Origin of the sequence: Pseudomonas sp. CROZ-RG-20F-R04-15 (assembly GCF_022662375.1) — a bacterium.
Taxonomy (GTDB): domain Bacteria; phylum Pseudomonadota; class Gammaproteobacteria; order Pseudomonadales; family Pseudomonadaceae; genus Aquipseudomonas.
In genome coordinates this window covers 57,672-115,342 of sequence record NZ_JAKNQL010000016.1, presented here as the reverse complement: position 1 = coordinate 115,342, position 57,671 = coordinate 57,672, and the positions used below count along the sequence as shown (strand labels likewise).

Genomic DNA, 57,671 nt, shown 5'->3' with positions numbered 1-57,671 from the left:
ACGGGTTTTAGGTTTGCCCAAGGAAATTCAAGAAGTGCGCAATGCATTTACAGCGTATGAAACCATGCCGCAATGGCAGCCTGACAACCGGGCTGACCTGCTTCAAGCGCATGAGTTGTTGATGCATGGGCTAATTGACGAGTGCGGGCACTTTCGTCGAGCGGGTGTGGGGATTTATCGCGGAGAACAACTGGTTCATATGGCGCCGCCTCCGAGCCGCATATCACCGCTGATGGATGACTTACTGGCATGGCTAGTGCGCTCTGAATGGCATCCGCTGATCATCAGTTGCGTATTCCACTATGAGTTCGAGTTCATCCATCCGTTTGCTGATGGAAACGGGCGAATGGGACGGCTTTGGCAAACATTGATATTGAGCCAATGGCGCCCGGTCCTGGCGTATTTGCCGGTCGAAGCAGTTATTCGAGAAGAGCAGGATGCCTATTACTCTGCCTTGTCTGCTGCTGACCGAAAGGGAGAGTCAACGCCTTTCGTCGAGTACATGCTGCATGCGCTGAATGTTTCGTTGCGTGAAGCCATCGCTAATGAGTCAGCGATCGACCTAGTAACCGACTCAGTAACCGACCTAGTAGCAAGATTATTGTCAACTCTGGGACCCCGTTCTTTGAGGATCAGTGATCTGATGGCAGAGATGAGCCTGGTCCACAAGGCTACGTTCAGATCCAACTATCTCAAGCCGGCCTTAACCGCTGGAATGATCGAAATGACCGATCCTCAATCACCCAAGAATCCAACCCAGAAATATCGGCTTACCCAACTTGGCAAAATGATGGTTAAAAAGTCGCAGTGTTAAGTCCGCAGCCGACAGCTCAATAAAAAATGCCCGTATCTCGCGATACGGGCATTTTTTGTTACTCGGCGTCAGCCGCGTGATCACTGATCATCAAAATACCGCTCATGCCAATCCACCAGCGGCTGCGGCGAGTTGAGCTTCTGGCCGTAGATTACCGAGTACGACAACACGTTCTGCACGTATTGACGGGTTTCGTCGAACGGGATGCTTTCCACCCACACGTCGAAGCTCAGGTGATCGGCGCCGCGCAGCCATTGGCGCACGCGACCCGGTCCGGCGTTGTAGGCGGCGGAGGCGAGGACGCGGTTGCCGTTGAACTGGCTGTGCACCTGGCTCAGGTAAGCGGCGCCGAGCTGGATGTTCTTGTCCGGATCCAGCACCTGTTGCGGCGAGGCCAGCGGGATGCTGAACTTGCGCGCGGTTTCCTTGGCGGTGCCGGGCATCAGTTGCATCAGGCCGCTGGCGCCGACGCCGGAGCGCGCGTCGTCCATGAAGGCGCTTTCCTGGCGGGTGATGGCAAACACCCAGCTCGAATGCAGGCCGCGAACCTTGGCTTCACGCACGAGAGTTTCGCGGTGGGCCATCGGGAAGCGGATATCCAGATCGTCCCAGTACTGCGCCTGACTGATGGTGCGGATCGCCGGGAAGTACCATTTCAGGTCATAAGCCAGTTTCGCCTGGGCAACCATCTCATCGCGGCTGAAATGGCGGCTGACGTGATACCACTCGCGGCGCCCGTCGACGATCTGCCCGCGAGCATGGAATTCCAGCGCGCGGCGTACGCCCGGGGTGTTGCGCACCTTGTTGATCAGCGCCTGGCTGAGCACCAGTGGCTTGTTGTTCAGCGAGTACGGCGATTGCGAGCGGTCGGCGGCGAGGAAACCGTAGAAGTCACGTTCGCGCGCAAGGTTTTTGTACAGCGTTTGCGCTTCCGGGTTCTGCGGCTGGGCCAGTTCCAGACTGCGCGCCTGCCAGTAGCGCCAGCGGTTGGTGGTGGCCAGATCCTGCGGCAACCGGCGGGTCAACTGATAGGCATCGTCCCAGCGGGCCAGACGCAGCAACAGGCGCAGACGCCATTCCGAGACAGTGTTGTCGCGCAGTTCCGGGTCGTATTTGGTCATCACATCCAGCGCGCGGCTGTCGAAACGCCGGGCGAGGGTCAGACCGATTTCCCGGGCGATCGCGACTTTTTCATCGCGGGAGAAGTGCATGCTGCTGGCGTAACCGTCGAGCAGGGCCATGGCCTTGTCCGGGTCCTGACGGGCCAAGCGGCGCAGACCGAGGCTGACCACGTCGGACATCGGCTCATCGGCCGGGGTGAAACGCGAAGGCTGATTGAGCAGCTCGGGTTTCTGCGCGACATCGACCAGCAAACGACCGCGCGGGGCGAGGGTGGTCAAGCCGTTGACCAGGCTGTTAGCCAGTGGATAGTTGCGGGCCTGAGCGGCAAGCTTGGTGCGCTCCCAGCGTTTCTGTTCAGTGAGCTGGCCATCGGCTGCCCAGATGCCGAACAGCGCGTCACACGCGGCGGGTTGTGATTTGCCGGTCAGCCAGAGCTTTTCAGCATTGGCGTACCCCTCGGCCTTATGGTTGCTGCTGATCTGGTACTGCGCGTTGAGGCAGTCCAGTTCAGTGAAGTTGAGTTTCGGGTCGTAATATTTGACGAAGGTTGCCCAGTCACCACGGTCGGCGAGCCAGCGCAACCAGCGCAGCTTCATCCAGTTGGCCTGGGGCAGGTCACCGTGTTCGGCGAGGAACTTCTCGATTTCCGCGTTGCTCGCGGTTTTCAGGCGCGCGGTCAGTTCGTCGTAGGCCAGATACGGTTCCAGCGGATAATCGGCCAGCGCCTGGCTGTAACGGAAATACGGGCCGGTATCACCCTTGGCCAGCGCGCGCTTGGCTTCATCGTAATACTGGCGTTGGGTGGACAGGTCCACCGCCTGGGCGGATTGAACGGCAGCGGCGGTAAGTAGCAAACAGGACAAGACACTGAAAAGGCGACTGCGCATGAGACATCCGGGCAGAGAAATCATGACAAGTGCCGACCTCGGTCAGCACTGAATTGTCTGTAGCTTAGCCTTTTGCCAGCAAGCGGCGAAAGCTTTGCCGGCCTCGCAGCACAAGTTCGCAACAAATGTTGTGCAGAGTGCTTCGACAGACAAATTGCCGGCCTGCTGAAGCCCTAACTCAGGTAGAATGCGCGCCCGGTTTTTGGAGAAGCTCATGACCCTGCTCAAATTCAGCGATGTGTCCCTTGCGTTCGGCGCTATGCCGTTGTTGGACAAGGTGTCCTGGCAGATCGCCCGTGGTGAGCGGGTGTGCATCATCGGCCGCAACGGCACTGGCAAGTCCAGCATGATGAAACTGGTCAAGGGCGACCAGAAGCCCGATGAAGGCTCGGTATGGCGTGCCCCCGGTCTGAAAATTGGCGAATTGCCGCAAGAATTGCCAGTGGCCGACGATCGGACGGTGTTCGACGTGGTCGCTGAAGGCCTTGATGGCGTGGGTGCGTTGCTCGCCGAGTACCATCACCTCGCGCAGAACTGCGTCACGGAAGAAGACCTGAACAAGCTGATGCACGTTCAGCAAGACCTCGAAGCCCGTGATGGCTGGCGCTTGCAGACTCTGGTCGAAAGCACCTTGAGCCGTCTGCAACTGCCGGCCGACAAGACTCTCGCCCAGTTGTCCGGCGGCTGGCGTCGTCGCGTGCTGCTGGCACAGGCGCTGGTGTCCGAGCCGGATCTGCTGCTGCTCGACGAACCAACCAACCACCTGGACATCGGTGCGATTGCCTGGCTCGAAGAAGCCCTGAAAGATTTCCAGGGCGCCGTGCTGTTCATCACGCACGACCGTTCCTTTCTGCAAAACCTCGCCACGCGCATCCTCGAACTGGATCGCGGCGGCCTGATCGACTGGAACGGCGACTACGCCAGTTTCCTTGTGCACAAAGAAGCCGCGCTGGCCGCTGAAGAAACCGCCAACGCGCTGTTCGACAAGAAACTGGCCCAGGAAGAAGTCTGGATCCGCCAGGGCATCAAGGCGCGCCGCACCCGCAACGAAGGCCGCGTCCGCGCCCTGAAAGCCCTGCGCGTTGAGCGTAGCGAACGTCGTGAGCGCACCGGCAAGGCCAACATTCAGCTGGACACTGCCGACAAGTCCGGCAAGCAGGTGATGGTCCTTGAGAACGTGAGTTTCGCTCACCCGGGCGGCCCGTTCCTGATCAAGGACTTCTCGATGGTGCTGACGCGCGGCGACCGTATTGGTCTGCTCGGCGCCAACGGTACCGGCAAGACCACGCTGCTGAAACTGATGCTCAGCGGTCTGCAACCGACCAGCGGCAAAGTGGAAGAGGGCACGCGGATCGACGTGGCTTACTTCGACCAGTTGCGCCATCAGCTGGATCTGGAAAAAACCGTGATCGACAACGTCGCCGAAGGTCGCGACTTCATCGATATCGACGGTCAGAGCCGACACGTGCTGAGCTACCTCGGCGACTTCCTGTTCAGCCCGCAGCGTGCCCGCACGCCAGTCAAGGCGCTGTCGGGTGGCGAGCGTGCGCGCTTGTTGCTGGCCAAACTGTTCAGCAAACCGGCGAACCTGCTGGTACTCGACGAACCGACCAACGACCTCGACGTGGAAACCCTCGAGCTGCTTGAAGAAGTGCTGTTGACCTTTAATGGCACCGTGCTGATGGTCAGCCACGACCGGGCATTCCTCGACAACGTGGTCACCAGTACTCTGGTCTTCGAAGGTGAAGGCAAGGTGCGTGAATACGTCGGTGGTTATCAGGACTGGATCCGTCAGGGCGGTTCGCCGCGTCTGCTGGGCGTAACCGAAAGCAAATCCGGCAAGGCTGACCTGAATTCGGCGGTGGTCACTGCCGAACCTGCTGTGGTTGCCGCGCCTGCGGCGGCTGCCCCGGCCGCCAAGAAGAAGCTCAGCTACAAGCTGCAACGCGAGCTGGAAGCGTTGCCGGGCGATATCGACGCCAAGGAACAGCAGATTGCTGCCGTGGAAGCCGAGATGGCTGAAGCCGGTTTCTATCAGCGTCCTGCGGCTGAAACGGCCAAGGTGATTGCTTCGCTGGAGCAGTTGCAGGCTGAGCTGGATGCGTTGCTGGAGCGTTGGGCCGAGCTGGATGCCTGATTGATCCTGGTGTAAAAAAGCCCGGCGTTCAGTGATGAACGCCGGGCTTTTCATATGTAAACGCAGTTCCCTTGCAGGAGTGAGCCTGCTCGCGAATGCGATGTGTCAGGCGGCATTAATGCTGAATGTGCCGACGCCTTCGCGAGCAGGCTCGCTCCCACAATGATCAGTGTTTCAGCGTTTGACCAGGTGTACCGCTAATACATCGCATGGCGCACCGTGCAGTACGTCATTCGCAGTGGAGCCTAGCAACAAGGCCAGACCGTGACGGCCATGACTGCCGACCACGATCAGATCGCATTGCTGTTCCTTGGCGAAATGATGGATTTCCTGACGCGGCTGGCCGTAGGTCAAATGGCAGTTGGCGCCTTCGAGTTCGGAGTACTTGAGTTTCAGGCGCTCGAGGCGTTCCTTGGCCTGATCGAACTGCTGTTGTTGCAGTTGTGACAGATCCATTGGCACGTCGCCGCCGAACGCCATGGCCATCGGCTCGACAATATGCACCAGCGACAGCTTGGCGTTATTGCTCACCGACAGCTCGCGGGCGCGGTGAATCACAGGGTCGCACTCTTCAGTCAGATCTACGGCGACCAGGATATGGGTGTAGGGCATGAGGTGCTCCTCGTGAGGTTTCAATATTGTTAAGTATGGCTGGTTTCAAGCGCATTGGTTCCAAAGTGACACAATGCGCTCACCAAGAATTGGGAATAGAGATATGACGGTCTGGTTAGTGGTGTCAATCCTGCTGGTGGTTTTAAGTCCGCTGGCGTGGTTGCGCCCATCGCGCGCGCAAAGCGGTCGCATCGCCCTGCGCATGGAGGCGCGGCGCATTGGCCTGGCCATGCAACTGGCGCCTCAGGAATGGCCGCACTGGCTGGTGCAAGAGCCGCCGAATCCTTGTGCGCAATATCATCGGCCACGTCGGAGCAAGCAGCCTGTTTGCTGGACTTATTGGCAGAAATCGCCGGGTGTATGGGTCAATCAGTGGCAGGAAGTCTGCGAGGATCAAACGCTGCTCAATCATTTCGAAAAGTTGCCGGGCAATGTTTTCAAAGTCGAGGCGGACAAGCAGATGATCGCTCTGTATTGGGGCGAGAAGGGCGAAGCCAGTGTTTTGCAGGATATCGACGCCACTCTGAAAGCGCTGGCGTGACGCGTGGACTTTTCGCACTGCAACGGTGTGAAACGTCCGGCAGACGCGCAATAAAAAGCCCGACATGATTCATCGGGCGGGGTTGGCCAGGCAGGCCGGAAACTCTTTTGATGTTGACTCGGTCAGCGACATCTCCGTGCAGTCACTCCAGCGTAGCCCTTTAAACAATGGCTGCGGCGAATTAGGGCGACTTTTCTAACTATTGATTCTATGAATGACTTCACATGCAGATGCGTGTTGCGGGTCTTCGTCCTACAGAAATGACCGCAAAGTCGCTTTTCAACCCGTATTTTGGGCGATTGACAATTGTCGGAAATTCCGTGAAGGTGACGTACCCAAATCAAACGGGCGTATGAATTGAGCGTTTGTCTTACAGACTGCTCCTACAGAATCCCGACTATCGCGTTGGCGGGTGTGCCGGGTGGATTGGCGTTAGCATCGACGAAAAAGCGTCCTGCCGAGCCATTCGCCTGCGTCCGACGTGTACTGTTCAGCTTCCATATCGTGGAGATCAGTTGATGATTTACGAAGGTAAAGCCATCACGGTTAAAGCTCTTGAAAGTGGCATCGTCGAATTGAAATTCGACCTCAAGGGTGAGTCCGTCAACAAGTTCAACCGTCTAACCCTGAACGAACTGCGTCAGGCCGTAGACACCATCAAGGCAGATGCTTCGATCAAGGGCGTGATCGTCAGCAGTGGCAAGGACGTGTTCATCGTCGGCGCCGACATCACCGAATTTGTCGAGAACTTCAAGCTGCCGGATGCCGAGCTGGTTGCTGGCAATCTCGAAGCCAACAAGATCTTCAGCGATTTCGAAGACCTCAACGTTCCGACCGTAGCGGCCATCAATGGCATCGCTTTGGGCGGCGGTCTGGAAATGTGCCTCGCAGCTGACTATCGCGTCATGTCCACCAAGGCCAAAATCGGTCTGCCGGAAGTCAAACTGGGCATCTACCCGGGCTTCGGTGGCACCGTGCGTCTGCCGCGCCTGATCGGTGTCGACAACGCCATCGAGTGGATTGCCTCCGGCAAGGAAAACCGCCCTGAAGACGCCCTGAAAGTCAGCGCCGTCGACGCCGTGGTTGCTCCTGAAAAGCTGCAGGAAGCTGCCCTTGAACTGATCAAACGCGCCATCTCCGGCGAGTTCGACTTCAAGGCCAAGCGTCAGCCGAAACTTGAAAAACTCAAGTTGAACGCCATTGAACAAATGATGGCTTTCGAAACCGCCAAAGGTTTCGTAGCCGGTCAGGCTGGCCCGAACTACCCGGCGCCGGTTGAAGCGATCAAGACCATCCAGAAAGCCGCGAACTTCGGTCGTGACAAGGCACTGGAAGTCGAAGCCGCCGGTTTCGTCAAACTGGCCAAGACCTCTGCCGCGCAGAGCTTGATCGGTCTGTTCCTGAACGATCAGGAACTGAAGAAAAAGGCCAAGGCCTACGACGAAATCGCCAAAGACGTGAAGCAGGCTGCTGTACTGGGCGCCGGCATCATGGGTGGCGGTATCGCCTATCAGTCGGCCTCCAAAGGCACGCCGATCCTGATGAAGGACATCAACGAGCACGGTATCGAGCAGGGTCTGGCCGAAGCCGCCAAACTGCTGGTTGGCCGCGTTGATAAAGGCCGTATGACCGCTGCAAAAATGGCTGAAGTGCTCAACGCCATTCGTCCGACCCTGTCCTACGGCGACTTCGGTCACGTCGATCTGGTTGTCGAAGCTGTGGTCGAGAACCCGAAGGTCAAGCAAGCTGTGCTGGCTGAAGTCGAAGGTCAGGTCAAAGAGGACACCATCCTCGCGTCGAACACCTCGACCATTTCCATCAGCCTGCTGGCCAAAGCCCTCAAGCGTCCGGAAAACTTCGTCGGCATGCACTTCTTCAACCCGGTGCACATGATGCCGCTGGTGGAAGTGATCCGTGGCGAGAAGTCGAGTGAGCTGGCGGTTGCCACCACCGTGGCCTACGCCAAGAAAATGGGCAAGAACCCGATCGTCGTCAACGACTGCCCGGGCTTCCTGGTCAACCGCGTCCTGTTCCCGTACTTCGGCGGTTTCGCCAAACTGGTCAGCGCCGGTGTGGACTTCGTCCGTATCGACAAGGTCATGGAAAAATTCGGCTGGCCGATGGGCCCGGCATACCTGATGGACGTGGTCGGTATCGACACCGGTCACCATGGTCGTGACGTAATGGCTGAAGGCTTCCCGGATCGCATGAAGGATGACCGTCGTTCGGCCATCGACGTGCTGTACGAAGCCAAGCGCCTGGGTCAGAAGAACGGCAAGGGCTTCTACGCCTACGAGGCCGACAAGAAAGGCAAGCAGAAGAAAGTTGCCGATCCGTCGGTACTGGAAGTGCTTAAGCCGATCGTTTACGAGCAGCGCGAAGTCACTGACGAAGACATCATCAACTGGATGATGATCCCGCTGTGCCTGGAAACCGTGCGTTGCCTGGAAGACGGCATCGTTGAAACTGCCGCCGAAGCCGACATGGGTCTGGTCTACGGTATCGGTTTCCCTCCATTCCGTGGCGGTGCGCTGCGCTACATCGATTCGATCGGTGTTGCCGAGTTCGTTGCCCTGGCTGACCAGTACGCTGATTTGGGCGCGCTGTACCACCCGACCGCGAAACTGCGTGAAATGGCCAAAACCGGCCAACGGTTCTTCGGTTAAGCGTCCCAACTTTTGAGCGAGAGTGAAATTTTATGAGCTTGAATCCAAGAGACGTCGTGATTGTCGACTTCGGTCGTACTCCGATGGGCCGCTCCAAGGGCGGCATGCACCGCAACACCCGCGCCGAAGACATGTCGGCGCACCTGATCAGCAAACTGCTGGAACGCAACGCCAAGGTCGATCCTGCTGAAGTCGAGGACGTGATTTGGGGCTGCGTCAACCAGACCCTGGAGCAGGGCTGGAACATCGCGCGCATGGCGTCGCTGATGACCCAGATCCCGCACACTTCGGCCGGCCAGACCGTCAGCCGTCTGTGTGGCTCGTCGATGAGCGCGCTGCACACCGCTGCGCAAGCGATCATGACTGGCAACGGTGACGTGTTCGTGGTTGGTGGCGTCGAGCATATGGGCCACGTGAGCATGATGCACGGTGTCGATCCGAACCCGCACATGTCGCTGTATGCGGCAAAAGCCTCGGGCATGATGGGCCTGACCGCTGAAATGCTCGGCAAAATGCACGGCATCACTCGCGAACAGCAGGACGCTTTTGGCGTGCGCTCCCACCAGTTGGCCCACAAGGCAACCGTGGAAGGCAAGTTCAAAGACGAAATCATCCCGATGCAGGGTTACGACGAGAACGGTTTCCTGAAACTGTTCGACTACGACGAAACCATTCGTCCGGAAACCACCCTGGAAAGTCTGGCGGCCCTCAAGCCTGCCTTCAATCCAAAGGGCGGCACCGTGACTGCCGGTACTTCGTCGCAGATCACCGATGGTGCTTCGTGCATGATCGTGATGTCCGCGCAGCGTGCACAGGATCTGGGTATCCAGCCAATGGCGGTTATCCGTTCGATGGCAGTGGCAGGTGTGGATCCGGCGATCATGGGCTATGGTCCAGTTCCGGCGACACAAAAAGCCCTGAAGCGTGCGGGCCTTGGCATCAACGATATCGACTTCTTCGAGCTCAACGAAGCTTTCGCCGCGCAGGCTCTGCCAGTGCTGAAAGATCTGAAAGTGCTCGACAAGATGAACGAGAAGGTTAACCTGCACGGCGGCGCGATCGCCCTGGGTCACCCGTTCGGCTGCTCCGGTGCCCGTATTTCCGGCACCTTGCTGAACGTGATGAAGCAGAATAGCGGCACCTTCGGGGTGGCCACTATGTGCATTGGTCTCGGCCAAGGCATCTCCACCGTCTTCGAACGCGTTTAAGCGTCTCGATGATGGAAGCCGGGGCCAAGTGCCCCGGTTTTTGTTTTTGTGGATTTATTTTGTTTTTATTTTGAAAAAATTTGAGTGAGGGCCAACACATGCCGATACAACCTGGGCTCTACCAACATTACAAAGGTCCGCAGTACCGCGTATTCAGTGTTGCGCGGCATTCCGAAACCGAAGAAGAAGTGGTCTTTTACCAAGCCCTGTATGGCGATTACGGCTTTTGGGTGCGCCCTCTGAGCATGTTTCTCGAGTCAGTCGAGGTTGACGGCGAGCAGGTGCCACGCTTTGCTTTGGTGCAAGCCGAACCAAGCCTTTTTTCCAAGGCATAAGGCGAGTGCGCACAGAACCCTGTGCTTGACCTCACCTTGTATCAACTATATATAGCGGTGCCGCGTCAGGCGCCAACCGCCTTTCACTTCTAGAATTCAGGAATTTTCTGATCCATGGGCAAATCGCTGGTCATTGTGGAATCCCCGGCTAAGGCCAAGACCATCAACAAGTATCTGGGTAACCAATACGTGGTGAAGTCGAGTATCGGCCATATCCGAGACCTGCCCACCAGCGGTTCGGCTAGCGCCAGCAAAGAGCCAGCCGCCAAGCGCGGCAAGGCTGCTGCGGGCGAAGGTCCGGTGCTCTCGCCGAAAGAGAAAGCGCGCAAGCAGCTGGTCTCGCGTATGGGGGTCGATCCCGATCATGGCTGGAAAGCCAAGTACGAGATCCTCCCGGGTAAAGAGAAGGTCATCGAAGAGCTGCGCCGGCTCGCCAAAGATGCTGACACCATCTATCTCGCAACCGACTTGGATCGCGAGGGGGAAGCCATTGCCTGGCACCTGCGCGAAGCCATCGGCGGTGACGACAGCCGTTACAAGCGCGTGGTGTTCAACGAAATTACCAAGAAGGCGATTCAGGAAGCCTTTTCCCAGCCGGGCGAGCTGGACATTGATCGTGTCAACGCTCAACAGGCGCGTCGTTTCCTCGACCGCGTTGTGGGTTACATGGTCTCGCCGCTGCTGTGGGCGAAGATCGCCCGTGGCTTGTCCGCCGGTCGTGTGCAATCGGTAGCCGTGAAGCTGGTGGTTGAGCGTGAGCGCGAAATTCGTGCGTTCAACCCGGAAGAGTACTGGGAAGTGCATGCCGATCTCGGCACCGCCAAAGGCTCGACCGTGCGTTTCGAAGTGGCTCGCGAGAAAGGCGAAGCCTTCAAGCCGCTTAACGAAGCGCAGGCCATGGCCGCGCTGGAGAAGCTCAAGTCTTCCAGCTACAGCATCGTCAAGCGCGAAGACAAGCCGACCAGCAGCAAGCCGTCGGCGCCGTTCATCACGTCCACTTTGCAACAGGCTGCGAGCAACCGCCTGGGCTTCGGCGTGAAGAAAACCATGATGATGGCCCAGCGTCTGTACGAAGCCGGCTATATCACTTATATGCGTACCGACTCGACCAACCTCTCGGCTGACGCCGTGGCGATGGCGCGCACTTACATTGAAGACGAGTTCGGCAAGAAGTACCTGCCGGAAACGCCAAATGTCTACAGCAGCAAGGAAGGCGCACAAGAGGCTCACGAAGCGATTCGTCCGTCCGACGCCAACACCATTCCGAGCAAGCTGACGGGCATGGAGCGTGACGCTGAGCGTCTCTACGAGCTGATCTGGCGCCAGTTCCTCGCTTGCCAGATGCTCCCGGCACAATATCTGTCGACCACCGTCAGCGTAGGCGCTGGCGACTTCGAGCTGCGCGCCAAGGGCCGTATCCTCAAGTTCGACGGTTATACCCGAGTCATGCCACAAATTGCCAAGCCGGGCGATGACGACGTTCTGCCTGATATGGCGCAGGGCGACGTGATGAAGCTGATCAAGCTCGATCCGTCCCAGCACTTCACCAAGCCGCCGGCGCGTTACTCGGAAGCCAGCCTGGTTAAAGAAATGGAAAAACGTGGCATCGGTCGTCCTTCGACTTACGCTGCGATCATTTCGACCATTCAGGATCGTGGCTACGTGACCCTGCACAACCGTCGTTTCTACTCGGAAAAGATGGGCGACATCGTCACCGAGCGTCTGTCGGAAAGCTTCTCCAATCTCATGGACTACGGCTTCACCGCCGGCATGGAAGAGAATCTCGATGACGTGGCTCAAGGCGAGCGCGACTGGAAAAACGTGCTGGATGAGTTCTACGGTGACTTCAAGAAGAAGCTTGAAGTGGCGGAGAATCCGGACAGCGGCATGCGTGCCAACCAGCCGGTGATGACCGATATTCCGTGCACGACCTGTGGTCGTCCGATGCAGATTCGTACGGCGTCGACCGGCGTGTTCCTCGGTTGCTCGGGCTACAGCCTGCCGCCGAAAGAGCGCTGCAAGGCCACCGTCAACCTGGTGCCGGGCGACGAAATCGCTGCGGACGACGAGGGCGAGTCGGAATCGCTGGTATTGCGTGGCAAGCATCGCTGCCCGATCTGCAGCACGGCGATGGACGCTTACCTGCTCGATGAGAAGCGCAAGCTGCACATCTGCGGTAACAACCCGGATTGCGCGGGCTACGAAATCGAAGAAGGCAGCTATCGCATCAAGGGCTATGAAGGTCCGAGCCTTGAATGCGACAAGTGTGGCAGCGAGATGCAGCTCAAGACCGGCCGTTTTGGCAAGTTCTTCGGTTGCACCAATCCGACCTGCAAGAACACCCGCAAACTGCTGAAGAGCGGTGACGCGGCGCCGCCGAAGATGGATCCGGTGAAGATGCCTGAGCTGAAATGCGAAAAGGTCAACGACACCTATATCCTGCGTGACGGTGCGTCTGGTCTGTTCCTGGCGGCCAGTCAGTTCCCGAAAAACCGTGAGACCCGTGCTCCGCTGGTGATCGAGATTCTGCCGCACAAGGATGAGATCGATCCGAAGTACCACTTCCTGTGCGAAGCGCCACAGAAGGACCCTGACGGTCTGCCAGCGGTGATTCGCTACAGCCGCAAGACCAAGGAGCAATACGTGCAGACCGAAGTCGACGGCAAGCCTACCGGATGGAAGGCCTACTACGACGGCGGCAAGTGGACGGTTGAAGACAAGCGCACGAAGGCCAAGGCTGAGTAAACGTTAGTCCGTCACTGCAAAAGGCCGCATGAACACCCTCGGGTTTTCATGCGGCCTTTTTGTTTTCTGCTTGCGGTGGGATCGGCTGATCCATGACACTGTCCGGCCTGTGTGAAGCAATTATTTCGTTGTGGAGAGCGCCGTCATGGCTCACGAACTCTATACCCGTACCAATCAGAAGATCTATTTCGCCGGCCTGTCGCTGGAAGCTCTGGCTCGCGCTGAAGAAGGCCGGGCGATGAACTCTCTGGCGCTGATTCAGGCTGGTCGTGAATCGGCTTTGTTCCATCTCTACGGTGCCTTGCTGGGCCTTTGTCATGAGATCGCTGGCTTCTATCGTCTGCCGCAGGCGAATGCGCCACGGGCAGAGATGCTGTTAACGCGTGAAGTCCTGGAGTCGATTGCTATCCCTGAGCTGGCTGAGATGGTTGAGCTAGCGGGTAACTCCGAGACATGGCTGGCTAAATTGCTGGCTGCGCATTCGGCACTGTTTCAACCGCCACGGGTGCCGCACAAACCCAAGGGAGATGTAACACAGCCGTTGATTCAAGCGATCAATCTGGATGAGGAAGAAGCGCCAGAAGAGTTGAGTCGAGAGGAGCTGGAGAGCTGGCGGCAGAATCTGAAAGGCTTGGCCATTCGTTTCCGCGAAGGCTTGAACGAGTGCTGAGGACAATTGACACGGTGGCAATCTGAAACATGCTGCTGGTCAAGATCCCGAGCGAAGCCTGAATGATGTCTATATAATCCCTGCCTTTCGTGGAGAACAGACCTATATGCCAACGTCCTTTCTAGAAATTGTCGAGTTACCAGACGGCCGAATCGAGCTGCGCAGGGCCGAGGACGAAGGTTCTCTGGTGACGCTGGATTTCTCCGAGGATGCCAAGGCGTTCCTGCAAGGTCAGCATGTGGAAATCGCCAAGGCGATGTTAAGCGTCGGCGTGCAGATGGCCGGACGTATGGTCGAAGGCGAGTTCGATAAGGAAGAGGGGCCGCGGGTTCTTCATTGATCCCCGTCTTTTTTCTTTTAGACGTTACCGCTTCAGATCGGCTTCTCTGTCCTTGGAGAAGCCCTGCGCTTCACACAGCGCGTATTGCCAACAATCAACCTAAACGAATGTTCAGACTCTGAGCATCGCCTGTGCGTGCGGCGCTGATCAGTTGTTGCCGCGCGTTCGCGTTCAGCGGGTTGAGCCAGGTGACGACGGTGTGACTGCGACCCAATCTTAGAGCTTCGCATGCCAGTTGCTGAGCGCTTTGCGTGCCCCGTGGTTGCAGCAGAAGAATGCGTTCGCGGTTCAGGCCGGCATCCCGCAGCCAGGTTTGGGTAAGGCTGGCAGGCGGTGCAATCAGTGTCAGCCAGCGCGCGTCCTGATCTTCACTGAGTTCGCGAAGGATCGGGGCGAGCAGGCTCAGGCAGTTCCCGGCCGCACCACGCAGTGACAGCTCACTGAATACTTCGGGTTCGGCATTCCATGGGCGCTCGACGACCTCTTTGAGGGTCGGCGCCATCGGTTGCGCCAGAAACGCTTCGAATAAAGGCAGTTGTGTTTGCTGAGGTGTGTGTGGGAACTGCATAAAGCCTCCTTTTAGCGGCGGATTACGCCGACACTCAAACCTTCGATCACCAGTTCCTGATCTTTCAGGTCGACTTCGATAGGGGCGAACTCGGGGTTTTCGGCAATCAGCCAGACCTTGCTGCCTTCACGCTTGAAGCGTTTGACCGTCACTTCGTCGCCGATGCGAGCGACGACAACCTGACCATTACGTGCTTCGCGAGTGGTGTGCACGGCGAGAAGGTCGCCGTCGAAAATACCGATGTCCTTCATGCTCATGCCGTGTACACGCAACAGATAGTCGGCACGAGGGTGAAAGAAGGTTGGATTGATGTTGCAGGATTCTTCGATGTGCTGTTGGGCGAGGATTGGCGCGCCGGCAGCGACCCGGCCAATGATCGGCAGGGTAGAGTCGTCGGCTTTGGCTTCGAAACCCGGAATGCGAATACCGCGAGAAGCGCCAGGGGTCATCTCGATGGCGCCTTTTCGGGCCAGCGCCTTGAGATGTTCTTCAGCCGCGTTCGGTGACTTGAAACCCAGTTCCTGAGCGATTTCCGCACGGGTTGGCGGATAACCGTTGTCTTCGAGGCAACGTTTGATAAAGGCCAGAATCTCGGCTTGGCGTGGCGTCAGCTTTAGCATATTGATCGCTCTGTCTTTCTATACAGTGACTGGGATTATATACAGTGAAACGGTCTTGGCAATGCCCGTTTTTTTGCCTGCCGCCGGACGGTCGGCAGTGCTGCTTATAAAAGCGCCGGGCTTGTGTGGTTAAATAGCTGACCGACCATTCCCAAAACGAACTGGCAGGCTTGACAAGGCACAGGCTGAAACGTATGTTTCAAACAAGTGTTTGTCAGGCGGAGTAGCCATGGCCCAGTCGGAAACCGTTGAACGCATTCTTGATGCTGCCGAGCAGTTGTTCGCGGAGAAAGGTTTCGCTGAAACCTCATTGCGTTTGATCACCAGCAAGGCTGGCGTCAACCTGGCAGCGGTGAACTATCATTTCGGCTCGAAAAAAGCCCTGATCCAGGCGGTTTTTTCGCGCTTCCTCGGGCCGTTCTGCATCAGTCTCGATAAAGAGCTGGAGCGCCGTCAGGCCAAGCCTGAAAACAAGCCGACTCTTGAAGAGCTTTTGGAAATCCTCGTCGAGCAAGCCCTCGTGGTTCAGCCACGCAGCGGCAACGACCTGTCGATCTTCATGCGTTTGCTCGGCCTCGCGTTCAGCCAGAGCCAGGGCCACTTGCGTCGTTATCTGGAAGACATGTACGGCAAGGTGTTCCGTCGCTACATGTTGCTGGTCAACGAAGCTGCGCCACGCATTCCGCCGATCGAGCTGTTCTGGCGCGTGCACTTCATGCTCGGTGCTGCCGCGTTCAGCATGTCCGGCATCAAGGCTTTGCGCGCGATCGCCGAGACCGATTTCGGCGTCAATACCTCCATCGAGCAAGTCATGCGCCTGATGGTGCCGTTCCTCGCAGCAGGCATGCGTGCCGAAACCGGTGTCACCGACGCGGCAATGGCCACTGCACAACTGCGTCCACGCAGCAAATCAACGCCGGTCGCCGCCAAGGTTTAACCGCGCACGGGTGGGCGCGGCAGCTTGTATCCGCTAAGCTAGCCGCCCATGCCGACTCTCGTTTTGAACCCGATCCTCATAGAAATTGCCGACCTGCCGAGCATTGCTCACGGTAGCGATTTGCTGCGGATCGGGTTTTTCGTTTTCAAGGAATCTCTATGACTGCTGGCCTGCAAGGCTCGTTGATGGTGGACGTCGCCGGTACCTGGCTGACGGCCGAAGATCGCCAATTGTTGCGTCAGCCCGAAGTGGGCGGCCTGATCATTTTCGCGCGCAACATCGAGCATCCGCGCCAAGTGCGTGAGCTCAGCGCGGCGATTCGGGCGATTCGTCCGGATCTGCTGCTGGCGGTGGATCAAGAGGGCGGTCGCGTGCAGCGCCTGCGTCAGGGCTTTGTGCGTCTGCCGGCCATGCGTGCCATCGCCGATAACCCGAATGCCGAATACCTCGCCGAGCAATGCGGCTGGATCATGGCCACCGAAGTACTCGCGGTCGGGCTCGACCTGAGCTTCGCCCCGGTGCTCGATCTGGATTACCAGCGCAGCGCCGTGGTTGGCACCCGTTCGTTCGAAGGTGATCCCGAGCGCGCGGCACTGCTCGCCGGAGCGTTCATTCGCGGCATGAACAGCGCCGGCATGGCGGCCACCGGCAAACACTTCCCTGGCCACGGCTGGGCAGAAGCGGATTCCCATGTCGCGATCCCCAACGACGAGCGCAGCCTCGACGAGATCCGCGCCAACGACCTCGTACCGTTCGCCAGACTCAGTAAACAACTGGCCGCGATCATGCCAGCGCACGTCATCTATCCGCAGGTGGATTCGCAGCCAGCCGGTTTCTCCCGTCGCTGGTTGCAGGACATCCTGCGTGGCGAGTTGCAGTTTGACGGCGTGATCTTCAGCGACGACCTGTCGATGGCCGGCGCCCACGTGGTCGGCGACGCCGCCAGCCGCATCGAAGCTGCGCTCACTGCCGGCTGCGACATGGGCCTGGTGTGCAACGACCGCGCCGCTGCCGAACTTGCCCTGAGCGCCGCGCAACGGATGAAGGTCAAGCCCTCCGCGCGAATTGCGCGCATGCGCGGTCAGGCCATTGCCAGCACCGAATATCGCCAGGATCCGCGCTGGCTCACCGCCATCGGCGCGCTCAAAGACGCTCAACTGATCGATTAAGGATTTTTCGCTATGACCGTTTACGCAATCATCGGTGGCACCGGCCTGACCCAGCTCGAAGGCTTGACCATTCGCCAGTCGCTGGCAGTCGACACGCCTTACGGCGCGCCATCGGCCGACGTGCAAATTGGCGAATACGCCGGCAAGGAAGTGCTGTTCCTCGCTCGTCACGGCCACCCGCATCGCTTTCCGCCGCACAAGGTCAACTACCGCGCCAACCTGTGGGCGCTGAAGCAGGCCGGCGCCGAAGCGATCATCGCGGTAAATGCTGTCGGCGGGATTCACCCGGCAATGGGCACTGGTCATTTCTGCGTGCCACATCAGATCGTCGACTACACCAGCGGTCGCGAGCACACCTATTTCGCCGATGATCTGGAGCACGTCACCCACATCGACTTCAGCTTTCCCTACAGCGAGCCGCTGCGTCAGCAATTGATCGCCGCTGTGGCTGCCGAGGGTTGCGAATACAGCGAGCAAGGCGTGTACGCCTGCACCCAGGGCCCGCGCCTTGAAACGGTTGCCGAGATCGTGCGGCTGGAGCGCGATGGCTGCGACATCGTCGGCATGACCGGCATGCCGGAAGCGGCGCTGGCCCGGGAACTGGATCTGGATTACGCCTGTCTGGCGCTGGTAGTGAACCCGGCAGCGGGCAAGACCACCGAAGTGATCACCATGGCCGAGATCGAGCAGGCGCTGCATGACGGCATGGGTAAGGTGAAGTCGACGTTGGCGCGGGTGTTGGCCAGCTAAGGACTGCCCATGAGCATTTTCATCGAACGGCTTAAGTCGTTGGCCTGGACCCGGGCATTCACTGGCAGCGCGCTGTCCAAGGCCCGTGCTTATGCCGCCGAAGATCGGGTAGAGATCATCGAGATCGATGACAGAAAGATCGAGGCGTTCTGCGTCGGTTCAGAAGATCGAGCGTATGAACAAACCATTTACCTGTCCGAAGATCGGCTGGGTTCCGTCAACTTGCGTTGCCTGTGCACCTGTCCTGTCTCCATCGACTGCAAACACTGCGCTGCGGTGCTCTATCACCTGCAGGGCAGTGATCATGAAGCGTCCGAAAGTGAGGCACAGACCCCGTTGGGTCGGGCGCTTGAACATTGGCTTTCGACAATTCCGGTGCCGGCCAAGCCCGCCGAAGAAGGCGCGCAAACCGCAGGCACGCGCCTGTTTTACAAGCTCAAGCCAACGTCAGTGAGCGGCAAGTGGCTGCTTGATATTTTCAAGGTTTCCCAGCTCAAGAGCGGCGAGTTACGCGAAGTCAAACCGATGTACTCGCTGGCAGAAATGCTCATGCGTCAGCCCGGCTACCTGTCCGAGCTGGATCTGCGCGTCGCCAGGCTGCTGGTTGCCATGCACTCCCATCACGCCTATTACAGCGGCTATCCGCTGGAAGGCAGCAGCGGCGCCGAACTGCTGGACATGCTCCTGCGCACCTCGCGGCTGTTCCTCGATTTCGAGGATCTGCGCCCGTTGGTGTCGGGCGCGAAACGCATCGGCCAGTTCGCCTGGGCCGAGCAGGCCGACGGCGGGTTCCGCGCGCAGTGGAGCAGTGCCGAGGCGGCGCAAGAAACCGTGCTGGCGCTGGAGCCGCTTTATTACCTGGATCGTGAACAGCGGCAGATTGGCCCTCTGTTCAATGAACTGGAAGAAAAACTGGCCAGCCATTTGACGCTGGCGCCGGACATTCCGGCGCGTCAGGCCATGCAGTTCAGCCATCGCATGAGCGCCGCGACGAGAATCCCGCCGCCCCACCAACTGACCGAACGAATCATCGACGACGTACTTCCGCAGCCGCAACTCACCCTCGTCAGCGGTCGGGAGCGCTCGCGCTGGGAATACATTCTTGAGCATCGCGCCGCCCTGGTGTTTACCTACAACGGCCAGCCGACGGTGGATCGCAATCCGGAAGTGATGATCCTCGACGGCACCGAAACCCAGCGCATTCAACGCCAGCCTGCGGTGGAAAAGAAACTGCGCCAGATCCTGCAAAAGCTCGGCTTCAAGAAAGCCACGCGCAAGAGCTCGCTGGATCGTCCCGGCGAGATGTTCACGTTGCCGGATGATTCCGCCTGGCTCGGGTTTATGCACGAAGGGCTTGCCACGTTGCGCGCCTCGAACTGGGAAGTGGAGATGAGTCCCGGCTTTCATTTCAATGTGCAACCGGTTGAGCATTGGTACGCCGAGGTCGAAGAAGAGGCTGGGCATCAGTGGTTTGATTTGCAGTTGGGTATCGTCGTCAATGGCCAGCGCTACAGCTTGCTGCCGATCCTTCTGCACTTGTTGCGCACGCAGCCGCGCTTGCTTGACCCGGTCGATCTGGCTCAACGCGGCGATGACGAAAAACTCCTGATCGAACTCAAGCCCAGCGGTTTTGGCGACCCTTCAGGCGCCAAGGTCGCGCTGCCGCTGAGTCGTGTCAAACCGCTGATGGCCACGCTGGGCGAGTTGTACCTGGGCGGTCATCAGGGCGATGCACTGCGCTTGAGTGTCCCGGATGCCGCGCGCTTGAGTATGCTCGATGGCGTGCCGCTGGATTGGCAGGGGGGAGAGCGGCTACGCACCTTCGCCAAGCGCTTGCAGAATTCCATTCACACCCAGGTCGTTGCGCCGGCCGGCCTTAACGCGCAACTGCGCCCCTATCAGCTCGAAGGCCTGAACTGGATGCAGACCCTGCGCGAGCTTGAGGTCGGCGGCATTCTGGGCGATGACATGGGGCTGGGCAAAACACTGCAGACCTTGGCGCATCTGCTCACGGAAAAACACGCCGGTCGCCTTGATTGTCCGGCTCTGGCGGTGATGCCGACCAGCCTGATTCCCAACTGGCTCGACGAGGCCGAGCGTTTTACCCCCCAGTTGAAAGTATTGGCGCTGCACGGCACGGGGCGGCAAAAGGATTTCGCTAATCTGGCCGAGTACGATCTGGTGCTGACCACTTACGCGTTGCTGCCGAGGGATCTGGAGACCTTGCAGCCACAGACGTGGAGCGTGCTGATTCTCGACGAAGCGCAGAACATCAAGAACCCGCTCAGCAAAGCCGCGCAGGCCGCACGCGACTTGCAGGCCCGCCAGCGCTTGTGCCTGAGCGGCACGCCATTGGAAAACCACTTGGGCGAGCTGTGGTCGCAGTTTCATTTCCTCATGCCCGGTTGGCTCGGCGACAGCAAGTCCTTCAATCGCGATTACCGCACGCCAATCGAGAAGCACGGCAATGTTCAGCGCATGCAGCACCTGACAGCGCGCATCAAGCCGTTTTTGCTGCGCCGCAAAAAGGACCAGGTCGCCACCGAGTTGCCACCGAAAACCGAAATTGTCCATTGGGTGGATCTCAGCGACGGCCAGCGCGATGTCTATGAAACGGTTCGCGTGGCGATGGACAAGAAAGTCCGCGACGAAATTGCCCGCAGTGGTGTGGCGCGCAGTCAGATCATCATTCTCGATGCCTTGCTCAAGCTGCGGCAGGTCTGTTGCGACTTGCGCCTGATCAAGATGCCGATGACAGCAAAGGCGCTGCGCTCCGGCAGTGGCAAGCTGGTCAGCCTGATGGAGATGCTTGAAGAGCTGCTCGGCGAAGGTCGTCGGATCCTGTTGTTTTCGCAGTTCACCTCGATGCTCGCGTTGATCGAGCAAGAGTTGCAGCAACGTGACATTGCCTATTCGCTGCTGACCGGTGAAACCACGGATCGACGCACGCCGGTAAAGGATTTTCAGGGTGGCAAGGTGCCGTTGTTTCTGATCAGTCTCAAGGCGGGTGGTACCGGTTTGAACCTGACCGCTGCGGACACGGTGATCCACTTTGACCCTTGGTGGAACCCGGCGGTGGAGAATCAGGCAACCGATCGTGCGTATCGAATCGGGCAAAACAACCCGGTGTTCGTTTACAAGCTGATCGCTCGCGGCACAGTAGAGGAAAAAATACAGGCGTTGCAGCAGGAGAAAGCAGCGTTGGCCGGGGCGGTGCTTGAAGGCGGGACGACAGGTGGCTGGAAGCTGGAGCAGACTGACATTGAGGCGCTGTTTGCACCATTGCCGGTTTCCAAGGATTGAGCCTGGGTTTTAACCGTTAGACCGAGGTGAGCCATTCGCGAGCAGGCTCGCTCCCACATTAGATTTGTGGGATTCACAAGATCCTTGTGAACACTGGATTGGTGAATGCCACAGATCCAGTGTGGGAGCGAGCCTGCTCGCGAAAGCTATTTAACAGGCGAAAAAGGTCTCAACGCTTATCGAGCTTGTCCGGCAACGGCGCAAACAACGCTTCAATATCATCACTCTGCAACTTCCAGTCCCCGGCCTTGCGCCCATCCAGCACGCCGGCCGCCAAGTCGGATTTTTCCTTCTGCAGGTGCTGAATCTTCTCTTCCACCGTGCCCCGGGCAATCATCTTGTAGACGAACACCGGTTTCTCCTGGCCGATTCGATACGCGCGGTCGGTCGCCTGATTCTCGGTTGCCGGGTTCCACCACGGATCGTAGTGAATCACCGTATCCGCCTCAGTCAGGTTCAAGCCGACGCCACCAGCCTTCAGGCTGATGAGAAAAATCTGACGCTTGCCGCTCTGGAATTCCTTCACCGGCGTGCGCCGATCACGGGTCTGGCCGGTCAGTAGCGCGTAGGACACGTTGCGTTTTTTCAGATCTTCCTCGATCAACGACAGCATCGAGGTGAACTGCGAGAACAGCAGAATCCGCCGTCCTTCTTCGAACAATTCCTCAAGCATTTCCATCAGGCTGTCGAGCTTGCCCGAGGTGCTGCCGCGAGCGGGTGGGGTGACGTCGTTGACCAGGCGCAGATCGCAGCAAACCTGACGCAGTTTGAGCAGCGCCTCAAGAATGATGATCTGACTTCGCGCCACGCCTTTGCGGGTGATCTCGTCGCGGACTTTCTTGTCCATCGCCAGGCGCATGGTTTCGTACACGTCGCGCTGCGCTTCGTTGAGATCGACCCAGTGGATGATCTCGGTTTTTGGTGGCAGTTCCGTGGCGACCTGTTCCTTGGTGCGCCGCAGCAAGAATGGTTTTATCCGACCGTTCAGGTGCTGAAGTCTGACTTCACTGCCGCGCTTTTCAATCGGTACACGGTAATCGGCGTTGAAGCTTTTGACGTCGCCGAGCCAGCCGGGCAGCAGGAAGTGAAACAGCGACCACAGCTCGCCCAAGTGGTTTTCCAGCGGCGTTCCGCTCAGGCACAGGCGCTGGCGTGCATTAAGCTCGCGCGCGGCTTGAGCGGCTTTGCTGTTCGGATTTTTGATGTATTGCGCCTCATCCAGCACCAACACATGCAACGGCTGCTTGGCCAGGCGTTCGACATCCTTGGGCAGCAGCGCGTAGGTGGTGAGGATCAGGTCAAAATCGCCCAGATTGTCGAAGTGCTTCTTGCGCGTGGCACCGTACAGCGCGACCACCTTCAGTTGCGGCGTGAAGTGCGCCGCCTCATCCAGCCAGTTCGGAATCAGACTGGTCGGCATCACCACCATGCACGGTCGATCGAGGCGCCCAGCGTTTTTCTCGCTGAGAATATGCGCCAGGGTCTGTAGGGTTTTACCCAGCCCCATGTCATCCGCGAGAATCCCGCCAACCTCCAGTTGCCGCAGTGATTGCATCCAGCTCAAGCCCTCAAGCTGATAAGGACGCAGTGTCGCGTTCAGACCTTGCGGCGCTTCAGCGCTGAAATCACGAATGTCGCGCAGGCGTTGCGCGAACGTGCGGATCTGCTCGCCGCCCTCCCACAGCAGCGGCAGGCCTTCCAGCGAATTGAGGCGTGTGGCATCCGCCTTGCTCAAGCGCAGGGTGGTTTCGCCCGGTTCCTGCAGATAGAACTCGCCGAGCGTCATCAACACCGGCTTCAATCGGCCCAGCGGCAGCGCTACCTGCAACGGTCCGTGCTCGCTGTTGCGCTGCGGAATATTCACCAGAATCAGCTCGTCATCGCGACGGCGCGCAAGACGTTCCGGATTGAGGATTTCTGCGTGCGAGCGCATCAGGTTGAGCAGGATCGGCAGCAGGCTCAGGCGCTCACCGTTGACGATGATGCCCAGTTCCAGATCAAACCAGTCGCGCTCCGGCGCCTGTTCGACCGTGGCGTACCAGTCATCCACGGCGGTCAGATCAAAGCCGAACTCCTCGTCGATCTGCAGTTCCCAGCCTTGGCTGCGCAGCTTCGGCAGGTCGTTGAGGGTGAAGGTCAGCCAAGCGCTGTCATTGACCATCTCATACAGTTCGCCAGCGCTTTCCGGCAGCGCTTTGCTCTGCCGCGTGGCGATGCGAAAGCCGAGGATTCTTAACTGTTCGCGGTAGGACTGTTCGACTTCTGGGTGACGTTTTATCCGCAGCGTCTGGGTTTCCTGACGGATCAGGATGTCGCTGTGCTTCTGCCCGCTGACGTACTCATCCAGATAACTGAACGACAACGCCGCGCGGTGCTGAATATAGCGCTGCATTTTGCCGTTACGCGGTTCGAAAGCGCTGAACTCGACGCTGGCCAGCCACAGGCGCGGCATCGGCTGAACATTATCGACCAGCACTTGCGGCGGCGCTTTCGGGCCACGGTTTTCCAGCACGGCTTGAAGTTTCTCCAACAGCTCGGCGTCTTTGGCAGCAGCGGGGTAGTCGAGGGTTTCCTGCACTTTCAGCAAAACAGCGGCGCAGTGTTTGCAGTTGCTGCGCACCGGGCAGGTGCAGCCAGCGTCCACCAGCAACAAAGTGCCTTTGGCTGACTCGCGCAGATGAATCGTCTGACGGTAAACGTTACCGCCAGAGCCTTCGCAACTGGCGGTAATCGTTGCATCGCCGACCTGGGCGATACGTACCCGGTTTTCCACGGCGTAGCGGCGGCCACGCTCCAGGCTCTGTTCCTTGAATCGGCTGACCCAGGAGGGCGCCAACGGTTTGCTCAGCGGCGGGTTCATAAGGACTTCGATCAGTCCGGAATCGCTTCAGGCGCTTCCCGTGGCGCAGGCGCGGTCAGGGAAGTGATCTTGATCAGCAGGGCCAGATGGCCGTTGTCGAGGTAGTTGAGCTGGCCGTTCTTGGTGTGGCTGTCCTGTTTCAGGCGCTCGCTGGCAGTGACCAGGCCATTGGCGTCGATCTGATTGACCCAGAAATCGGCGTTCACATCGGTGAAACGCCCCAGTTTCATTTCCAGCGTGCCCTCAATCGGGAATTGGCCGAACTGCTCCTGGCCGTCGCTGACCGCGACTTTCGCCGGTGCTTCGCCGAGGGTTTGCTGCCAGGCTTTGTGCATCAGGACTGTGTAGTCGCCACTGGCGGTGAGTTTGGTCACCACGTCATTCAGCGCAGGTGTGCGTTTGCTGTCATCGCCCAGGCGCTGAGCGCCAGCGGCCCAGTCTTCCGGCGCGGCACGGCTGACGATGGCCGGCACAGCGTTCTGGCGCACCAGAATCATTTCGACCTGATACAGGTCATCGGCAAACGCCATAGGTGCTACGAAGGTCAGTAGCAAAGTCAGCGAACGAAACAGGCGCATTGGGCGTCCTTCAAACAGATTTCGGGAGGAGGCGCTCAAACAGCGCCTCTACAGTATTAAAGCGCTCTTCCGGGCGTTCCATCGGCACCTGGAACTTGAACATCGTCGCGCCTTCGAATTTGTAGCGTTTTGGCTGGCTCTGGATCAGTTTGATCAGCGTCATCGGGTCGACCGGTGTTTGCGCTTCGAACTCGATGCGCCCACCTTGCGGCCCGCCATCGACCTTCTTGATACCCAGTTGCTCAGCCTGCAATTTCAACGCCGTGATGCGCACCAGATTCTTCGTCGGTTCCGGCAACAAGCCGAAACGGTCGATCATTTCGACTTGCAGATCCTTGAGGCCTTCCTCGTCGGTGGCCGACGCGATGCGTTTGTACAGGATCAGGCGTGCGTGAACATCCGGCAGATAGTCTTCCGGTATCAGCGCCGGCACGCGCAGATTGACCTCCGGGCCACCGCCCAGCGGTTGATCGAGGTTCGGTTGCTCGCCCTTGCGGATCGACTTCACCGCGCGTTCCAGCATCTCCATATACAACGTGAAGCCCACGGCCTGAATCTGTCCGCTTTGGCCATCGCCAAGCAGTTCGCCGGCGCCACGGATTTCCAGGTCGTTGGTCGCCAGCACGAAACCGGCACCGAGATCCTGAGTGTTGGCGATCGCCTCCAAACGCTTTTCCGCGTCCGAAGTGATTTGCTGGCGCGGCGGCGTCAGCAGGTAAGCGTAAGCCTGGTGGTGACTACGGCCAACGCGACCGCGCAACTGGTGCAGTTGCGCCAGGCCGAACTTGTCGGCGCGCTCGATGATGATGGTGTTGGCGCTCGGCACATCGATGCCGGTCTCGATGATGGTCGAGGCGATCAGCACGTTGAAGCGCTTGTGATAAAAGTCGCTCATCACCTGTTCGAGTTCGCGCTCGCGCATTTGCCCGTGACCGATACCGATACGCGCTTCCGGCACCAGTTCGGCGAGATCGGCGGCGCACTTCTCGATGGTTTTCACATCGTTGTGCAGGTAGTACACCTGACCGCCGCGCAGCAGTTCGCGGAGCAAGGCCTCTTTGACCGTGCTCTTGTTCTGCTCCATGACGAAGGTGCGCACCGACAGGCGTCGCGCCGGCGGCGTGGCGATGATCGACAGATCGCGCATGCCCGACACCGCCATGTTCAGCGTGCGCGGAATTGGCGTGGCGGTCAGCGTGAGAATGTCGACTTCACTGCGCAGGGCCTTGAGCTGTTCTTTTTGACGGACACCAAAACGGTGCTCTTCGTCGATGATCACTAGCCCGAGGTTTTTGATTTTGACGTCGTCGGACAGCAGCTTGTGCGTGCCGATGACGATGTCGATCTTGCCTTCGGCCAGATCGGCGATCGCCGCGTTGACTTCCTTGGCCGATTTGAAGCGGCTCATCACTTCCACGGTTACCGGCCAGTCGGCGAAGCGGTCGCGGAAGCTGTTGTAATGCTGCTGGGCGAGCAGGGTGGTTGGCACCAGAATCGCCACCTGACGACCACCGTGCACGGCGATGAACGCCGCACGCATGGCCACTTCAGTCTTGCCGAAACCGACGTCGCCACAGACCAGTCGATCCATTGGTTTCGGTGCGAGCATGTCTTCGCGCACGGCTTCGATGGTCGATTGCTGATCCGGGGTTTCTTCGAACGGGAAACCGGCGCTGAACGTCGCGTAATCGGCTTTCGGGTCGGCGAATGCATAGCCTTCGCGAGCGGCGCGGCGGGCATAGATGTCGAGCAATTCAGCGGCAACATCGCGCACCTGCTCGGCGGCTTTGCGTTTGGCTTTCTGCCAAACCTCGGAGCCGAGGCGGTGCAGCGGGGCCAGCGCATCGTCGCTGCCGGTGTAGCGGGCGATCAAATGCAGGTTGGCCACCGGCACATAGAGTTTGGCGTTCTCGGCGTATTCGAGGGTGAGGAATTCGGCCGCCTGATTGTCGATTTCCAGAATCGTCAGGCCCAGATAGCGGCCGACACCATGATCGATGTGCACCACCGGGGCGCCCTCGCGCAGCTCGGTGAGGTTTTTGATCACTGCATCGTTGTTGCCGTCGGCACGTTTCTCGCGACGACGACGCTGCATCACGCGCTGGCCGAACAGCGGGCTTTCCGCGACCAGCGCCAGTGCCGGGTCATCCAGCATCAGACCTTCGTCGAGCGGGGCAATGGTGATCGCCAGGCGATCCTTGCTCGCGACGAAGTCCGGCCAGCTGTCGACGGTTTTCGGTCGCAGCTTCAGGCGCTCAAGCAACTCCAGCAGGACTTCGCGACGGCCGGCGGATTCAGCGGTGAACAGCACGCGGCCGGGGAATTCATCGAGAAATGCCGACAGTGCCGCCAGCGGTTGCGTGGCTTTGGCTTCGATCGCCAGATTCGGCAGAGCCTGCGCAGGGAAGCGCTCGCGGCCGACGCCGGTTTCCACGTCCTGTTGACTGGCAACCACACGTGGCCAGCTCTTCAGGCGAGCGAAACAATCTTCCACCGGCAGGAACAGTTCCGCGGGTGGCAATAAAGGACGCGATGGGTCGACGCGGCGCTCTTCATAGCGATTGCGCACATCGTTCCAGAAGTTTTCCGCCGCTTGCTCGATGCCAGGCAGCGAGAACACTTGCGTGTCTTGCGGCAGGTAATCGAACAGGGTCGAGGTTTCGTCGAAGAACAGCGGCAGGTAGTACTCGATACCGGCCGGGGTAATCCCGCTGCTCAGATCCTGAAAGATCGGGCAGCGCCGGAAGTCGACATCGAAACGCTCGCGGAAGCGCGCCTTGAAACGGGTGACTGCGTCTTTTTGCAGCGGAAACTCGCGGGCCGGCAGCAGCTTGACCGAATCGACCTTGTCGATGGAACGCTGGTTTTCCGGATCGAAGGTGCGCAGGGTTTCGATTTCGTCGTCGAACAGGTCGATCCGATAGGGCAGTTTGCTGCCCATCGGGAACAGGTCGATCAGTGCGCCGCGTACGGTGAACTCGCCGTGTTCATAAACTGTGTCGACGTAGCGATAGCCGCTGGCTTCGAGCCGTGAGCGCATCTGTTCGACATCGAGCTTCTGGCCGACATCCAGCACCAGGCTGCTGCCGAGTAGGAATTTGGTCGGCGCCAGGCGGTGCAGCGCCGTGGTGATCGGCACCACCAGTACACCGTGCGCCAGTTCCGGCAGCCTGTATAAGCTGGCAATGCGCTGGGAAATGATGTCCTGGTGCGGCGAGAACAGGTCGTAGGGCAGGGTTTCCCAGTCGGGGAAATGCAGAACGGGCAAATCCGGGGCGAAGAAACTCAGCTCCTGTTCCAGTCGTTCAGCACTCTGGCTGTCGGCGGTCAGTAGCAGCGTGAAGCGCTTGGCAGCGCTGGCAGCCTCGGCAATCGCCAGACTGAGGGCAGCACCGGGCAAATTGCCCCAGTGCTGTTTACCTGCCTCGGCAGGGAGTAGCGGTAGACGCAGAACGGGCACGGAAGGTTGAGCTCCAGGCTTTGCGACAAAGTCGGTAATTGTAGCGGCGTCCGGTGCCGCCTGTCAGTTGCAGACTACGTCTATCTTCGCAGTTTCGGCGAAATGTAGTGGTAACCATAAAAACGAGCTGTTTTTTTGCAGTTATGTAGTGCCGAAACCGGGTGGTGTTACGGAGGGTTACAGACATCGTCTAACAGTCGACGAAAAATTGACAGCGCTGGAGGCCGCGTATTTACTGGGCTGGCGCGAGGCGTGATTTTTTTGAAAGGGATTTTGTTACCGATTTCGCGACAAGCGCGCATTGCTGAATGAGGTTGTCGGCGGCATAATGTAGCCCCTTTTTTCTGCCCCTACATGTGGAAGGTTACCGTGACTCAGAAGCCCGACCAGTGTCTTGGTGAATGGATCGACCGTGAAGCACTCGCAGAAGCGATGATTCCGCTTATCGGTCAGCTCTACCGCAATAACAACGTGGTGAGCTCGATCTATGGCCGCAGCCTGATCAACCAGTCTGTCATCGCGATTCTCAAAGCTCACCGCTTTGCGCGCCACCGTTCTTCCGACGACAGCGAACTCTCCGTCCACGAAACATTCCCGCTGCTCAAAGCCATGAGCGAGCTCAAGCTCGGCGCGGCTTCGGTAGATCTGGGCAAGTTGGCGTTCAAATTCCGCAACGAAGGCAATGGCCGCAGCGCCGAGCAGTTCGTGCGTGAAGAAATGGCTGACGTGGTTGGCCAGCAAAACGCTTCCGCACGTAAAGGCACCGACGTTGTGCTGTACGGCTTCGGTCGTATCGGCCGTCTGCTGGCGCGCATCCTGATCGAAAAAACCGGTGGTGGCGACGGCCTGCGTCTGCGTGCCATCGTCGTGCGCAAAGGCGCCGAAAACGACCTGACCAAACGCGCCAGCCTGCTGCGTCGCGATTCGGTACACGGTTCGTTCAACGGCACCATTACCATCGACGAAGAAAACAACACCATCACCGCCAACGGTAACCTGATCCAGGTGATCTACGCGAAGAACCCGACTGAAGTGGATTACACCCAGTACGGCATCAAAGACGCGCTGCTGGTGGACAACACCGGTGTATGGCGTGACGCTGATGGCCTGGGCCAGCACTTGCAGTGCCCGGGTATCGACCGCGTTGTTCTGACCGCGCCTGGCAAAGGCAAGCTGAAGAACATCGTTCACGGCATCAACCACGGTGAAATCACCGCTGATGACAAGATTGTCTCTGCCGCTTCCTGCACCACCAACGCCATCGTGCCGGTGCTGAAAGCTGTGAATGACAAGTTCGGCATCATCAACGGTCACGTCGAAACCGTTCACTCGTACACCAACGACCAGAACCTGATCGACAACTTCCACAAAGGCGATCGCCGTGGTCGTAGCGCCGCGCTGAACATGGTAATCACCGAGACCGGTGCTGCCACCGCTGCTGCCAAGGCCCTGCCTGAGCTGGCCGGCAAGCTGACCGGTAACGCGATCCGTGTTCCGACGCCGAACGTGTCGATGGCCATTCTCAACCTCAACCTTGAGAAAGCCGCCACCCGTGAAGAGATGAACGAGTACCTGCGCTACATGGCGTTGCACTCCGATCTGCACAAGCAAATCGACTTCGTCAACTCGCAGGAAGTGGTTTCGACTGACTTCGTTGGCTCGCGCCACGCCGGTGTGGTCGACGCTGAAGCGACCATCGTTCAGGACAACCGCGTTGTTCTGTACGTCTGGTACGACAACGAGTTCGGTTACAGCTGCCAGGTTATCCGCGTGATGGAAGACATGGCCGGTGTAAACCCGCCAGCGTTCCCGCGCTAAGCGATAGCTGCACATGAAAACGCCCCGACCTAGGTCGGGGCGTTTTTGTTTGTGGGCCTTTCAGAGCTGCGTTGTCCGTTCTGGCCCCTTCGCGAGCAGGGGATTTTCTGAGCGACACAGATCCAGTGTGGGAGCGAGCCTGCTCGCGAAAGCGTCCTATCGAGCGCCGCCGGGTATGGCCGCTTGCGCCGTGCGCAGTTCATGCTTGTTGCCCCGGAACAGCACCAGCGTAGCAATCAACCCCAACACCGCTGCGCCACTGAGCCAGATCCCCGGCGCAGCCTTGTTATCCAGCACATGAATCAGATACGTACACGCCGCCGGGGTAAACCCGCCGAAGGTTGCCGTTGCCAAGCTGTAAGCCAGCGAGAACCCGGTCGTGCGCACTTCCACCGGCATGATCTCTGTCAGCGCCACCACCATCGCACCGTTGTACGAGCCGTACAGGAACGACAGCCACAACTCGACGATCAGCAAATGGCTGAAACTCGGATTCGCCACCAGCCACGACAGCGCCGGATAAGCTGTAAGAATCGCCAGAATCGTCGCCGCCAGCAGTAGGGGTTTGCGTCCGATCTTGTCAGACACCGAACCCATCACCGGCAACCAGAAGAAGTTCGACAGACCAATGCACACCGTCACCAGCAACGCATCGAAGTCTGACAAGTGCAGCTCAGCCTTGCCGAAGGTCGGGGTGTAGGCGGTGATCAGGTAAAAAGACACCGTGGTCATCACCACCAGCGCCATGCCTGCGATGACGATGCCAAAGTTCTGACCGATCGAGCGGACAATTTCCCGCAGGGTAGGGCGATGTTTCCGCGCCTGGAATTCCGGGGTTTCCTCTAGCGAGCGGCGAATGACGAAGATCACCGGCACAATCATGCAGCCGATCAGGAACGGCACGCGCCAGCCCCAGTCGCCCATCTGTTCCGGGCTCAGCCAATGGTTGAGGCCCACACCGAGCAATCCGGCGAAGATCACCGCCGCTTGCTGGCTCGCGGATTGCCAACTGACAAAGAAGCCCTTGCGGCCCGGTGTAGCGATTTCTGCCAGATAGACAGAGACACCGCCCAACTCCACGCCAGCCGAAAAGCCTTGCAGCAAACGACCGAACAGTACGATCAGCGGTGCAGCGACACCAAGGGTGGCATAGCCCGGCACGCAGGCGATCAGTACCGTACCAGCCGCCATCAGCGCCAGCGTGATAATCAGGCCCTGACGACGGCCATGCCGGTCGATGTAGGCGCCGAGGAAGATTGCCCCGAGCGGTCGCATCAGGAAACCGGCACCAAAAGTCGCCAGCGACAACATCAACGACGCGAAAGCGCTGTCAGTGGGGAAGAAGGTCTTGGCGATGGCTGTGGCGTAGAAGCCATAGACCATGAAGTCGAACATTTCGAGAAAGTTGCCGCTGACAACGCGAAAGATCGCTTTGCCTTTGCCCGTGGTGGAGGACATGTTCAGGTACTCACTATTGGATTTTGTATAAAGATGTTGCAGATCCTTTAATTCATAATGGCCGCCGTGGTTTTACGGAGAGATGAATAATTGTTCACTGGACGGTTGCTTGGGTTTGTGATTCTGAATGGCCTATTGGCTGGCTGCGGTAATGGCGACTCTATGGAAGGCTTCGGTGGGCCGACCATGGGCAGCACGTATTCGATCAAGTACGTGCGCCACGCCGGCATGCCTGAATCAGCGCATGTTCGCAGTGAAGTGGAGGGTATCCTCGGCGAAGTCGATCGGCAGTTATCCACCTATCGCAATGACTCGGACATCGAGCGCTTCAACGCTTTGCCCGCGAACAGCTGTCAGAAAATGCCTGCATCGGTCCTTGAATTGGTCCGCGTTGGCGAACAGCTGTCAGTGCAAAGCGAAGGCTCCTACGACCTCACTGTCGAACCGCTGATGAATCTCTGGGGATTCGGCCCGCAGGGGCGCGAAGAGAAAGTCCCTGGCGCCGCCGCACTCGTCGAGGTGATGTCGCGCGTCGGTCATCAGCACTTGCGCATCCATGGCGATCAGTTGTGCAAAGACGCCGCCGTCGAAGTCGATTTCAACAGCATTGCTGCCGGTTATGCCGTCGACACTATCGCGGCGAGGCTCGACGCCCTGGGCATTCAAGACTACTTGGCCGAAGCCACAGGTGAATTAAAGGCCAAAGGCAGAAAACTCGACGGCTCACCCTGGCGCATCGCTTTGGAAGAACCCCGTGATGATCAACAGGTCGCCGAGCGCATCATCAATGTCGACGGCTACGGCGTTTCCACCTCCGGCGACTACCGCAACTATTTCCTGCAGGACGGTCGGCGCTATTCCCACACCTTTGATGCCCGCACGGGGGCACCGGTCCTACACAGCCTGGCGTCAGTCACGGTGATTCATCCTTCAGCGCTGATGGCCGATGGACTATCGACGCTGTTGCTGATTCTTGGCCCGGAAAGGGCGTGGGACTATGCCGAAAAACATGAGATTGGTGCATTCTTCGTGATTCGTGCCGATACAGGTTTTGTCATCCGCACCAGTCACGCTTTCGAGCACCTCAGCGGCAAAAAAACTGACTGAGAACAATACGAAAGCTGGCGTTGTAGTGCAGGCAAAAGTAGCCTACGACGCGACCAAGGGTTAATGTGCGCGGCGTTGACGCTTCTATAGACTGTGTCCGGGTTCTTGATTGACCCCCAATTGTTCCTTCGCGCCGCCGTTCGGCGTGATTTAGCCGCCGGTGCTGCTGGCACCGCGGCCTGTTCTGAGGAGTACGCATGGCTGTCTACAACTACGACGTGGTGGTACTGGGTTCCGGCCCGGCGGGAGAAGGCGCGGCAATGAACGCCGCCAAAGCAGGGCGCAAGGTCGCGATGGTCGACAGCCGTCGTCAGGTCGGCGGCAACTGCACCCACCTCGGCACCATCCCGTCCAAGGCACTGCGTCACTCGGTGCGGCAGATCATGCAGTTCAACACTAATCCCATGTTCCGGGCGATCGGCGAGCCACGCTGGTTCTCCTTCCCGGACGTGTTGAAAAGCGCCGAGAAAGTCATTTCCAAACAAGTCGCCTCGCGCACTGGCTACTACGCCCGTAACCGCGTCGACGTGTTCTTCGGCACCGGCAGCTTCGCCGACGAGCAAACCATCGAAGTGGTCTGCGCCAACGGCGTGGTCGAAAAACTGGTGGCCAAGCACATCATTATCGCCACCGGTTCGCGTCCTTATCGCCCGGCGGACATCGATTTCCACCACCCGCGTATCTACGATAGCGACACCATCCTCAGCCTCGGCCACACCCCGCGTAAACTGATCGTTTACGGCGCTGGCGTGATCGGTTGCGAATACGCCTCGATCTTCAGCGGTCTGGGTGTGTTGGTTGAACTGGTCGATAACCGTGGTCAGTTGCTGAGCTTCCTCGACTCGGAAATCTCCCAGGCGTTGAGCTATCACTTCAGCAACAACAACATCACCGTGCGCCACAACGAAGATTACGATCGCGTTGAAGGCGTCGACAACGGCGTGATCCTGCACCTCAAGTCCGGCAAGAAGATCAAGGCCGACGCCTTGCTCTGGTGCAACGGCCGTACCGGTAACACCGACCAGCTCGGTCTGGAAAACATCGGCGTCAAGGTCAACAGCCGTGGCCAGATCGAAGTCGACGAGGCTTACCGCACCTGCGTGCCGAACATCTACGGTGCTGGTGACGTGATTGGCTGGCCGAGCCTGGCCAGTGCCGCCCACGACCAGGGTCGTTCGGCTGCCGGCAGCATCGTTGATAACGGTAGCTGGCGCTTTGTGAATGATGTGCCGACCGGCATCTACACCATTCCGGAGATCAGCTCGATCGGCAAGAACGAGCAGGAACTGACTCAGGCCAAAGTGCCGTACGAAGTCGGCAAGGCGTTCTTCAAGAGCATGGCGCGTGCGCAGATCGCCGGCGAGCCGCAAGGCATGCTGAAGATCCTGTTCCACCGTGAAACCCTGGAAGTGCTGGGCGTTCACTGCTTCGGTTATCAGGCGTCGGAGATCGTCCACATCGGTCAGGCGATCATGAGCCAGCCGGGCGAACTGAACACGCTGAAGTACTTCGTCAACACCACGTTCAACTACCCGACCATGGCCGAAGCCTATCGGGTAGCCGCGTACGACGGCCTCAACCGGCTTTTTTGACGGGCTCCGGCCGGTGGCCTGAGCCGGCCGGGGAGACCGATTTCAGCAATTCTCGAGGGTGGCAGTGGCCAAACCGGGAAAGTCTGTAATCAGGCTGTCAACGCCGAAGTCGGCGAGCCTGCGCATCAGCGCAGGTTCGTTGACGGTCCACACCGACACATGCAGCCCCTGACGCTGCGCCTTCTGCAGGCGTTCCGGCGTACACAGCGTCCAGTTCAGCGCAAGAATCTCACAGCCATAGCTGGCCGCGACCTTCAACGGGTCGAGCCAGGCGTATTCGGCGACCAGTCCGCGCGACACGTCCGGCACCAGATCCAGCGCCGCTTTCAATACTTCCCGCGAACTCGAGGTGATCGTCACCTTGTCGAGCAAGCCATGCCGTTGGGCCATTTCACGAATCGCCAGCACCGTGGTTGCCGCGCGCGTACGTGAAGCGCTTTTGACTTCCAGCTGCCAGTGCTCGAAATCACACTTCTCGAACAACTCTTCCAGCGTCGGAATCGGGCACGGCTTGATCCAGCCCGGGCCGCCCTTGCGCGCGTCGTAGGTCACCAGTTCGGCGGCGGTGTGCTCGACGACCTTGCCGCGGCGTTCCGTGGTGCGCTTGAGGGTCGGGTCGTGGATGACCATCAACTCGCCGTCCTTGGACAGGTGCAGATCGAGTTCGCAGCGGCGCACGCCGTGCTTGAGACATTCCTGAAAGCTGCTCAGGGTGTTTTCCGGTGCTTCGCCCTTGGCGCCGCGGTGGCCGTAGATGAGGGTCACGGTTCTTCCTTAAATTAAATGCCTGATTCGTTCTGTTCGCGGGCCAGACGTCGTTCCTGGGCCTGCTTCTGCAAGATATAGCGGGCGAGCAACTGGCGCTGGGCATCGGTCAAGTGTTCGAACTCGGTGCCGACGTCATAACCCTCGCCCTTGCGGTCGCAATGGGTGACGCGGGCGCGCAGCAGCAGGCCGAGCGCTTGCGGCATCAGCACCAGCTTCACCGACAGGTGTGCACCAGTGGCGATCGGCGTCGGGTACTGAAAGTCGATTCCGCCCTCGGAGATGATCACTGGTTGCGGCTCGCCGATATGGCCGAGCACGGTCAGGGCGACCACCTGACTGAGCAGGTCGATGCGCTTGTTCTGGGATTTCAGGAACGCAGCGATGGCCCGGTCGCGCTCGCTGATCTGGCGCAACAGGTGCTGCGACTCGAATTCGCTCAGGTGCAGTTCGCTGAGCAGGTTGAAGAGTGGGGAAGCATCCTGCAACACTTCCTGGCCTGCGGCTTCGGGAGCGGACAGGGGCCGAATTTCCAGTGCGATCGTGTCCTCGATACGGTAGTATTCGCGGCGATCTTCTTCATCTAATGTCGACATGGCGAACCCATGGTAGCGGCGGTGGTCTGAGTGTAAAGCTGGTTATCGACCCCCGCCACAAGGACGTTCCTTTTCCCTCCGAACAAGCCCCGACATGTTCAGACCTCTCTTCGTATTTATCGGCACGCGTTATACCCGTGCAAAGCGTCGCAATCATTTTGTGTCATTCATTTCCCTGACTTCGATGATCGGGCTCGCCCTTGGCGTGGTCGTGATGATCGTCGTGCTGTCGGTGATGAATGGCTTCGATCATGAGATGCGCACCCGCGTGCTGGGCATGGTGCCCCACGCGACCATTGAATCCACTGAACCGATCAACGATTGGCAAAGCCTGGCCACCAAGGTCAAGCAGAACCCGCAGGTGACGGCGGTTGCACCGTTCACCCAGATGCAGGGCCTGCTGACCAATAACGGTCAGGTGTCCAAGGTGTTGCTCAACGCCATCGACCCGGCGCTTGAGCGCAACGTGTCGATCATCGACAACTTCATGAAGCAGGGCAAACTCGACGATCTGACGCCGGGCAGCTTCGGCATCGTCATCGGCGACAAGGCTGCGACCAAGCTCGGCGTGGGCATCGGTGACAAAGTCACTTTTGTTGCGCCGGAGGTCAGCGTGACCCCGGCCGGGATGTTCCCGCGCATGAAGCGCTTCACCGTGGTCGGCATTTTCCATGTCGGCGCCGGTGAACTCGACGGCTATCTGGGCGTCACCAACTTGCAGGATCTGGCGAAGATGCACCGCTGGAAGCCTGATCAGGTGCAGGGCATTCGCCTGAAGTTCGACGACCTGTTTCAGGCGCCGCGCGTAGCATGGAACATCGCCCAGCAACTCGGCGAGGATCATTACTACGCCCGTGACTGGACGCGCACCCACGGCAATCTGTATCAAGCTATCCGCATGGAAAAAGCCATGATCGGCCTGCTGTTGCTGCTGATCGTCGCCGTTGCCGCGTTCAACATCATTTCCACGCTGGTGATGGTGGTCAACGACAAGAAGGGCGACATCGCCATTCTGCGCACGTTGGGCGCGACGCCGGGCACGATCATGCGCACGTTCATGGTGCAAGGCACGGTGATCGGCGTGGTCGGTACGGCGATTGGCGCGGTGCTCGGAATTCTCGCCGCGCTTAATGTCAGCGCCGCGATCTCGGCACTGGAAGGCCTGATCGGCCATAAATTCCTTAATGCTGACGTGTATTTCATTGATTATCTTCCGTCGCAGGTGCAGAGCCAGGACGTGGTCATGGTCTGTGCGGCGGCGTTGGTCCTGAGTTTTCTCGCCACCCTGTATCCCGCCTGGCGTGCCGCGCGCACCCAGCCGGCGGAGGCGCTACGTTATGAGTGAGTCGGGCATGAGTGAACAAGCAATCCTGAGCTGCCGCAATCTGGGCAAATCCTACGAGGAAGGTCCGGAATCGGTAGAAGTACTGGCCGGCCTGCAACTGGAGTTGCACCCGGGCGAGCGTGTGGCGATCGTCGGCACTTCGGGTTCGGGCAAAAGTACCTTGCTCAACCTGTTGGGCGGTCTCGACACGCCGACCAAGGGCAGCGTCTGGCTCGACGGTGAAGAGTTGTCGGCACTGAGCGAGAAGAAGCGTGGCCTGCTGCGTAACCGTTCGCTCGGTTTCGTTTACCAGTTCCACCACTTGCTGCCGGAATTCACCGCGCTGGAAAACGTCTGCATGCCGCTGCTGATCGGCAAGACGCCGATTCCGGAAGCCCGTCAGCGTGCCACGGCACTGCTGGAGCGCGTCGGCCTCGGCCATCGTCTGGAGCACAAACCGGCCGAACTGTCCGGTGGTGAGCGTCAACGTGTGGCCATCGCCCGCGCTCTGGTTAACAAGCCAGGCCTGGTGATGCTCGATGAGCCGACCGGCAACCTCGACTCGCACACCGCGCAGGGCATTCAGGATTTGATGCTGGAACTCAGCACCTCGATGCGCACCGCGTTCCTGGTGGTGACTCACGACATGAACCTGGCCCGCCAGATGGACCGCGTCCTGCACTTGCAGGATGGCTGCCTGACACCCATCTGATTGGCTGAAACCCGGCGTCTGTAAAGGCGTCGGGTCTTTTATTTTTATACGGTGCCCCAGCGAATGTTCAGACCGTTATCGATCTTTATCGGCACGCGCTATACCCGCGCCAAGCGCCGCAATCGCTTTGTTTCGTTCATTTCGATGACCTCGATGATCGGCCTCGCCCTCGGCGTGCTGGCGATGATCGTGGTGCTGTCGGTGATGAACGGCTTCCAGCGCGAAATGAGCTCGCGCATCCTCGGCATGGTGCCGCACGCGACCATCGTTGGCGTGAAGCCGATCGATGACTGGCAGCCGGTTGCCGCCGCCGCGATGAAAAATCCTGAAGTGACTGCGGCCGTGCCGTTCACCGAAATGGAAGGCATGCTCTCCTACAAGGGCCTGATGCAGCCGATCCAGATCAGCGGCGTTGATCCTGCGCAGGAAGGCAAGGTGTCGATCGTTGCCCAGCACATTGTGCAGGGCCGCCTCGACGCGTTGAAACCGGGTGAGTTCGGTGTGGTGATCGGTGAGATTACTGCGCGTCGTTTCCGCCTTAACGTCGGTGACAAGATCACCCTGATCGTCCCGGAAGTCAGCACCGCGCCGGGTGGCATTACCCCGCGTATGCAACGGCTGAACGTGGTCGGTGTGTTCAAGGTCGGTGCTGAACTGGACGGCTCGATGGGTCTGATCCACGTCGCCGATGCTGCGACCATGCAGCACTGGGAGCCGAATCAGGTACAGAGCGTGCGTCTGGCAGTCAAAGATCTGTACGCCGCTCCGAAAGTCTCCTCGGACATCGCCGCCGGTCTGGGCGCCGATTTCAAGGCTGACGACTGGACCCACACCCAGGGCAGCCTGTTCAGCGCGATGAAAATGGAAAAAACCATGATCGGCCTGCTGTTGCTGATGATCGTCGCGGTGGCGGCGTTCAACATCATCGCAACGCTGATCATGGTGGTGAACGACAAGGGCGCGGACATCGCGATCCTGCGTACCATCGGCGCCACGCCCCGCCAGATCATGGCGATCTTCATGGTGCAGGGCACGGTGATCGGGATTGTCGGCACCATTATTGGCGGTGTGCTGGGCGTGATTGCCGCACTGAATGTCAGCGAGATGGTTGGCTGGGTCGAGCGCGTCACGGGCCAGCATATTTTCAGTTCGGATGTGTATTTCGTCAGCAATCTGCCGTCGGAACTGCAGGGCGGGGATGTGCTGTTGATCTGCTCGGCAGGCTTTATTCTGAGCTTTTTGGCGACGGTGTACCCGGCTTGGCGAGCGGCAAAGATCGAGCCGGCTCACGCGTTGAGATATTCGTAAACCTTTAGACCGCTTTCGCGAGCAGGCTCGCTCCCACAGGGGATTTGTGAACGACGCAGATCCAATGTGGGAGCGAGCCTGCTCGCGAAGGGGCCTGAATGGCTGGCCTCAATCTCCCTTGGGCAGCTCAATCACAAACCGCGTCCATTTCGCCTCCGATTCGCAACGAATCTGCCCGCCATGGGCACGGACGATCGACTGCGTAATCGCCAACCCCAACCCCGCATGCTCACTGCTGCCTTCCTGCCGCGCCGGATCAGCCCGGTAAAACCGGTCAAACAGCCGTGGCAACAACTCTGCAGAAATCCCCTCGCCACTGTTCTCGACTGAAATGCCCACGGCGTTCGGTTGATCAACGATCCGCAAGCTCACATAGCCCTCGGCCGGGGTAAACCGCAGCGCGTTATCCAGCAAATTCGACAAGGCCCGGCGCAACATACTGCGATCACCCTCGATTCGCGCATAGCCCTCACGACTCAGCCTGACCCCGGCGTCCTCCGCCAGCGGCGCAAAAAACTCCAGCAACACATCGGTCTCATCCGCCAGTTCCAGCGGCTCACGCTTAGGCATCAGCAAACCGTGATCAGCCTTGGCCAGGTACAACATGTCGTTGACCAGTTGCGCCATCCATTGCAGTTCTTCGAGATTGCTGTGCAGGGCTTCGCGATAATCTTCGATCGGCCGTGGGCGGGTGAGGGTGACCTGAGTGTGGGTCAGCAGGTTCGACAGCGGCGTGCGCAGTTCATGGGCGATGTCGGCGGAAAACGCCGAGAGCCGCTGAAACGAGTCGTCTAGGCGTGCGAGCATGGCGTTGAAGCTGTGGGCCATTTCCGCTAGCTCGGGTGGCATTTGCGCTTCCGGCAGTCGGGCGTTGAGCGATTGTGCAGAAATCCCACGGGCTACCGCGCTCATGCGCCGTAACGGACGCAAGCCGCTGCGTGCGGCCCAGGCGCCAAGTAGCGCGGTGGCCACTGCCGAGAGGCCGACGGTCAGCCAGATCAGATGCTGCATGCGTTGCAGGAAGTGCTGGTGATGAGTGATGTCCAGCAGCAGGGTCAGTTGCGGGGAATCGGCTTTGTCCGGGTAGAGCGGGGCGTTGAGCACGCGGTAATCGGTGCCGTCATTGCTGATCGTTGACAGGCCGGGTGGCTGCGGCAAGTCCTTGGGAATTTGCGTCGAACTGTCGTACCAGCGTTGGCCGTCACTGCCGGTGATGCGCAGCGACAGATCGGCCTGACGGCTCAGCTCATCCGCCAGCCGTGTCTCGCGTTGAGCGGGTTGAACATCCTGCAAGGCGCGGCGCAGGCCGATCAGTTTGCCGTCCAGTTGTTGCTGGTCGAGTTCAATGAAGTGCGCCTCGCTGGCGCGGTTGAACAGCACCCCGGCGAACAGCGACACCACCGCGGTGCAAGCGGCGAACAACAACGCCAGGCGCGAACTCAGAGACAAACGGCGCATCAAACGCTGCGCTCTTCAAGCACGTAACCCATGCCGCGCACGGTGTGGATCAGCTTGTTGGGGAATTCGTCGTCGATTTTCAGGCGCAAACGGCGGATTGCCACTTCGATGACATTGGTGTCGCTGTCGAAATTCATGTCCCAGACCTGCGAGGCGATCAGCGATTTTGGCAGCACCTCACCCTGACGGCGAAGGAGCATTTCCAGAAGGGCAAACTCCTTGGCGGTCAGGTCGATGCGCTGGCCACTGCGCTCCACGCGGCGGCGGATCAGATCCAGGCGCAGATCGGCCAGTTGCAGGCTGGTTTCCTGTGGCGTGGCGCTGCCGCGACGCAACAGGCTGCGCACCCGCGCCAGTAACTCGGAGAAGGCGAAGGGTTTGACCAGATAATCATCAGCGCCCAGTTCGAGGCCGTGCACCCTGTCCTCCACGGCGTCTTTGGCCGTCAGAAAAAGTACCGGCGTATCCAGCCCGGCGCTGCGCACTGCGTGCAGAATCTGCCAGCCGTTGCGGCCCGGTAGCATTACGTCGAGGATCAGCAGCGCGTAATCACCACTCAATGCCATTTGCTGACCGCTGTTGCCGTCGGCCACCAGTTCCGTATTGAACCCGGCCTCGGTCAGGCCCTGGCGCAGGTATTGGCCGGTTTTCGCTTGGTCTTCGACGATCAACAGTTTCATGGGCGACTCGGGTTATTCGGGGGGATTCGGTTGAAAGCTTTATACCGTGAGAGCACGCGACAAGCGCCAACCTGACAAAGTTGTAATCTGCCTGTCAGGTAGATGCCAGCGCAGGCCGGCTAAAGTTTCCCACAGGCTGAACCTTATCTTGTTGGAGAACGACCATGTTTTTACGCCAATCCCTGACGTTGGCTGCCTGTCTGTTGACGCTGAGTTCACCGGTATGGGCGGCACCCGCGCACAGCTACGACTTCGGCCAGCCCGCACCTGCCGCCAAAGCCACGCGTAGCGTTGAAGTGGTGTTGAACGACATGTCGTTCGACCCGAAGGCGATTCAGGTCAAGGCCGGTGAGACGGTTCGTTTTGTGCTGGTGAATAAAGGCCAGCTGCTGCACGAATTCAACCTCGGCGATGCAGCGATGCATGCCAGACACCAGCAGGAAATGTTGCAGATGCAGCAAAGCGGCATGCTTACGCCTACCGGCGTGAAGGAAATGTCCCACGACATGGCCGGCATGGATCATGCGGCGATGGGGCACGGCATGAAGCATGACGACCCGAACAGTGTGCTGGTCGAACCGGGCAAGACTGCCGAACTGACCTGGACCTTCAGCAAGGCCACGAGCCTGGAGTTTGCCTGCAATATTCCCGGGCATTATCAGGCGGGCATGGTCGGCAAACTGACTGTCAGTCAGTAAGCACTCAAAGGCGCGGGCAAAGGCTGGTAGAATCCGCTGATTATTCAGTCAGGTTTCCGCCATGCATCCCGCAGCCGAACACTCGCCGCTGGGCAAATCCAGCGAATACATCGCCACCTACACGCCGTCCCTGCTGTTCCCGATTCCGCGCACCGCGAAATGGGCCGAGCTGGGCCTGACCGCCGACACCCTGCCATATAAAGGTGTGGATTTCTGGAACTGCTTCGAGCTGTCGTGGCTGCTGCCGTCGGGCAAGCCGGTGGTGGCGATCGGCGAATTCAGCATTCCGGCGGATTCGCCGAATATCATCGAGTCGAAGTCGTTCAAGTTGTATCTGAACTCGCTGAACCAGACGGCGTTTGCCGATGTTGCTGCATTGGAAGCGACGCTGGTCAAGGATTTGTCGGCCGCCGCCGGCAAACCGGTCGGCGTGCGGGTTCGCAGTCTGAAGGACGTTGAAGCAGAAGGCGTTGTGGCGTTGCCCGGCGTGTGCATCGACGATCTGGATATCAGCGTCAGCAACTATGAGCATCCGCGCCCGGAACTGCTGCGTTGCGATGATTCGCGGATTGTTGAAGAGAGCGTGCACAGCCATCTGCTCAAATCCAATTGCCCGGTGACCAGTCAGCCGGACTGGGGCAGTGTGGTGGTGGAATATCGCGGCTCGGCGCTGGATCATGCGAGTCTGCTGGAATACATCGTCAGCTTCCGTCAGCACTCGGACTTCCATGAGCAGTGTGTAGAGCGGATTTTCCTTGACCTGCAGCGCTTGTTGAAACCCGAGAAGCTCACGGTGTTTGCACGTTACGTGCGTCGTGGTGGTCTGGATATCAATCCGTATCGCAGCACCGAAAGCGTACAGCTGCCGAATCACCGCCTCGTGCGTCAATAAAGATCCGGAATGTGCGATATCCAATGTGGGAGCGAGCCTGCTCGCGAATGCGGTGTGTCATTCAACGATGATGTCGACTGACACGACGCCTTCGCGAGCAGGCTCGCTCCCACAGGGGACTGCGTTGCAAATCGTAGACATGAAAAAGCCCTGCCAGTGATGGCAGGGCTTTTTGCGTTTCGGGGGGGATCAGATCCCCATGCTGCCCAGCGCATTGGCGATGCTGCGCAAGGTGCCCGCAATCGCCGGGTGTTCGAGTTCGAAGCGATCCACCGCCAGATTCACGCCATCGGCGAGGCTGGCATCCTGGGTCTTGGTTTCGAGTTCAAGCTTCAGTTCAATCTGTTGCATTAGTTCATGCAAGTTTTCGCGTTCTGCTTCGGAAAGCGGCGGATTCTGCTCCAGTTGCTCGCGCAGGGCATTCAGTTGTTCTTGCAGTTCTTGGGCGGGCATGGTGTTTTCCTTTTATCAGTAGGCACTGGCATTGACCGCAGCCACGCGCCAAAGGTCTATGGCTGACCTTTAGATTAATCCACTCCCGGCAAACCTGCATGATCCCGGTCAGGGCTTTTCGCCTTTGAGCCGACGCAGACTGATGTCGGCGAGGCAGGTGTCGAGCTCGCCCAAGTGATCGATCACCGAATGCACGCCGAGGCCGAATAGCTGCATCGTCGCCTTGCCACGCAGTTGTTCGCGTTCTTTCTGGCTCAGCGCTTGCCATTCTGTCGGCGCCAGGCCGCACAGTGAGCCGCAGGAGGCGAGACCGATGGTCCACAGTCCGGCATTCAGGCCGGCTTGCAGCAGACGCGGTTCACCGCTGACCAGAACGCAGCCGTCCAGACTGCCGACGTTCAAGTCCATCAAGGCTTGCCAGCAGGCGTTCGGCGCGGGCCACGGGTTATTTGTTGCGGAATATTGCGCGGGTTTGATCCACGCCGGTAGCGAGGCCGACAACGATTGGGCGAGGGCAGGGGGCAGTTCATCCAGCCACGCGCAGGGGATCTGCTGGCGCTGCAAACTGTGCAGGCTGTCGAGTGCGCCCGGCGTGGCTTCAGCGTATTCGCTCAGGGCAATGGTCTGTTGCCGGGCACGGGCGCCGAAATCCACCAGACAACCGCTGAGTCCAAACAGCACGGCCGTCAGGCTGGACGCGGCGACGGGCAAGGTTTCGGCGTGTGTCATGGCAACGTCCCTGAAATAACGATCAGACTAGGGACGGTCAGTGACAGTTGGATGACAGCCGTGTGAAGGGCAACTCAGGAAGCGTCCTACAGACAGCTTCATTGCGCGGACTGTCCAAACGGCCTTTTGCGCTTATACTAGCGGCCTGAACACCCGGACCCAGATGTCCGCGACAGTACAAATCCAAGGAGTTTTTCTATGCGCTGGAGCAATCCGCTCGCTCAGCTTTGTGTATGTGCCGGCCTGTTGCTGGCTCCGTTCGCCACTCAGGCGGCAACGGAAGAAGACCCTTGGGAAAGCGTCAACCGTCCAATTTTCCAGTTCAACGACTTCGTTGACACCTACGCGCTGAAGCCACTGGCTCAGGGTTATGAGTTTGTTACGCCGCAGTTCCTTGAAGACGGCATTCACAACATGTTCCGCAACGTGGGTGATGTCACTAACCTGGCGAACAACGTTTTGCAGGGTAAACCGGCTGCCGCAGGCGTCGACACTGCACGTCTGATCTTCAACACCACGTTCGGTCTGCTCGGCTTCTTTGATGTCGGCACCAAAATGGGCCTGAACCGCAGCGATGAAGATTTTGGCCAGACCCTCGGTTACTGGGGCGTCGGCAGCGGTCCGTACGTCATGTTGCCGTTGCTCGGCCCAAGCACCTTGCGTGATGCGCCTTCGAAGTACGTCGACAGCTACACCGGCATGTACCGCTACATCAACGATGTGCCAGTGCGTAACTCGATCTTCGGCCTGAACATCGTCGACACTCGCGCCAGCCTGTTGTCGAGCGAGAAGCTGATCAGCGGCGACAAGTACACCTTCATCCGCAACGCTTACTTGCAGAACCGCGAGTTCAAAGTGAAGGATGGCCAGGTCGAAGACGATTTTTAATCGCGACCGGTAAAAAGAAAGGCGACCTCAGGGTCGCCTTTTTTGTGTGTAGCTATTTCATCTTCAGAATGGTCAGACCGAGCTTCTGGCCGCCGCCGTCCTGTGCCCTGACCCAGACCACTTCGGTCTCGGCCTCAAGGCCGCTGAGCGCGGCGTGATCGGAGTCGATGCGTACGCTCAAACGGTCGCCGACCGCGAACTGGCGCGGCGCTTCGACCTGCATGCCACTGCTGGAGAGGTCGATACAGGTCGCTGAAACTTGATCGCCTGCATGAATCAACACGACATCGGCATCGACCCGCATGCGGATGAAATCGCGCTTTTCGCTGTAGTCCCGACCGGTTTGACTCATGGCTTCGTCCTTCCATTGGGTTACGGTTTGAGCTGTTCTTATAACTCTCGGTGATTTGACAAGTAAAGTCGTCAAGCGACCATCGGCGCATGCTTGAAACGCTCTGCGGATGGGAGTACCGTCTGCGCCTTAGAAGGGCACCTCTGGTGCAACCGCGTTTGCAGACAATGCTCGAAAGCGGTGCAGCAGAGAGGCTAGAAAGCGAATCCAGTAGTCTGCGCAGGGCCAAATGCCTCGCCAACTACGCCAACCTAATTCTGGCGCCGTTTGCCCACATGCCAAAAACCAGTGCCACGCTGCTGATAATCGATGATGACGAAGTAGTGCGCGCGAGCCTCGCGGCCTATTTGGAAGACAGTGGTTTCAGCGTCCTGCAGGCCAGCAACGGCCAACAGGGTCTTCAGGTATTCGAGCAAGACACGCCCGACCTGGTCATCTGCGATCTGCGCATGCCGCAGATGGGCGGTCTCGAACTGATCCGTCAGGTCACCGAGCGGTCACCGCAAACACCGGTGATCGTGGTGTCGGGTGCCGGCGTGATGAACGATGCGGTCGAAGCCCTGCGTCTGGGCGCGGCGGATTACCTGATCAAGCCTCTCGAAGATCTGGCTGTGCTCGAGCACTCTGTGCGCCGGGCCCTGGATCGTGCGCGCCTGCTGCTGGAAAACCAGCGCTACCGCGAGAAGCTGGAGAAGGCCAACCGCGAGCTCGAGGCCAGCCTGAACCTGCTCCAGGAAGACCAGAACGCCGGTCGCCAGGTGCAGATGAACATGCTGCCGGAAAGCCCGTGGAGCATCGACGAGTTCAAGTTCGCTCACCAGATCATCCCGTCGTTGTACCTGTCGGGTGATTTTGTCGACTATTTCCGTGTCGACGAGCGCCGGGTCGCGTTTTATCTGGCGGATGTATCCGGTCATGGCGCCTCTTCAGCCTTCGTCACCGTGCTGCTGAAGTTCATGACCACGCGCTTGCTGTTCGAATCCAAGCGCAACGGCACCTTGCCGGAATTCAAGCCTTCGGAAGTCCTTGGTCATATCAACCGGGGGCTGATCAGTTGTAAGCTGGGTAAACACGTCACAATGGTCGGTGGAGTCATCGACGAGGAGACCGGTTTGTTGACCTATAGCATCGGCGGCCATCTGCCGTTGCCTGTGTTGTACACGCCTGACAGTGTTCGTTATCTCGAGGGGCGCGGTCTGCCGGTGGGTCTCTTCAATGAGGCCACCTACGAAGACCACGTGCTTGAGCTGCCGCCGACGTTCAGCCTGACGCTGATGTCTGATGGCATTCTGGATCTTTTGCCAGAACCTACGCTCAAAGAAAAAGAAGCCGCTTTGCCTCAACGGGTGAAGTCGGCGGGCGGCAGCCTGGATGGTCTGCGGCAAGTGTTTGGATTGGCCACGCTAGGGGAGATGCCGGATGATATCGCCCTGTTGGTGTTGAGCAGGAATCTTTAATGAGTACCGGTAGAATCCAGTTCGCCGAGCAGGACGGCACCTTCGTCCTGAAGTTCGTCGGTGAAGTTCGCCTGACCCTGTGTTCGGCGTTGGATGCGACTATTGAGAAAATCTTCACCGCGCTGAATTTCAACGCGATCGTGATCGATTTGACCGAAACCCGCAGCATCGACAGCACGACGTTGGGCCTGTTGGCCAAGCTGTCGATCCTGTCGCGGCAGAAGGTCGGCCTGCTGCCGACCGTCGTCACCACCCACGAAGACATTACCCGTCTGCTGCAGTCGATGGGTTTCGAGCAGGTGTTCAACATCGTCAACCACCCGGTGCCATGCCCGGAGTGCCTGGACGACCTGCCGGATCAGGACCAGTCGGAAGAAGTGGTGCGGATCAAGGTGCTCGAAGCGCACAAGATCCTCATGGGCCTGAACGATTCCAATCGTGAAGCGTTCCATGACCTGGTGAATGCCCTCGAGCGGCATTGATCTCATGAAGTGATGTTGTCTGGGCTGGCCCCTTCGCGAGCAAGCTCGCTCCCACACTGGATCAGCGTCGTTCACAAATCCCCTTGTGGGAGCGAGCTTGCTCGCGAAGGCGTCAGATCAGACTGATACATTTTCCATGGCTGACTGAATAAAAAAGGGCGAACCTTAACGGGTTCGCCCTTTTTGCATCTCACCCACTCAAATCACAGCTTGGCCTGCAACAGCGCCTCAAGCTTCTCCTGATCGCGAGCAAACTGACGGATGCCCTCAGCCAGTTTCTCGGTGGCCATCGCGTCTTCGTTGGACAACCAGCGGAATTGCGCTTCGTTGAGGCTCAGACGGGCTTCACCGGCGTTGCCCGGTGCCAGTTTGCGCTCCAGCTTGCCGGTGTCGGCCGCCAGCTTGTCGATCAGGTCCGGGCTGATGGTCAGGCGGTCGCAGCCGGCCAGTTGCTCGATCTGGTTGAGGTTGCGGAAGCTCGCGCCCATGACCACGGTCTTGTAGTCATTGGCCTTGTAGTAGTTGTAGATACGGGTGACCGACTGCACGCCCGGATCATCGGCGCCGGTGTAGTCGTTGCCGTTGGCTTTCTTGTACCAGTCGTAGATGCGGCCCACGAACGGCGAAATCAGGAACACGCCAGCGTCGGCGCAAGCGGCCGCCTGAGCGAAGGAAAACAGCAGGGTCAGGTTGGTCTGGATGCCTTCCTTCTCCAGCACTTCGGCGGCGCGGATGCCTTCCCAGGTCGAGGCGATCTTGATCAGTACGCGATCACGGCCAATGCCGGCCTTGTCGTACAGCTCGATCAGGCGATGCGCGCGTTTCAGCACGGCATCCTTGTCGAACGACAGGCGCGCATCCACTTCAGTGGAGATGCGGCCCGGGATCACTTTGAGAATTTCCTGACCCACCGCAACGCCGAAACGGTCGCTGGCCAGGCCGACATCGCCCTTGCAGTCGCTGACGCAGGCGTTCAGCAGCTCGGCGTAGGCCGGAATGGCCGCCGCTTTGAGCAGCAGGGAAGGGTTGGTGGTGGCGTCGACCGGTTTGACCCGGGAGATCGCTTCGAAGTCGCCGGTGTCGGCAACCACGGTGGTGAATTGTTTGAGTTGTTCCAGCTTGGAAGTCATGGGCGTGCTCTATCCTATGGGTCTGATGACATTACCCGAGCGCTGACGGTCACTCAAGGGCGTGTACGTGTATCGATGGCCCCTGCGGCAACAACCTGAAAACGATTGTTTGAAAGGTGGGGCGGGCTATCGATGGATACGATGCCAAAACAGCCAACAGGTTCAAAGCAACCGACCTGTGAACAGGCCGGTTGTATATTTGCTACTGGGCGTTCAACAGGGTTTCGACCGACAGGCGCGCCGGCTTCGGTTGCCCGTCGGACGTCAGCAGGCCGAAATTCTTCTCGCGTTCATTGCTACCCGTATCGCTGTTCTTCCATTCGTAGATGGAGGTCAGCGGGATGTTGAGTTTTTTAACATCGCCGATAAACGCGTTGATCTTGCTCGCCTGACCTTCGGCACCGCCGTTGGACGCGAGCGCCGAGATGCCCCATTCACTGATGACGCCCGGCAGATGGAAGTTCTGCTGAATAAATGCCTGCGCGTTGCTGATCTGCGCGGCCGTCATGCCATACGGGTGATAGGACACCGCGCTCAAGCATTTCGGGTATTCGCTGACAATGCGGTTCAGCGCCACCGTGGAAGCCGAGCCTGCGCTGGGTGGTCGGGCGAAACCGTAGCCGACCACCGGCGTCGATGGCGGCTGTCCTTGCAGTGTCTTGCACACCGCGCTCATGAACGGCACAAACGTGCTGTCGAACTTGCCCGTTGGCCAATAGGTTTCCAGATCCGGTTCATTCCATAGCTCGATCGCGACCAGTTGCGAGCCGTACGACTGTTCCAGCCCGGTAACGGCTTTGGCGAAGCCTTCTCCGGCGCTGGCGAGTTCGGCGTTTGAGGTGGCGGGCAACGGTTTGATGGCGCGGACCGTCAGCAGAACTTCCAGTCCCGCGGATTTGGCCGCTGCAAAAGCATCGCTGACTTGCTGCTGATAAGCCTTGGCCGTCAGGCTTTCGCTCCACACGCCGAAGCGCACGAAACCGAAGCCTGCCGATTTGATCTGCGCGGCATCGGCAGTGGTGAAATTCTGGATTTTCACCTGAACGCCGATGTTCTTGGCTGGAAGGTTAGGGAACAGTTCGCTGCCTTGAACCTGCGTTGCAGCCAGTGTCATCAGCGCCAGTGCGCCGAGTCGATTGAGATGTGTTGATTTCATGTCTGCTCTCCCGAAGAGAAGTGACAACTACGAATATTGATCTCGTTACTCGGTTTTCGATCGGGATGATGGCACTTAGTGCGCGAATGTTATTTTTTGTCGGGAATCAAACAGCCGAAAATCACAGTTATTTTTAGTCCGCTAATTGTGGTTGGGGGACTTTTAGACGCTGTGGTACTTAATGCTCCAGTACTAACAGGGCGAATCTATTTCTGAGTGCAGGAAGATCTTGAGGGTTCATTCAATTGCTCTCGGGATGTTGGCCGTTTGACATTACACAGGAAAGTAAAACCTTGTTCAGAAAGATCCTTGTTGTTTGCGTTGGCAATATATGCCGAAGTCCGACGGCAGAACTGTTATTGCGCAATGCGCTGGGCTCCTCGGCGATCACCGTGGCGTCCGCAGGCCTTGCTGCACGGGTCGGCGAAGGTGTCGAGGCTTCGGCCCGGCAGGTCCTTGAGGATCACGGGCACAGCGCCGCAACGTTCCAGGCACGGCAACTCACGGCCGACATCGTCAATGAATCGGATTTGATTCTGGTGATGGAAAAGCAGCATGTAAATCAAGTGCTGAAAATAGCCTCTCACGCCAGAGGCAAAGTATTTCTGCTCGGCAAGTGGCAGAGCGAGCGCGAAATACAAGATCCGTATCGTCAAGGCAAGGCCGCTTTTATTCATGCCCATGCATTGATTGAAGATGCTGTCAGCTCATGGGCACAACGCCTCGCGCGTTGATGAATATTCTTCAGATCAATGAATGGTAAGAACAGACTTATGCAGTTACCGTCCGTAATCGGCACCCGCGACAATGATCAAGACAGTATTGATCTGCTCGGTATATTCGGCAGTTTGATCGACCAGAAATGGTTGATCGGTGCGCTTACCGGCGCCTTCATGGTCACCGGTGTGGCCTACGCGGTGTTGGCCACGCCTGTATACCTGGCGAATGCGCTGGTGCAGGTCGAGCCGAAAAAGAACGACATGCTCGGTTTTTCCGACCTCAACAGCATGCTCGGTGGGCAATCGCCGTCAGTGACCGAAATCGGCATCATCAAGTCCCGCGCGGTGATCGGCAAAACCGTCGACGACCTGCGCCTGGACATCGATGTCACCCCGAACACCTTCCCGATGATTGGCGGTTTTCTCGCCCGGCGTTATCGCGGCGAGACCGAGACCAGCGTCGCCGCGCCGCGTTTCGGTTTGAACAGCTACGCCTGGGGCGGTGAGCGCCTGGAGTTTGTCCGGCTCAATCTGCCCAAAGAGTTGTTGGGCAAGAAGCTCACCCTGATTGCGGGTGAACAGAAGCATTTCCAGTTGCTCGATGACAACGACAACCTGCTGGTCGAAGGCATCGCCGGCGAAGCCTTTGCGCAGGACGGCGTAGAAGGGCAGATCAGCCAGTTGCTGGCCAACCCCGGCACGCGTTTCGAAGTGGTGCGCAACCCACGGATCGTGACCATTCAGGGTTATCAGGACGCGCTGGATATCTCCGAGCAGGGCAAGGAATCGGGGATTATCAAACTGGCGCTGGCCAGCAGCGACGCCGCCGAAGCGGTGAAGATCCTCAACAAGATCGCTGCGCTGTACGTCGATCAGAACGTTCGCCGCACCTCGGCGGAAGCGGCGCAGAGCCTGGCCTTCCTGCAAAGTCAGTTGCCGCAGGTCAAACGTGATCTGGCCAAGGCCAGTGATGCGCTGAACGCCTATCAGACCCACGGCAAGACCGTGAACATTTCGCTGGAAACCCAATCGGTGCTCGGTCAGTCGGTGGCGCTGGAAACACGGATCTCCGAGCTGAAAATGCAGCAGGCGGAGATGGACCGCAAGTTCACCAAACAGCACCCGGCCTATCGCGCGTTGATGAGCCAGATTGGCGAGTTGACCCAGCAACAGAAGTCGCTGGAAGGCAAGGTTGGCGATCTGCCCGCGACCCAACAAGAGTTGCTCAACCTGACCCGCGATGTCGAGGTCGCTTCGCAGATCTACACGCAGTTGCTGAACAAATCCCAAGAGCTGGACATAGTCCGCGCCGGCGCCGTGGGTAATGTGCGTCTGGTCGATGCGGCGGATGTCGACCTGACCAGCCCGGTCAAACCGAAAAAAGCCCTGATTGTGCTGATTGCTACCTTCCTCGGTGCCTTCGTTGGTGTAGCGCTGGTGCTGCTGCGCAAATCCTTGAGCCGTGGCCTCGAAGGCCCGGAAGCCATCGAGCAACTCGGCTTGCCGGTGTACGCGTCGATTCCGTACAGCGCCTTGCAGGATGAAGAGGACAACAAAAAAGGCCGCGCCCGCGATGGTGTCGACAAGCCGGCGTATCTGTTGGCCCTGCGCAATCCGACGGATCTGTCGATCGAATCGATTCGCAGCCTGCGCACCTGCCTGCATTTCGCCGGGCTCGATTCGACCAACAACCGCATCATGATTTCCGGGCCGAGCCCGCAAGTCGGCAAGACCTTCGTTTCGTCCAACCTCGCGGCGGTCATGGCCCTCAGCGGCCAGCGCGTGGTGCTGATCGATGCCGACATGCGCAAAGGTCATCTGCACAAAACCCTCAACACGCCGATCACCAACGGTTTGTCCGACCTGCTGGTCAAGCGCTGCAGCATCGATCAGGCGATCAACAAAGTCGAAATCGACAACCTGCACTTCATCAGCCGTGGCCAGGTGCCGCCCAATCCGTCCGAGCTGTTGATGCACGCCAACTTCCGCGAATTGCTCGCCGAACTGAGCGAGCGCTACGACCTGGTGATCATCGATACACCGCCGCTGCTGGCGGTGACCGATGCGGCGATTGTTGGCCGTGAAGCGGGGATCAGCCTGATCGTTACGCGCTTCGGGGTGAACCCGGCCAAAGAGATTGAACTGACCATTCGCCGCTTCGCGCAGAACGGTATCGAGTTGAAAGGCGCGGTGTTCAATGGCGTCGAGAAGCGCGCCGCCAGCTACTACGGCAATGGCGGCTATGGCTATTACAACTACGAATACGCGTCCGACAAATCCTGACTGTCAGCGACTGTTTTTTCCTCTTTGAAGTGGGTGATTTGTGAAAAAAATACTGCACGTGGCAGAGACGATCAAAGGTGGCGTCGCGACGGTGATCCGGACGATTTCGGCCTCGCCGGAAGGTGATGCGGCGAACTACGAGCTGGTGTATCTGGTCCCGGAGGATCAGGCCAAAGAGTTGCACGGCATCGGCGAGCAACAGATCCGCACTTTCCCGCGTACCGGGCGCAATGTGCCGTCGCTACTGCGTTTCGCCTGGCGCCTGACCCAGGTGATGCTCAAGGAAAAGCCCGACGTGGTGCATTTGCACAGTACCTTTTCCGGCGTCATCGGCCGGTGCGTGTGTGTGCTGTTGCGACCGTGGCGCAAGCCGAAGATCGTCTACTGCCCGCACGCGTTTTCGTTCCTGATGGAAAGCTCGCCGACCAAGCAGAAAGTCTATGCGTGGATCGAGCGGGTGTTGCAGAAAGTCACCGACGTGATCATTTGCGTCAGCCAGTACGAACTCGACAAAGCCGCGCGTTTTGGCATTGAGCGCAAGCGCATGACGCTGATCTACAACGGCATTCATCGCAAGGAAGACGCGCAGAAAGCGGTTGGCAACGAGCCGATTCATCTGCTGTTCGTTGGCCGCCTCGACTATCAAAAGGGCTTCGATGTGCTGCTCAAGGCTTACGCCAAAGTGCAGCGCAGCGACATGAAGCTGACCGTGGTCGGCAGTGCCGTCAACGAGGACGCGGTCGAGTGCCCACCGATGGACGGCGTCGAGTACCTGCCGTGGGTCACCCCGAGCGAAGTGCAGGCGCTGTATCAACAATCCGATGCGCTGATCGTGCCGAGCCGCTGGGAAGGTTTCGCCATGGTGCCGCTGGAAGGCATGGCCATGGGCTTGCCGGTAATCGCCAGCAATTGCACGTCGCTGCCTGAACTGGTCACCAATGAAGTCTCCGGTTATGTCTTTCCGTCCGGTGATCACCAGGCGCTGGCCGATGTGCTGACGATTATCCAGAAGCCTCGCCTGCTCGACCTCGGCAACCAAGGACGGAGCATCGTCCGCGAGCGTTTCAGCGCCGCGCTGATGATTCGCCAGACCTACGACCTGTATCGCGCTCCCACTTTTTAAGTAGAACTCAAGCATATGAACGTAACGATTTTGCATGGCTACAGTGCGTCCAACTCCGGTGACGGCCTGCTCGTCGATCTGGCCATCGCTCTGGTGCAGCGCAACTTTGGTGAAGACACCGCGATCAGTGTGGTGGCGTCCGATCCGGACTCTTTCAGCTATCTGCCGCACCCGCGTTTCGACGCGCCGGTGATGGCGGCCAAGGGGCTGGGTCGGGTCAAGCAAGCGGTGTTCCTCAATCAGTCCTACGCCGGTCTGGCGGATCTGTTGAAGAAAACCGATCTGATCGTCGGCGTCGGTGGCGGCTACATGCGCTCGAAAAGCGCCTTCGAACACATCAAGCTGAAACTCGGCCACGCCAAGCAACTGGAAACCGCGATCCTCAGCAAAGTGCCGTCGGTGTACCTGCCGCAAAGCATCGGCCCGTTCCACGGCGAGAGCAGCAAAATCGTCGAGCACTACGCCAGCGCCGACGCGGTGTTCGTGCGTGACAATCGTTCTTCGGCGATTTTCGATGCCTGCGCCAACGTCTACCGTGCGCCGGATCTGGCCGTGCAATCGCTGGCGAGCAAAATCCTCCAGCAAGCGAAGTTCACCCGCTGCGCGTCGTCGCCAGCCACGGTCTGCGTGGTGCTGCGCAAGCCGCCGGAGTGGAGCAAGGAAAAGAAAGTCGCTTACGTGGCGAATCTGAAAGTGCTGCTGCAGCGCCTGAAGAACAAAAGCAAAGTCGTCTGTGCGGTACAGAGCGCGGTGCGCGGCAACGATGACGGCGCGTTCTATCGCGAGTTGGGCATCACCGAAGACCTGTTGTCGCTGAAGGCGACGATTGCCAAATACCAACCGGACCTGGTGATTTCCGTGCGTCTGCACGGCGCCATCGAATCGCTGCTTTCCGGCGTGCCGGCGTACCACATCAGCTACGAGCGCAAAGGCTTCGGCGCCTATCAGGACATGGGCGTGGACGACTGGGTGATCAACGGCGGCGACATCAATGTCGACACGATCATCGACACGGTTTACGCGCCGAATGCGTTGTCGAATTTCGGTAAACGCCTGACCGACACTTGCCGTGAAATCGAAGCGAAAACCGTGGCCATGGACGAAATCATCAAAGGTGTCGTTCGATGATATTTCGGCTGTTGCTTCGCGGCGGAGCGTTAGGCGCGAAGTTTTTGCTGGTGTTGGCGATCACCCATTACCTCGGTTATGAGGCGCTGGGTTTTTACGGCGTGGTGGTCGCGGCTTCGTTGATCGCCTCGAAGTTTTACAGTGTTGGATTCAGTTCCGAGATCAATCGCTTGATCAGTGTCGGCGGCAGTTCGCGCCGCGTGGTCGATAAAGTCCTGCTGCTGTATCTGGCGGTGGGGCTGCTGTTGTCGGTGGTGACGGTGCTGATTTATTCACTGTTCCAGACAGTTGAAGCGAGCGCCGCGCTGATTCTTTGCGTGACCCTGGTATTGCTCACTGAGCACCTGTCGTTCGAGATCAACTCGTTCGTGTTTTCCGCGCAGAAAGCCACGGCGGGCGCGTTGCTGTTCTTCATCAAGACCGGCCTGTGGGCGCTGCTGGCAGTGGGCGGAATGATGCTCGACTGGGTGTCGGGAATCGCCAGCGTGCTGTGGTTGTGGGTTGCTGCCAACGTGCTGGTGATCATCGCCGGCTACCTGATCGTGGTGAACGTGCACAAGGGCCGGGTCGCCGGGACGTTGGCCACGGGCACCGTGTGGAAGGCCGGTTTGCCGTTCTACCTCGGCACCGGGCTGATCGCGTTGAGTCAGTACGCCGAGCGCTTTCTGATCATCGATCTGGAACCTTATGCCAGCCTCGGTAAATACGTGTACGCGTGGTCGGCGGCGAACACCTTGCAGGCGTTGTCGTACGCGGTGGTGGCGGTGGTCGGGATTCCGCTGATGGCCAAGCGTTTTCAGGCCGAGCAGCAGGCGTTCACGGTCAAGCAGTTGTTCATCAACAAGTGGGTGATGCGTTCGCTGCTGGTGTCGGCGGCGGTGGCGGTGGCGATCTATGTGTTTTTCAACGTGGTGCTCGATTACGTCGCCATCAGTGTTCCGCGTCCGGACAATGCAATCCTCGGCGTGCTGATCTTTTCCTTCGCCTTGCGCGCAATTGGCGACATCGTCTGGGGCGGTCTGATTGCCTCGAAAAACAGTCGCGTATCGCTCGCCAGTGCGGCGATCTGCCTGTTGGTTTCGGTGCCGGTCAGCTATGTGCTGATCAAGCACTATTCGATCTACGGCGCGGCGTGGGGCAACGTCTTCGCGATCATCGTGCAACTGCTGGTGATTGCCGTGCTGACCCGCGCGACGGCCGGGAAAAAGGCTGCGTTGTCATGGGCCTGAAACTGCCGTGCATCGAGTTTCGCGGCAAGCGACTCGATTCGTATGTCTCATTCCTGATCCTGTTCACCGGGCTGTTTCTCTCGGTGGCCATGCCGCTGTTGATCCCGCGTGATCCGGGGCCGGATGCGATGACCTTGTGGTCGTCCTACGCCCGCGCCGACAACTGCAACTTCTGGAACCCGTTCTCGCCGGATCGCTCGTCCTACGAGTGTTCGGCGTTCCTGCTGCGGCCCACCGGGATCAACCTGACCAATGCCTGGGCCTACGGCATGTTCTGCAACTTTTTCCTCACAGCGATACCGGTGGTGGTGTTTCGGCGCATGCCGTTGGCGATCTTCGGCACTTTGTGTCTGTGGGGCATTGTTCGCTCGTTCTTCCTGGAAAACCTGACCAAGGAAATCATTGTGTCGGTGGCGGTGTTGAGCATTCTGCTCAGCTCGCTGACGCGCAAGTATCGCGGCGGATTCTTTCTCTCGGCAGTGATCTACGGCGTGCTGATCCGGCCGTACTGGATTCTGTTTTCGCTGTCGTGGGTTGGCGTCTGCGTGATGAAAAAGTACGTATCGCGCACGACGTTTTTCCTGATGTTGTTTTTGTTCTACCTCGCGGTGGCCATGTCGATTCAGCTCGCGTTGGGCTTTCCAGTGTCGTCGATTCGCGCCAGCAACAACGAGTTACGCACGGCCGGCGAGGAGGGCTCAAAGTCGTTGATCGTCTCGTGGCTCACGGGCAGTGATTTCGTTTCGCAGGCGCTGGACTCGATGATCATTTTCTTCCGCTTGTCGTTTCCGGTGGAGCTGATTCTGCTCTCGGGGCCAGGCCAGGTGATCTTCGTCGCATTGATGATCATGACTGCGTTGCTGTTGTTCAAAGTCATCACCTCGACCGATTACAAAGGCGCGCCGATCCAGACCAAACCCAAGGAACTGATCGCGATCCCGCTGGCGTTTTTGCTGGTGCAGGGTCTGTTCGAGCCGGACTTCGGCTCCTTCGCCCGGCACTTCTCGATGGTGGTGCCGGTGTTGTTTGTCGGCCTGGGCTTGATGCTGCGAGCGAACAAACCGGTGCAGGTTGAATCACGAATTCTGAATTGAGGCAGGTGCTTTATGTCGAGCAAGAAAAAGTCCCTGGAGATAGAAACCCTGCGTGGCCTGGCGTGCCTGCTGCTGGTGCTCTATCACGTCATCGGCCCGCTGGGTGGCGGGTTGAAGATCGATATCGGCTCGCCGTTCCGGGTGATCGCCGATTCGATGGTGTACGTGCGTATGCCGTTGTTCACCTTCATTTCCGGGTACATCTATTCGATCTACAAAATCCGTGGGAATGACTTTTCCGCGTTTTTCAGCGGCAAGGTGCGGCGCTTGATCGTGCCGCTGTTTTGCGTTGGTGTGCCGTTCTCGGTGCTGCAAGCGGTGGGGCCGGGGGTGAACAAGGATGTCGGTGTGATCGACGCATTGCTGTCGTTCTGGGTGCCGATCAACCACTTCTGGTTCTTGCAGGCGGTGTTCATTATTTTCATGTTTGTCGGCTTGCTGGAATGGCGCGGGATGCTGCGTTCGGCGACGCGGTTGTATGGGCTGTTTGCGTTTGCCGCACTGTTGTTTTTGCTGCCGCCGTTCAAGTTCGATGCGTTCGGGATTAACGGGGCGATTTATCTGTTGCCGTTTTTTGTCGCGGGGATGATTGGCCAGGAGAACGTCGACGCGTTGAAACAGCGCTTCAAGGTGATCGGGCCGTTGGTGTTCGTGCTGATTTCGCTGACGCTGCTGTACGTGGCGGCGATTGATCGTGAGTTGATTGTTGATCGTCGCA

Annotated in this window: 48 protein-coding genes (2 of these 48 cut by a window edge); 31 read left to right on the top strand and 17 right to left on the bottom strand. The window is 58.8% G+C overall.

Annotated features, from left to right (window positions below; genetic code table 11):
• Positions 1-814, top strand: the 3' portion of a protein-coding gene (locus L8H52_RS21410; protein ID WP_242208629.1) for a Fic family protein. 215 nt of this gene lie to the left of the window's left edge; only the last 814 of its 1,029 coding nucleotides appear in the window; its start codon lies off the left edge, out of view; the stop codon is at positions 812-814.
• 80 nt (positions 815-894) lie between these two features.
• Here the strand turns inward: L8H52_RS21410 and L8H52_RS21405 are convergent, their stop codons facing one another.
• Positions 895-2,823 (bottom strand): transglycosylase SLT domain-containing protein, encoded by a 1,929-nt coding sequence (locus tag L8H52_RS21405; RefSeq protein WP_242208628.1) that lies wholly within the window; start codon positions 2,821-2,823, stop codon positions 895-897.
• A gap of 214 nt (positions 2,824-3,037) precedes the next feature.
• Between L8H52_RS21405 and L8H52_RS21400 the strand changes: the two genes are divergently transcribed.
• Positions 3,038-4,960, top strand: a complete 1,923-nt coding sequence (locus tag L8H52_RS21400; protein WP_242208627.1) for an ATP-binding cassette domain-containing protein — start codon at positions 3,038-3,040, stop codon at positions 4,958-4,960.
• A gap of 174 nt (positions 4,961-5,134) precedes the next feature.
• Here the strand turns inward: L8H52_RS21400 and L8H52_RS21395 are convergent, their stop codons facing one another.
• Positions 5,135-5,572: a universal stress protein gene (locus tag L8H52_RS21395; RefSeq protein WP_242208626.1), complete on the bottom strand. Its 438-nt coding sequence runs from the start codon at positions 5,570-5,572 to the stop codon at positions 5,135-5,137.
• A 103-nt stretch (positions 5,573-5,675) separates the two neighbouring features.
• On the opposite strand from L8H52_RS21395, the gene L8H52_RS21390 reads away from it, so the two are divergent.
• The 7 genes from L8H52_RS21390 to L8H52_RS21360 all read left to right on the top strand — a co-directional run bounded on the left by L8H52_RS21390 (position 5,676) and on the right by L8H52_RS21360 (position 14,077).
• Complete coding sequence (locus tag L8H52_RS21390) at positions 5,676-6,113, top strand: hypothetical protein (RefSeq protein WP_242208625.1); 438 nt, start codon at positions 5,676-5,678, stop codon at positions 6,111-6,113.
• Positions 6,114-6,631: 518 nt separating this feature from the next.
• Complete coding sequence (gene fadB, locus L8H52_RS21385; RefSeq protein ID WP_242208624.1) at positions 6,632-8,779, top strand: fatty acid oxidation complex subunit alpha FadB; 2,148 nt, start codon at positions 6,632-6,634, stop codon at positions 8,777-8,779.
• Between the two features lie 32 nt (positions 8,780-8,811).
• Positions 8,812-9,987 (top strand): acetyl-CoA C-acyltransferase FadA, encoded by a 1,176-nt coding sequence (gene fadA, locus L8H52_RS21380; protein WP_007910465.1) that lies wholly within the window; start codon positions 8,812-8,814, stop codon positions 9,985-9,987.
• A gap of 98 nt (positions 9,988-10,085) precedes the next feature.
• Positions 10,086-10,322, top strand: coding sequence for a DUF1653 domain-containing protein (locus L8H52_RS21375; protein ID WP_007910467.1), 237 nt, complete (start codon positions 10,086-10,088; stop codon positions 10,320-10,322).
• A 114-nt stretch (positions 10,323-10,436) separates the two neighbouring features.
• Positions 10,437-13,067: a type I DNA topoisomerase gene (topA, locus tag L8H52_RS21370; RefSeq protein WP_242208623.1), complete on the top strand. Its 2,631-nt coding sequence runs from the start codon at positions 10,437-10,439 to the stop codon at positions 13,065-13,067.
• Between the two features lie 145 nt (positions 13,068-13,212).
• A complete protein-coding gene (locus L8H52_RS21365) occupies positions 13,213-13,737 on the top strand; it encodes a DUF6586 family protein (protein ID WP_007910470.1) in 525 nt (174 codons plus the stop codon).
• A gap of 106 nt (positions 13,738-13,843) precedes the next feature.
• On the top strand, positions 13,844-14,077 hold the full coding sequence (locus tag L8H52_RS21360) for a hypothetical protein (RefSeq protein ID WP_003226592.1): 234 nt from the start codon (positions 13,844-13,846) through the stop codon (positions 14,075-14,077).
• A 94-nt stretch (positions 14,078-14,171) separates the two neighbouring features.
• On the opposite strand, the gene sulA is transcribed toward L8H52_RS21360, so the two are convergent.
• Both sulA and lexA read right to left on the bottom strand, forming a co-directional pair.
• The gene (gene sulA, locus L8H52_RS21355) at positions 14,172-14,645 is read right to left on the bottom strand and encodes an SOS-induced cell division inhibitor SulA (RefSeq protein WP_242208622.1); all 474 of its coding nucleotides are present in this window, start codon (positions 14,643-14,645) and stop codon (positions 14,172-14,174) included.
• 11 nt (positions 14,646-14,656) lie between these two features.
• On the bottom strand, positions 14,657-15,265 hold the full coding sequence (gene lexA, locus L8H52_RS21350; protein WP_016775490.1) for a transcriptional repressor LexA: 609 nt from the start codon (positions 15,263-15,265) through the stop codon (positions 14,657-14,659).
• 229 nt (positions 15,266-15,494) lie between these two features.
• Between lexA and L8H52_RS21345 the strand changes: the two genes are divergently transcribed.
• The 4 genes from L8H52_RS21345 to L8H52_RS21330 all read left to right on the top strand — a co-directional run bounded on the left by L8H52_RS21345 (position 15,495) and on the right by L8H52_RS21330 (position 21,424).
• Positions 15,495-16,202, top strand: coding sequence for a TetR/AcrR family transcriptional regulator (locus L8H52_RS21345; protein ID WP_007910473.1), 708 nt, complete (start codon positions 15,495-15,497; stop codon positions 16,200-16,202).
• Between the two features lie 158 nt (positions 16,203-16,360).
• Entirely contained in the window at positions 16,361-17,371 is a 1,011-nt protein-coding gene (gene nagZ, locus L8H52_RS21340) for a beta-N-acetylhexosaminidase (RefSeq protein WP_242208621.1), read from the top strand.
• 12 nt (positions 17,372-17,383) lie between these two features.
• Positions 17,384-18,121, top strand: a complete 738-nt coding sequence (locus L8H52_RS21335) for an S-methyl-5'-thioinosine phosphorylase (protein ID WP_242208620.1) — start codon at positions 17,384-17,386, stop codon at positions 18,119-18,121.
• A 9-nt stretch (positions 18,122-18,130) separates the two neighbouring features.
• Complete coding sequence (locus L8H52_RS21330; protein ID WP_242208619.1) at positions 18,131-21,424, top strand: DEAD/DEAH box helicase; 3,294 nt, start codon at positions 18,131-18,133, stop codon at positions 21,422-21,424.
• 169 nt (positions 21,425-21,593) lie between these two features.
• On the opposite strand, the gene L8H52_RS21325 is transcribed toward L8H52_RS21330, so the two are convergent.
• Genes L8H52_RS21325 through mfd form a run of 3 tightly spaced genes read right to left on the bottom strand, consistent with a single transcriptional unit; the run spans position 21,594 to position 28,322 of the window.
• Positions 21,594-24,284 carry a DEAD/DEAH box helicase gene (locus L8H52_RS21325; RefSeq protein ID WP_242208618.1) on the bottom strand — a complete coding sequence of 897 codons (2,691 nt, stop codon included), beginning with the start codon at positions 24,282-24,284 and terminating at the stop codon, positions 21,594-21,596.
• 11 nt (positions 24,285-24,295) lie between these two features.
• Complete coding sequence (locus L8H52_RS21320; protein ID WP_242208617.1) at positions 24,296-24,862, bottom strand: CsiV family protein; 567 nt, start codon at positions 24,860-24,862, stop codon at positions 24,296-24,298.
• Positions 24,863-24,872: 10 nt separating this feature from the next.
• Complete coding sequence (mfd, locus tag L8H52_RS21315) at positions 24,873-28,322, bottom strand: transcription-repair coupling factor (RefSeq protein WP_242208616.1); 3,450 nt, start codon at positions 28,320-28,322, stop codon at positions 24,873-24,875.
• 354 nt (positions 28,323-28,676) lie between these two features.
• On the opposite strand from mfd, the gene L8H52_RS21310 reads away from it, so the two are divergent.
• Positions 28,677-30,140 (top strand): glyceraldehyde-3-phosphate dehydrogenase, encoded by a 1,464-nt coding sequence (locus L8H52_RS21310; RefSeq protein WP_034156430.1) that lies wholly within the window; start codon positions 28,677-28,679, stop codon positions 30,138-30,140.
• 156 nt (positions 30,141-30,296) lie between these two features.
• Here the strand turns inward: L8H52_RS21310 and L8H52_RS21305 are convergent, their stop codons facing one another.
• On the bottom strand, positions 30,297-31,598 hold the full coding sequence (locus tag L8H52_RS21305; protein WP_242208615.1) for an MFS transporter: 1,302 nt from the start codon (positions 31,596-31,598) through the stop codon (positions 30,297-30,299).
• A gap of 90 nt (positions 31,599-31,688) precedes the next feature.
• On the opposite strand from L8H52_RS21305, the gene L8H52_RS21300 reads away from it, so the two are divergent.
• Positions 31,689-32,705: an FAD:protein FMN transferase gene (locus tag L8H52_RS21300; protein WP_242208614.1), complete on the top strand. Its 1,017-nt coding sequence runs from the start codon at positions 31,689-31,691 to the stop codon at positions 32,703-32,705.
• A 197-nt stretch (positions 32,706-32,902) separates the two neighbouring features.
• Positions 32,903-34,297, top strand: a complete 1,395-nt coding sequence (sthA, locus tag L8H52_RS21295; RefSeq protein ID WP_064117858.1) for a Si-specific NAD(P)(+) transhydrogenase — start codon at positions 32,903-32,905, stop codon at positions 34,295-34,297.
• Positions 34,298-34,339: 42 nt separating this feature from the next.
• On the opposite strand, the gene L8H52_RS21290 is transcribed toward sthA, so the two are convergent.
• Complete coding sequence (locus tag L8H52_RS21290) at positions 34,340-35,062, bottom strand: glycerophosphodiester phosphodiesterase (RefSeq protein ID WP_007910500.1); 723 nt, start codon at positions 35,060-35,062, stop codon at positions 34,340-34,342.
• A gap of 14 nt (positions 35,063-35,076) precedes the next feature.
• Positions 35,077-35,658 (bottom strand): PilZ domain-containing protein, encoded by a 582-nt coding sequence (locus L8H52_RS21285; protein ID WP_016986736.1) that lies wholly within the window; start codon positions 35,656-35,658, stop codon positions 35,077-35,079.
• Positions 35,659-35,752: 94 nt separating this feature from the next.
• Here L8H52_RS21285 and L8H52_RS21280 point away from each other — a divergent pair, with 94 nt between their 5' ends.
• The 3 genes from L8H52_RS21280 (at position 35,753) to L8H52_RS21270 (ending at position 39,002) form a co-directional block, all read left to right on the top strand.
• Entirely contained in the window at positions 35,753-37,003 is a 1,251-nt protein-coding gene (locus tag L8H52_RS21280) for a lipoprotein-releasing ABC transporter permease subunit (RefSeq protein WP_150730818.1), read from the top strand.
• A 7-nt stretch (positions 37,004-37,010) separates the two neighbouring features.
• Complete coding sequence (gene lolD / locus L8H52_RS21275) at positions 37,011-37,694, top strand: lipoprotein-releasing ABC transporter ATP-binding protein LolD (protein ID WP_242208613.1); 684 nt, start codon at positions 37,011-37,013, stop codon at positions 37,692-37,694.
• Positions 37,695-37,757: 63 nt separating this feature from the next.
• Positions 37,758-39,002, top strand: a complete 1,245-nt coding sequence (locus L8H52_RS21270; RefSeq protein WP_242208612.1) for a lipoprotein-releasing ABC transporter permease subunit — start codon at positions 37,758-37,760, stop codon at positions 39,000-39,002.
• A gap of 108 nt (positions 39,003-39,110) precedes the next feature.
• Here L8H52_RS21270 and L8H52_RS21265 read toward each other — a convergent pair whose 3' ends face one another.
• Entirely contained in the window at positions 39,111-40,460 is a 1,350-nt protein-coding gene (locus L8H52_RS21265; protein ID WP_242208611.1) for a heavy metal sensor histidine kinase, read from the bottom strand.
• Positions 40,460-41,140 carry a heavy metal response regulator transcription factor gene (locus L8H52_RS21260; protein WP_242208610.1) on the bottom strand — a complete coding sequence of 227 codons (681 nt, stop codon included), beginning with the start codon at positions 41,138-41,140 and terminating at the stop codon, positions 40,460-40,462. Before L8H52_RS21260 ends, L8H52_RS21265 begins: the two co-directional genes overlap by 1 nt.
• A gap of 164 nt (positions 41,141-41,304) precedes the next feature.
• On the opposite strand from L8H52_RS21260, the gene L8H52_RS21255 reads away from it, so the two are divergent.
• A complete protein-coding gene (locus L8H52_RS21255; protein WP_242208609.1) occupies positions 41,305-41,838 on the top strand; it encodes a cupredoxin family protein in 534 nt (177 codons plus the stop codon).
• Positions 41,839-41,899: 61 nt separating this feature from the next.
• Positions 41,900-42,730, top strand: a complete 831-nt coding sequence (queF, locus tag L8H52_RS21250) for an NADPH-dependent 7-cyano-7-deazaguanine reductase QueF (protein ID WP_242208608.1) — start codon at positions 41,900-41,902, stop codon at positions 42,728-42,730.
• A 189-nt stretch (positions 42,731-42,919) separates the two neighbouring features.
• Here the strand turns inward: queF and L8H52_RS21245 are convergent, their stop codons facing one another.
• Both L8H52_RS21245 and L8H52_RS21240 read right to left on the bottom strand, forming a co-directional pair.
• Positions 42,920-43,183, bottom strand: coding sequence for a DUF4404 family protein (locus L8H52_RS21245; RefSeq protein ID WP_242208607.1), 264 nt, complete (start codon positions 43,181-43,183; stop codon positions 42,920-42,922).
• Between the two features lie 108 nt (positions 43,184-43,291).
• Positions 43,292-43,912, bottom strand: coding sequence for an HAD family phosphatase (locus L8H52_RS21240; RefSeq protein WP_242208606.1), 621 nt, complete (start codon positions 43,910-43,912; stop codon positions 43,292-43,294).
• Between the two features lie 198 nt (positions 43,913-44,110).
• Between L8H52_RS21240 and L8H52_RS21235 the strand changes: the two genes are divergently transcribed.
• A complete protein-coding gene (locus L8H52_RS21235; RefSeq protein ID WP_242208605.1) occupies positions 44,111-44,800 on the top strand; it encodes a VacJ family lipoprotein in 690 nt (229 codons plus the stop codon).
• Between the two features lie 52 nt (positions 44,801-44,852).
• On the opposite strand, the gene L8H52_RS21230 is transcribed toward L8H52_RS21235, so the two are convergent.
• Complete coding sequence (locus L8H52_RS21230) at positions 44,853-45,152, bottom strand: PilZ domain-containing protein (RefSeq protein WP_242208604.1); 300 nt, start codon at positions 45,150-45,152, stop codon at positions 44,853-44,855.
• A 275-nt stretch (positions 45,153-45,427) separates the two neighbouring features.
• On the opposite strand from L8H52_RS21230, the gene rssB reads away from it, so the two are divergent.
• Positions 45,428-46,609 (top strand): two-component system response regulator RssB, encoded by a 1,182-nt coding sequence (rssB, locus tag L8H52_RS21225; RefSeq protein WP_016986724.1) that lies wholly within the window; start codon positions 45,428-45,430, stop codon positions 46,607-46,609.
• Positions 46,609-47,091: an anti-sigma factor antagonist RssC gene (gene rssC / locus L8H52_RS21220; protein ID WP_003226553.1), complete on the top strand. Its 483-nt coding sequence runs from the start codon at positions 46,609-46,611 to the stop codon at positions 47,089-47,091. The genes rssB and rssC overlap by 1 nt, the downstream gene beginning before the upstream one ends.
• A 203-nt stretch (positions 47,092-47,294) precedes the next feature.
• On the opposite strand, the gene tal is transcribed toward rssC, so the two are convergent.
• Together tal and L8H52_RS21210 are read right to left on the bottom strand one after the other, a co-directional pair.
• The gene (tal, locus tag L8H52_RS21215; protein ID WP_038362268.1) at positions 47,295-48,221 is read right to left on the bottom strand and encodes a transaldolase; all 927 of its coding nucleotides are present in this window, start codon (positions 48,219-48,221) and stop codon (positions 47,295-47,297) included.
• A gap of 202 nt (positions 48,222-48,423) precedes the next feature.
• The gene (locus L8H52_RS21210; RefSeq protein ID WP_242208603.1) at positions 48,424-49,377 is read right to left on the bottom strand and encodes a cellulase family glycosylhydrolase; all 954 of its coding nucleotides are present in this window, start codon (positions 49,375-49,377) and stop codon (positions 48,424-48,426) included.
• 293 nt (positions 49,378-49,670) lie between these two features.
• On the opposite strand from L8H52_RS21210, the gene L8H52_RS21205 reads away from it, so the two are divergent.
• The 7 genes in view from L8H52_RS21205 to L8H52_RS21175 are tightly spaced (at most 40 nt apart) and all read left to right on the top strand, a layout consistent with a single transcriptional unit that may run on beyond the window.
• Positions 49,671-50,111 (top strand): low molecular weight protein-tyrosine-phosphatase, encoded by a 441-nt coding sequence (locus L8H52_RS21205; RefSeq protein ID WP_242208602.1) that lies wholly within the window; start codon positions 49,671-49,673, stop codon positions 50,109-50,111.
• A 39-nt stretch (positions 50,112-50,150) separates the two neighbouring features.
• Positions 50,151-52,379 carry a polysaccharide biosynthesis tyrosine autokinase gene (locus L8H52_RS21200; protein ID WP_242208601.1) on the top strand — a complete coding sequence of 743 codons (2,229 nt, stop codon included), beginning with the start codon at positions 50,151-50,153 and terminating at the stop codon, positions 52,377-52,379.
• A gap of 40 nt (positions 52,380-52,419) precedes the next feature.
• The gene (locus L8H52_RS21195; RefSeq protein WP_077573816.1) at positions 52,420-53,502 is read left to right on the top strand and encodes a glycosyltransferase; all 1,083 of its coding nucleotides are present in this window, start codon (positions 52,420-52,422) and stop codon (positions 53,500-53,502) included.
• 15 nt (positions 53,503-53,517) lie between these two features.
• Entirely contained in the window at positions 53,518-54,630 is a 1,113-nt protein-coding gene (locus L8H52_RS21190) for a polysaccharide pyruvyl transferase family protein (protein WP_242208600.1), read from the top strand.
• On the top strand, positions 54,627-55,859 hold the full coding sequence (locus L8H52_RS21185) for a polysaccharide biosynthesis C-terminal domain-containing protein (RefSeq protein ID WP_242208599.1): 1,233 nt from the start codon (positions 54,627-54,629) through the stop codon (positions 55,857-55,859). Before L8H52_RS21190 ends, L8H52_RS21185 begins: the two co-directional genes overlap by 4 nt.
• Complete coding sequence (locus tag L8H52_RS21180) at positions 55,850-56,953, top strand: hypothetical protein (RefSeq protein WP_064117878.1); 1,104 nt, start codon at positions 55,850-55,852, stop codon at positions 56,951-56,953. The genes L8H52_RS21185 and L8H52_RS21180 overlap by 10 nt, the downstream gene beginning before the upstream one ends.
• Positions 56,954-56,965: 12 nt before the next feature.
• Positions 56,966-57,671 carry the 5' portion of an acyltransferase gene (locus L8H52_RS21175; RefSeq protein ID WP_242208598.1) on the top strand. 341 nt of this gene lie beyond the right edge of the window, so only the first 706 of its 1,047 coding nucleotides appear in the window; the start codon lies at positions 56,966-56,968; its stop codon lies off the right edge, out of view.

What these genes read in the sequence shown, in the direction of transcription:
- L8H52_RS21405 (WP_242208628.1), bottom strand. Translation starts at nt 2,823, where the DNA reads ATGCGCAGTCGCCTTTTCAGTGTCTTGTCCTGTTTGCTACTTACCGCC.
- L8H52_RS21400 (WP_242208627.1), top strand. Translation starts at nt 3,038, where the DNA reads ATGACCCTGCTCAAATTCAGCGATGTGTCCCTTGCGTTCGGCGCTATG.
- L8H52_RS21395 (WP_242208626.1), bottom strand. Translation starts at nt 5,572, where the DNA reads ATGCCCTACACCCATATCCTGGTCGCCGTAGATCTGACTGAAGAGTGC.
- L8H52_RS21390 (WP_242208625.1), top strand. Translation starts at nt 5,676, where the DNA reads ATGACGGTCTGGTTAGTGGTGTCAATCCTGCTGGTGGTTTTAAGTCCG.
- fadB (WP_242208624.1), top strand. Translation starts at nt 6,632, where the DNA reads ATGATTTACGAAGGTAAAGCCATCACGGTTAAAGCTCTTGAAAGTGGC.
- fadA (WP_007910465.1), top strand. Translation starts at nt 8,812, where the DNA reads ATGAGCTTGAATCCAAGAGACGTCGTGATTGTCGACTTCGGTCGTACT.
- L8H52_RS21375 (WP_007910467.1), top strand. Translation starts at nt 10,086, where the DNA reads ATGCCGATACAACCTGGGCTCTACCAACATTACAAAGGTCCGCAGTAC.
- topA (WP_242208623.1), top strand. Translation starts at nt 10,437, where the DNA reads ATGGGCAAATCGCTGGTCATTGTGGAATCCCCGGCTAAGGCCAAGACC.
- L8H52_RS21365 (WP_007910470.1), top strand. Translation starts at nt 13,213, where the DNA reads ATGGCTCACGAACTCTATACCCGTACCAATCAGAAGATCTATTTCGCC.
- L8H52_RS21360 (WP_003226592.1), top strand. Translation starts at nt 13,844, where the DNA reads ATGCCAACGTCCTTTCTAGAAATTGTCGAGTTACCAGACGGCCGAATC.
- sulA (WP_242208622.1), bottom strand. Translation starts at nt 14,645, where the DNA reads ATGCAGTTCCCACACACACCTCAGCAAACACAACTGCCTTTATTCGAA.
- lexA (WP_016775490.1), bottom strand. Translation starts at nt 15,265, where the DNA reads ATGCTAAAGCTGACGCCACGCCAAGCCGAGATTCTGGCCTTTATCAAA.
- L8H52_RS21345 (WP_007910473.1), top strand. Translation starts at nt 15,495, where the DNA reads ATGGCCCAGTCGGAAACCGTTGAACGCATTCTTGATGCTGCCGAGCAG.
- nagZ (WP_242208621.1), top strand. Translation starts at nt 16,361, where the DNA reads ATGACTGCTGGCCTGCAAGGCTCGTTGATGGTGGACGTCGCCGGTACC.
- L8H52_RS21335 (WP_242208620.1), top strand. Translation starts at nt 17,384, where the DNA reads ATGACCGTTTACGCAATCATCGGTGGCACCGGCCTGACCCAGCTCGAA.
- L8H52_RS21330 (WP_242208619.1), top strand. Translation starts at nt 18,131, where the DNA reads ATGAGCATTTTCATCGAACGGCTTAAGTCGTTGGCCTGGACCCGGGCA.
- L8H52_RS21325 (WP_242208618.1), bottom strand. Translation starts at nt 24,284, where the DNA reads ATGAACCCGCCGCTGAGCAAACCGTTGGCGCCCTCCTGGGTCAGCCGA.
- L8H52_RS21320 (WP_242208617.1), bottom strand. Translation starts at nt 24,862, where the DNA reads ATGCGCCTGTTTCGTTCGCTGACTTTGCTACTGACCTTCGTAGCACCT.
- L8H52_RS21310 (WP_034156430.1), top strand. Translation starts at nt 28,677, where the DNA reads ATGTGGAAGGTTACCGTGACTCAGAAGCCCGACCAGTGTCTTGGTGAA.
- L8H52_RS21305 (WP_242208615.1), bottom strand. Translation starts at nt 31,598, where the DNA reads ATGTCCTCCACCACGGGCAAAGGCAAAGCGATCTTTCGCGTTGTCAGC.
- sthA (WP_064117858.1), top strand. Translation starts at nt 32,903, where the DNA reads ATGGCTGTCTACAACTACGACGTGGTGGTACTGGGTTCCGGCCCGGCG.
- L8H52_RS21285 (WP_016986736.1), bottom strand. Translation starts at nt 35,658, where the DNA reads ATGTCGACATTAGATGAAGAAGATCGCCGCGAATACTACCGTATCGAG.
- L8H52_RS21280 (WP_150730818.1), top strand. Translation starts at nt 35,753, where the DNA reads ATGTTCAGACCTCTCTTCGTATTTATCGGCACGCGTTATACCCGTGCA.
- lolD (WP_242208613.1), top strand. Translation starts at nt 37,011, where the DNA reads ATGAGTGAACAAGCAATCCTGAGCTGCCGCAATCTGGGCAAATCCTAC.
- L8H52_RS21270 (WP_242208612.1), top strand. Translation starts at nt 37,758, where the DNA reads ATGTTCAGACCGTTATCGATCTTTATCGGCACGCGCTATACCCGCGCC.
- L8H52_RS21265 (WP_242208611.1), bottom strand. Translation starts at nt 40,460, where the DNA reads ATGCGCCGTTTGTCTCTGAGTTCGCGCCTGGCGTTGTTGTTCGCCGCT.
- L8H52_RS21260 (WP_242208610.1), bottom strand. Translation starts at nt 41,140, where the DNA reads ATGAAACTGTTGATCGTCGAAGACCAAGCGAAAACCGGCCAATACCTG.
- L8H52_RS21255 (WP_242208609.1), top strand. Translation starts at nt 41,305, where the DNA reads ATGTTTTTACGCCAATCCCTGACGTTGGCTGCCTGTCTGTTGACGCTG.
- queF (WP_242208608.1), top strand. Translation starts at nt 41,900, where the DNA reads ATGCATCCCGCAGCCGAACACTCGCCGCTGGGCAAATCCAGCGAATAC.
- L8H52_RS21245 (WP_242208607.1), bottom strand. Translation starts at nt 43,183, where the DNA reads ATGCCCGCCCAAGAACTGCAAGAACAACTGAATGCCCTGCGCGAGCAA.
- L8H52_RS21240 (WP_242208606.1), bottom strand. Translation starts at nt 43,912, where the DNA reads ATGACACACGCCGAAACCTTGCCCGTCGCCGCGTCCAGCCTGACGGCC.
- L8H52_RS21235 (WP_242208605.1), top strand. Translation starts at nt 44,111, where the DNA reads ATGCGCTGGAGCAATCCGCTCGCTCAGCTTTGTGTATGTGCCGGCCTG.
- L8H52_RS21230 (WP_242208604.1), bottom strand. Translation starts at nt 45,152, where the DNA reads ATGAGTCAAACCGGTCGGGACTACAGCGAAAAGCGCGATTTCATCCGC.
- rssB (WP_016986724.1), top strand. Translation starts at nt 45,428, where the DNA reads ATGCCAAAAACCAGTGCCACGCTGCTGATAATCGATGATGACGAAGTA.
- rssC (WP_003226553.1), top strand. Translation starts at nt 46,609, where the DNA reads ATGAGTACCGGTAGAATCCAGTTCGCCGAGCAGGACGGCACCTTCGTC.
- tal (WP_038362268.1), bottom strand. Translation starts at nt 48,221, where the DNA reads ATGACTTCCAAGCTGGAACAACTCAAACAATTCACCACCGTGGTTGCC.
- L8H52_RS21210 (WP_242208603.1), bottom strand. Translation starts at nt 49,377, where the DNA reads ATGAAATCAACACATCTCAATCGACTCGGCGCACTGGCGCTGATGACA.
- L8H52_RS21200 (WP_242208601.1), top strand. Translation starts at nt 50,151, where the DNA reads ATGCAGTTACCGTCCGTAATCGGCACCCGCGACAATGATCAAGACAGT.
- L8H52_RS21190 (WP_242208600.1), top strand. Translation starts at nt 53,518, where the DNA reads ATGAACGTAACGATTTTGCATGGCTACAGTGCGTCCAACTCCGGTGAC.
- L8H52_RS21185 (WP_242208599.1), top strand. Translation starts at nt 54,627, where the DNA reads ATGATATTTCGGCTGTTGCTTCGCGGCGGAGCGTTAGGCGCGAAGTTT.
- L8H52_RS21180 (WP_064117878.1), top strand. Translation starts at nt 55,850, where the DNA reads ATGGGCCTGAAACTGCCGTGCATCGAGTTTCGCGGCAAGCGACTCGAT.